At 68.5% G+C, this 57,671-nt stretch carries 47 protein-coding genes and 1 pseudogene (1 of these 48 running past the window's edge); 29 read left to right on the forward strand and 19 right to left on the reverse strand.

Translation table 11 applies throughout. The annotated features are described in order from the left end of the window. The coding region (locus AS181_RS22320; protein ID WP_139114260.1) for a helix-turn-helix domain-containing protein at positions 1-275 on the reverse strand (275 nt) is incomplete at its 3' end. A 60-nt stretch (positions 276-335) separates the two neighbouring features. Between AS181_RS22320 and AS181_RS22325 the strand changes: the two genes are divergently transcribed. From AS181_RS22325 to AS181_RS22340, 4 genes are all read left to right on the forward strand, one after another. Beyond that, positions 336-2,537 (forward strand): DUF2254 family protein, encoded by a 2,202-nt coding sequence (locus AS181_RS22325; RefSeq protein ID WP_058253690.1) that lies wholly within the window; start codon positions 336-338, stop codon positions 2,535-2,537. A gap of 49 nt (positions 2,538-2,586) precedes the next feature. Further along, positions 2,587-5,322 (forward strand): helix-turn-helix transcriptional regulator, encoded by a 2,736-nt coding sequence (locus AS181_RS25670; protein ID WP_269434046.1) that lies wholly within the window; start codon positions 2,587-2,589, stop codon positions 5,320-5,322. Positions 5,323-5,445: 123 nt separating this feature from the next. Then, positions 5,446-6,069, forward strand: a complete 624-nt coding sequence (locus tag AS181_RS22335) for a hypothetical protein (RefSeq protein WP_058253691.1) — start codon at positions 5,446-5,448, stop codon at positions 6,067-6,069. Between the two features lie 45 nt (positions 6,070-6,114). Then, positions 6,115-7,518: a carotenoid oxygenase family protein gene (locus AS181_RS22340; RefSeq protein WP_058253692.1), complete on the forward strand. Its 1,404-nt coding sequence runs from the start codon at positions 6,115-6,117 to the stop codon at positions 7,516-7,518. 18 nt (positions 7,519-7,536) lie between these two features. Here AS181_RS22340 and AS181_RS22345 read toward each other — a convergent pair whose 3' ends face one another. Further along, entirely contained in the window at positions 7,537-8,649 is a 1,113-nt protein-coding gene (locus AS181_RS22345) for an alpha/beta hydrolase (protein WP_058253693.1), read from the reverse strand. Positions 8,650-9,154: 505 nt separating this feature from the next. Between AS181_RS22345 and gltB the strand changes: the two genes are divergently transcribed. The 4 genes from gltB to AS181_RS22365 all read left to right on the forward strand — a co-directional run bounded on the left by gltB (position 9,155) and on the right by AS181_RS22365 (position 17,051). Beyond that, positions 9,155-13,738 carry a glutamate synthase large subunit gene (gene gltB, locus AS181_RS22350; protein WP_058253728.1) on the forward strand — a complete coding sequence of 1,528 codons (4,584 nt, stop codon included), beginning with the start codon at positions 9,155-9,157 and terminating at the stop codon, positions 13,736-13,738. After that, positions 13,731-15,185, forward strand: a complete 1,455-nt coding sequence (locus AS181_RS22355; RefSeq protein WP_058253694.1) for a glutamate synthase subunit beta — start codon at positions 13,731-13,733, stop codon at positions 15,183-15,185. The genes gltB and AS181_RS22355 overlap by 8 nt, the downstream gene beginning before the upstream one ends. Before the next feature lie 184 nt (positions 15,186-15,369). Beyond that, entirely contained in the window at positions 15,370-16,257 is an 888-nt protein-coding gene (locus AS181_RS22360) for a cutinase family protein (protein WP_058253695.1), read from the forward strand. A 122-nt stretch (positions 16,258-16,379) separates the two neighbouring features. Next, entirely contained in the window at positions 16,380-17,051 is a 672-nt protein-coding gene (locus tag AS181_RS22365; protein WP_058253696.1) for a DedA family protein, read from the forward strand. Between the two features lie 726 nt (positions 17,052-17,777). Here AS181_RS22365 and AS181_RS22370 read toward each other — a convergent pair. Continuing rightward, a complete protein-coding gene (locus AS181_RS22370; RefSeq protein WP_058253697.1) occupies positions 17,778-18,014 on the reverse strand; it encodes an RNA-binding S4 domain-containing protein in 237 nt (78 codons plus the stop codon). A 119-nt stretch (positions 18,015-18,133) separates the two neighbouring features. On the opposite strand from AS181_RS22370, the gene lysX reads away from it, so the two are divergent. Then, positions 18,134-21,547, forward strand: a complete 3,414-nt coding sequence (gene lysX / locus AS181_RS22375; protein WP_058253698.1) for a bifunctional lysylphosphatidylglycerol synthetase/lysine--tRNA ligase LysX — start codon at positions 18,134-18,136, stop codon at positions 21,545-21,547. Between the two features lie 26 nt (positions 21,548-21,573). On the opposite strand, the gene AS181_RS22380 is transcribed toward lysX, so the two are convergent. Continuing rightward, positions 21,574-22,506: an MBL fold metallo-hydrolase gene (locus AS181_RS22380; protein ID WP_231742664.1), complete on the reverse strand. Its 933-nt coding sequence runs from the start codon at positions 22,504-22,506 to the stop codon at positions 21,574-21,576. Between the two features lie 376 nt (positions 22,507-22,882). Between AS181_RS22380 and sigK the strand changes: the two genes are divergently transcribed. The 6 genes and pseudogenes from sigK (at position 22,883) to AS181_RS22410 (ending at position 29,159) form a co-directional block, all read left to right on the forward strand. Further along, entirely contained in the window at positions 22,883-23,497 is a 615-nt protein-coding gene (gene sigK, locus AS181_RS22385) for an ECF RNA polymerase sigma factor SigK (protein ID WP_058253699.1), read from the forward strand. Between the two features lie 67 nt (positions 23,498-23,564). Further along, positions 23,565-24,473 (forward strand): alpha/beta fold hydrolase, encoded by a 909-nt coding sequence (locus AS181_RS22390; protein WP_058253730.1) that lies wholly within the window; start codon positions 23,565-23,567, stop codon positions 24,471-24,473. 34 nt (positions 24,474-24,507) lie between these two features. Continuing rightward, the gene (rraA, locus tag AS181_RS22395; RefSeq protein ID WP_058253700.1) at positions 24,508-25,002 is read left to right on the forward strand and encodes a ribonuclease E activity regulator RraA; all 495 of its coding nucleotides are present in this window, start codon (positions 24,508-24,510) and stop codon (positions 25,000-25,002) included. A 67-nt stretch (positions 25,003-25,069) separates the two neighbouring features. Next, positions 25,070-26,623 (forward strand): succinic semialdehyde dehydrogenase, encoded by a 1,554-nt coding sequence (locus AS181_RS22400; RefSeq protein ID WP_058253701.1) that lies wholly within the window; start codon positions 25,070-25,072, stop codon positions 26,621-26,623. Between the two features lie 282 nt (positions 26,624-26,905). Next, a pseudogene (locus AS181_RS22405) lies at positions 26,906-28,125 on the forward strand (PQQ-dependent sugar dehydrogenase). Between the two features lie 131 nt (positions 28,126-28,256). Beyond that, positions 28,257-29,159 (forward strand): alpha/beta fold hydrolase, encoded by a 903-nt coding sequence (locus AS181_RS22410; protein ID WP_058253702.1) that lies wholly within the window; start codon positions 28,257-28,259, stop codon positions 29,157-29,159. Here AS181_RS22410 and AS181_RS22415 read toward each other — a convergent pair. Together AS181_RS22415 and AS181_RS22420 are read right to left on the reverse strand one after the other, a co-directional pair. Beyond that, complete coding sequence (locus AS181_RS22415; protein ID WP_058253703.1) at positions 29,139-29,816, reverse strand: hypothetical protein; 678 nt, start codon at positions 29,814-29,816, stop codon at positions 29,139-29,141. The two genes, AS181_RS22410 and AS181_RS22415, sit on opposite strands and share 21 nt — an antisense overlap. 207 nt (positions 29,817-30,023) lie before the next feature. Continuing rightward, on the reverse strand, positions 30,024-30,716 hold the full coding sequence (locus AS181_RS22420) for a DUF6474 family protein (RefSeq protein ID WP_058253704.1): 693 nt from the start codon (positions 30,714-30,716) through the stop codon (positions 30,024-30,026). A gap of 227 nt (positions 30,717-30,943) precedes the next feature. On the opposite strand from AS181_RS22420, the gene AS181_RS22425 reads away from it, so the two are divergent. Beyond that, a complete protein-coding gene (locus AS181_RS22425) occupies positions 30,944-32,596 on the forward strand; it encodes a TM0106 family RecB-like putative nuclease (RefSeq protein WP_058253705.1) in 1,653 nt (550 codons plus the stop codon). 43 nt (positions 32,597-32,639) lie between these two features. Here the strand turns inward: AS181_RS22425 and AS181_RS22430 are convergent, their stop codons facing one another. Then, a complete protein-coding gene (locus tag AS181_RS22430) occupies positions 32,640-33,605 on the reverse strand; it encodes a hypothetical protein (protein WP_058253706.1) in 966 nt (321 codons plus the stop codon). A 294-nt stretch (positions 33,606-33,899) separates the two neighbouring features. On the opposite strand from AS181_RS22430, the gene AS181_RS22435 reads away from it, so the two are divergent. The 3 genes from AS181_RS22435 (at position 33,900) to AS181_RS22445 (ending at position 36,330) form a co-directional block, all read left to right on the forward strand. Then, on the forward strand, positions 33,900-34,475 hold the full coding sequence (locus tag AS181_RS22435) for a helix-turn-helix transcriptional regulator (RefSeq protein WP_058253707.1): 576 nt from the start codon (positions 33,900-33,902) through the stop codon (positions 34,473-34,475). 124 nt (positions 34,476-34,599) lie between these two features. Further along, positions 34,600-35,112: a hypothetical protein gene (locus AS181_RS22440; protein WP_058253708.1), complete on the forward strand. Its 513-nt coding sequence runs from the start codon at positions 34,600-34,602 to the stop codon at positions 35,110-35,112. Positions 35,113-35,154: 42 nt separating this feature from the next. Next, the gene (locus AS181_RS22445) at positions 35,155-36,330 is read left to right on the forward strand and encodes an MAB_1171c family putative transporter (protein WP_058253709.1); all 1,176 of its coding nucleotides are present in this window, start codon (positions 35,155-35,157) and stop codon (positions 36,328-36,330) included. 61 nt (positions 36,331-36,391) lie between these two features. Here AS181_RS22445 and AS181_RS22450 read toward each other — a convergent pair whose 3' ends face one another. From AS181_RS22450 to AS181_RS22460, 3 genes are all read right to left on the reverse strand, one after another. Beyond that, a complete protein-coding gene (locus AS181_RS22450; protein ID WP_058253710.1) occupies positions 36,392-37,153 on the reverse strand; it encodes an SDR family NAD(P)-dependent oxidoreductase in 762 nt (253 codons plus the stop codon). 137 nt (positions 37,154-37,290) lie between these two features. Next, a complete protein-coding gene (locus AS181_RS22455; RefSeq protein WP_058253711.1) occupies positions 37,291-37,986 on the reverse strand; it encodes a TMEM165/GDT1 family protein in 696 nt (231 codons plus the stop codon). A gap of 148 nt (positions 37,987-38,134) precedes the next feature. Continuing rightward, positions 38,135-38,656, reverse strand: coding sequence for a hypothetical protein (locus AS181_RS22460; protein ID WP_058253731.1), 522 nt, complete (start codon positions 38,654-38,656; stop codon positions 38,135-38,137). Positions 38,657-38,870: 214 nt separating this feature from the next. Between AS181_RS22460 and AS181_RS22465 the strand changes: the two genes are divergently transcribed. After that, positions 38,871-41,012: an ABC transporter ATP-binding protein gene (locus AS181_RS22465; protein ID WP_197414703.1), complete on the forward strand. Its 2,142-nt coding sequence runs from the start codon at positions 38,871-38,873 to the stop codon at positions 41,010-41,012. Further along, on the forward strand, positions 41,009-41,761 hold the full coding sequence (locus AS181_RS22470; RefSeq protein ID WP_058253713.1) for an energy-coupling factor transporter transmembrane component T family protein: 753 nt from the start codon (positions 41,009-41,011) through the stop codon (positions 41,759-41,761). The genes AS181_RS22465 and AS181_RS22470 overlap by 4 nt, the downstream gene beginning before the upstream one ends. Before the next feature lie 398 nt (positions 41,762-42,159). Here AS181_RS22470 and AS181_RS22475 read toward each other — a convergent pair whose 3' ends face one another. Both AS181_RS22475 and AS181_RS25235 read right to left on the reverse strand, forming a co-directional pair. Next, positions 42,160-42,789, reverse strand: coding sequence for a superoxide dismutase (locus AS181_RS22475; protein ID WP_004021423.1), 630 nt, complete (start codon positions 42,787-42,789; stop codon positions 42,160-42,162). 208 nt (positions 42,790-42,997) lie between these two features. Next, positions 42,998-43,150, reverse strand: a complete 153-nt coding sequence (locus AS181_RS25235; protein ID WP_165629232.1) for a hypothetical protein — start codon at positions 43,148-43,150, stop codon at positions 42,998-43,000. A 174-nt stretch (positions 43,151-43,324) separates the two neighbouring features. Between AS181_RS25235 and msrA the strand changes: the two genes are divergently transcribed. Both msrA and AS181_RS22490 read left to right on the forward strand, forming a co-directional pair. Then, positions 43,325-44,035 (forward strand): peptide-methionine (S)-S-oxide reductase MsrA, encoded by a 711-nt coding sequence (gene msrA, locus AS181_RS22485; protein ID WP_058253715.1) that lies wholly within the window; start codon positions 43,325-43,327, stop codon positions 44,033-44,035. Between the two features lie 51 nt (positions 44,036-44,086). Beyond that, positions 44,087-45,160 carry a winged helix DNA-binding domain-containing protein gene (locus tag AS181_RS22490; RefSeq protein ID WP_058253716.1) on the forward strand — a complete coding sequence of 358 codons (1,074 nt, stop codon included), beginning with the start codon at positions 44,087-44,089 and terminating at the stop codon, positions 45,158-45,160. A 95-nt stretch (positions 45,161-45,255) separates the two neighbouring features. On the opposite strand, the gene AS181_RS22495 is transcribed toward AS181_RS22490, so the two are convergent. After that, on the reverse strand, positions 45,256-46,002 hold the full coding sequence (locus tag AS181_RS22495) for a VOC family protein (RefSeq protein ID WP_058253717.1): 747 nt from the start codon (positions 46,000-46,002) through the stop codon (positions 45,256-45,258). An 89-nt stretch (positions 46,003-46,091) separates the two neighbouring features. On the opposite strand from AS181_RS22495, the gene AS181_RS22500 reads away from it, so the two are divergent. The 5 genes from AS181_RS22500 to AS181_RS22520 all read left to right on the forward strand — a co-directional run bounded on the left by AS181_RS22500 (position 46,092) and on the right by AS181_RS22520 (position 50,513). Further along, a complete protein-coding gene (locus AS181_RS22500; protein ID WP_058253718.1) occupies positions 46,092-46,955 on the forward strand; it encodes a S49 family peptidase in 864 nt (287 codons plus the stop codon). Between the two features lie 388 nt (positions 46,956-47,343). Continuing rightward, the gene (locus AS181_RS22505) at positions 47,344-47,694 is read left to right on the forward strand and encodes a rhodanese-like domain-containing protein (RefSeq protein ID WP_058253732.1); all 351 of its coding nucleotides are present in this window, start codon (positions 47,344-47,346) and stop codon (positions 47,692-47,694) included. Further along, the gene (locus AS181_RS22510; RefSeq protein ID WP_058253719.1) at positions 47,691-48,728 is read left to right on the forward strand and encodes a DUF4328 domain-containing protein; all 1,038 of its coding nucleotides are present in this window, start codon (positions 47,691-47,693) and stop codon (positions 48,726-48,728) included. The genes AS181_RS22505 and AS181_RS22510 overlap by 4 nt, the downstream gene beginning before the upstream one ends. Then, complete coding sequence (locus AS181_RS22515; protein WP_058253733.1) at positions 48,725-49,534, forward strand: glycerophosphodiester phosphodiesterase family protein; 810 nt, start codon at positions 48,725-48,727, stop codon at positions 49,532-49,534. The genes AS181_RS22510 and AS181_RS22515 overlap by 4 nt, the downstream gene beginning before the upstream one ends. A 55-nt stretch (positions 49,535-49,589) precedes the next feature. After that, complete coding sequence (locus tag AS181_RS22520; protein ID WP_058253720.1) at positions 49,590-50,513, forward strand: DUF5926 family protein; 924 nt, start codon at positions 49,590-49,592, stop codon at positions 50,511-50,513. Between the two features lie 262 nt (positions 50,514-50,775). Here the strand turns inward: AS181_RS22520 and AS181_RS22525 are convergent, their stop codons facing one another. Continuing rightward, positions 50,776-51,312, reverse strand: a complete 537-nt coding sequence (locus tag AS181_RS22525; protein WP_058253734.1) for a ferritin — start codon at positions 51,310-51,312, stop codon at positions 50,776-50,778. An 85-nt stretch (positions 51,313-51,397) separates the two neighbouring features. Further along, entirely contained in the window at positions 51,398-52,630 is a 1,233-nt protein-coding gene (locus AS181_RS22530) for an LCP family protein (protein ID WP_231742665.1), read from the reverse strand. A 275-nt stretch (positions 52,631-52,905) separates the two neighbouring features. On the opposite strand from AS181_RS22530, the gene AS181_RS22535 reads away from it, so the two are divergent. Next, positions 52,906-54,330 (forward strand): APC family permease, encoded by a 1,425-nt coding sequence (locus AS181_RS22535; protein ID WP_058253736.1) that lies wholly within the window; start codon positions 52,906-52,908, stop codon positions 54,328-54,330. Here AS181_RS22535 and AS181_RS22540 read toward each other — a convergent pair. The 4 genes from AS181_RS22540 to AS181_RS22555 all read right to left on the reverse strand — a co-directional run. Next, the gene (locus AS181_RS22540; RefSeq protein ID WP_058253721.1) at positions 54,323-54,931 is read right to left on the reverse strand and encodes a cold-shock protein; all 609 of its coding nucleotides are present in this window, start codon (positions 54,929-54,931) and stop codon (positions 54,323-54,325) included. The genes AS181_RS22535 and AS181_RS22540 overlap by 8 nt on opposite strands. A gap of 161 nt (positions 54,932-55,092) precedes the next feature. Beyond that, a complete protein-coding gene (locus tag AS181_RS22545) occupies positions 55,093-56,340 on the reverse strand; it encodes an oxygenase MpaB family protein (protein WP_058253722.1) in 1,248 nt (415 codons plus the stop codon). Positions 56,341-56,450: 110 nt separating this feature from the next. Then, entirely contained in the window at positions 56,451-57,248 is a 798-nt protein-coding gene (locus AS181_RS22550) for a CPBP family intramembrane glutamic endopeptidase (protein ID WP_058253723.1), read from the reverse strand. 74 nt (positions 57,249-57,322) lie between these two features. Beyond that, positions 57,323-57,671, reverse strand: partial view of a DUF2470 domain-containing protein gene (locus tag AS181_RS22555; protein ID WP_058253724.1) — the 3' end only. Its footprint extends 404 nt past the window's final position; only the last 349 of its 753 coding nucleotides appear in the window; its start codon lies off the right edge, out of view; its stop codon occupies positions 57,323-57,325.

A 57,671-nucleotide genomic window follows, 5' to 3' on the forward strand; every position in this document is an offset into this window, starting at 1 on the left:
TCCTCACTGATCGAAGACTTACGGCCCCGACCAGCTCGTACCTGCCCGAACTTCGTCAACCCGTCCTCGGCGAAACGTGTGCGCCACGCCCGCACTGTCACCGCGGTCACCCCAAGTTCCTCGGCGATCACCCGATTCGCTTCGCCGTCGGCGGCCATCAGCAAAACCCTGGCCCGCAACACCTCACGGTGCGGCGCGGTCTGCGCCCGCGCCAACGTTTCCAACGTCTCCCGCTCGGCTTTCGTCAACCGCAAACACGCTGCCGGTGCACTCATCAACCCAGCCTACCGAACAACGAGCTAGACAATTGCGAGACACACCACTAGGGTCGGGGGATGACCGGGTGGTTCGATGAGCGGATCGTCGAGACCGGTCGTCTGCCGTTGTTTTTCCTGTTGCTCGCCTTCGTCCTGACCTTCCTGTTCATCCGCTTCAGTGTGCGGATGATCCGCGCTGAGGTCAGTTGGTGGCCGGGCAACGTGACGCCGGGCGGGGTGCATGTGCACCACGCCTTCTTCGGCATGATGGCGATGTTGGTGGCGGGCTTCGGATTCGTCGCGGTCGACCCGCTCCGGACACCGGTGATCGACTGTGTCCTGGCGGCCCTGTTCGGCATCGGAGCGGCGCTCGTGCTCGACGAGTTCGCGCTCATCCTCCACCTGCGCGACGTCTACTGGGCGGAGGAGGGGCGGACGTCGATCGACGCGGTGTTCGTCGCGATCGCCATAGGTCTGCTCTTCCTCCTCGGGTTGCAGCCGTTCGGGGCGTTCGAGGTCGTCGGGGACATCCGGAACGAGAACGGCCTGGTGGCACGGCTGGTCGCGGCGGGTGTCGTCGTGCTCAACGTGCTCCTGGCGATCGTCACCCTGATCAAGGGCAAGGTCTGGACCGGACTGGTGGGCATGTTCGTCCCGGTCCTGCTGTGGTTCGGTGCCGCGAGACTCGCGCGGCCGCGATCACCATGGGCCCGGTGGCGATACAAGAACCGCCCCCGCAAACTGGCTCGCGCGATCGGGCGTGAGCAGCGATATCGAGAACCGTTGATGCGATGGAAGATCGTCGTGCAGGAGGCGGTGGCGGGGCGTTTCGGGGTGCCCGACGCGCCGGCTCCCGTTCCGGTTCCCCCGCCGGCGTCCGTCCCGACGGCGGTCGGCGTGGTGACCGAGAAGGTACCGAGCGCGCTGGCGACCGCTATCCGATGGCGGCGCACGCGCCGGGCCCTGCGCACGGTCCCGATCTGGCGGCTGCCGGTCGTGCTGGTGACGTTCGCGATCGTCGCCGCGTGGACCACCGTCGGATTCGACGAGCTGCTCGAACTGGAGGTCGACCCGGGAACCCTGGCGACGCTGCTCAGCGTCATCGCCGGTTCGATGGCGACCCTGACCGGTCTCGTGTTCACCGCCGTCACGCTCGCGATGCAGTTCGGGGCGTCGTCGATCTCGGTGCGGGTGATCCCGATGCTGCAGCAGGAACCCGTCATGCGGTGGTCCACCGGCTTCTTCCTCGCGACCTTCGTCTACAGCGTGATCATCGCGATCGACCTGTCGGTCGGGGGTCCGGACGAGCCGACCCCCGGCCTGTCCACGGCGATCGCGTTCATGCTCACCACCGTCAGCGCGTACCTGTTCATCGCGCTCGTCGGGAAGGTCGGGACGATCCTGAACACCTCGCGCCTGCTGCAGTGGATCGCCGACGACGGCCGGTCGGCGATCGTGCGGCAGCTGCCGCCGGCGGACAGGCACGACGAGAGCACCGCCGCAACCGAGTTCGGTACCCGCTCCGATTCCGACGCGAGCGACGCCGAGCTATTGGGGACCGGCCCGGGCGCGGCGACGGACCCGAATGCGACGGATGAGATGCGAACGCAGATCAGGCTGGGCGAGGTGACCGCGCGGGGGCGGGTCCTGCTGGCGGTCAACGGTGATCGTCTGCGGCGGTACGCGGCGTCGTGGAACGTCCGGATCGACGTGCTCGTCGCCGTCGGCGACCATGTGCCGCACGATCTCCCGGTGGTCGAGATCATCGGTGATCCGATCCAGGTGGAGAAGCGCCGCGTGCTGGCCTGTCTGCTGTTCGGGGACACCCATCAACCCTCGGTGAGTCCCGCCGCGGCGCTGCAGGCGATCTCGGACATCGCGCTCAAGGCGATGTCGGCTGGGAGCAACGATCCGAGCGTCGTGGTCCAGGCGCTCGACCACACCGAGGACCTGTTGCTGCTGCTGGCTCCGCGGCTTCGCAGCGAACACTTCTCGAGCGACCCCTCGGTCCGCGGCATCCGGCGCAGCTGGGCGGACTACGTCGCGATCGGGACCGACGAGATCCGACGGCACAGCACCGGCCAGGTACAGGTGCAACGCCGCCTGCGCGCGCTGTTCGAGTCCCTTCTCACCGGGTGCGGGCCCGCGCAGCGCGCGCCCGTGGCCGAGCGACTGGCCGTGCTCGACGCGCAGGTCGCCCGCGACTGGTCCGACGACCTCGACCGGCGACTGGCCGCGGCTGCGGACCGGCAGGGATACGGGTCGGAGTTCGGCCGGTGAGGTGAGCAGATGGATCACACGAATCGGACACAGCCGATACCCTGAGTCCGTGCTCGCGTCCCAGTCCGCCGACCGTCGTGCGGTGGTCGACGAAATGCACGACTTCGTCGCCGCTGCCCAACGCGATTCGGGTTCCGCCCGCCGTGGGGTCGGCGTGATCACCGCCGGCCCGGGCGCCGGAAAGACCCATACGCTCCGGGAACTGGCCTCTGCCACTGATGGTTCCGTTCGCACGGTGCGGGCAGACGAACTGTCGTGGCGCCAACCGTTCGGACTCGCCGGGCAGCTGCTCGGAGTGGATCTGCCGACCCCGGTTCCCGATGGCTTCGACGACGATCTCTACGCGCGCGTGGACACGCTGTGTGCCGACGGGCCGCTCGTGCTCGTCGTCGACGATGCCCACCACGCCGATGCGGCGACCCTGGAACTGTTGTCCCGCCTCGTCCCTGCCACGCGGGTCCTACCGCTGGTGATGCTCCTCGGCCGGCGGCCGCTCCCAGAACGGGATCTGCTGAACCGGTTGGTGGCGCGAGTGGAGGTCGTCGACTGGTCCCTGCCCCCGCTGGGCGCCGACGAGGTCCACCGGATCTCGATCGAGACCGTCGGTGCCGCACCGGACGTCGAACTCTTCGGGCTGCTCGGTGCATCGGGTGGGAACCCGATGCACGTGATCTCGGTGCTGCGCGCGCTGCAGCAGTCGGACGGTCTGCGGATCGTCGACGGTCACGCGGCGGTCGACGCACGCACCGCGTCGGGGGTACCGAGTGGACTCGAGGACGCGATCGCCGAACACGTCGCCCTCCTCGATGGTCGTGCCCGCGAGCTGACGCAGAAGCTCGCGGTGTGGGGCCGCCCGGCGACACTCGCGCAACTGGCCGCGGTCGACGCGGTTCCGCCCGCCTCTCTGGTCGGGCCGGCCCAGTCGGCGATCGACGCCGGGATCGTCGGCGTCGACGACGGAGGAGCGTTGCACTTCACGCACGACCTCTACGCCGACGTCATTTATGGACAACTCGATCCGATGCTGCGCTCGGTATTGCACGATGCGATCGCCAGCCATCCCAGTACCCGGCACGATCCGCAGTCCGTTGCACATCACCGAATCGCCTCGGGCAGTGACGAAACCGCGATGTTCGCGGCGGTACGCCGCGCCGAGAGCGAACTCGCCAGCACGCCGGCGGTCGCGGCGGAACTCCTGGAGACGTTGGCCGGCACCGCCCGTCCGTCGGCGGGGGTCCACACCGCACTCGCCCTCGCCCTCGCCCGAACCGGGCAGCTCGACCGGGCCACACGCGTCGCTGAGGACGGCATGGGACTGGCGACCGAGATCAACGAGTTCGCCGAACTGCATCGAATCCTGTTGTTCGCCCTGATCGCCAAGGGTGAAACCGACCGGGTGCGGGACCTGATCGACGAGACCCTGCAACTCCCGGTCGACGACGACGTCGCCGGCACGCTCACCGACCTGCGGCACTACGTGGGCATCCTCGACGGACGAGCGCCCGCGCCGGACACCCCGTTCTTCGACGTCGAGCGGGACGCGTTCACCCGATCGGTGTCCGGCCTGATCGCCGAGGCACTACGCCGGTTCCTTCGTGGCGAGGTCGAGGAGGCGCTCGGGATCGCGCTGCTCGCCTCGCGTCGGGATGCGGCGGAATCCGCCGGCGGCACGTTGTCGACGTCGTCGGCCGACATCTGGCCGTCGCTGATCGAACAGTATGCGCATGGCCCGGCGGCCGCGGCCGACCTGCTCGCCGGTGCCGCCCGGTTGCGATCGAGCCGGGGCGCCGACTGGATGACCGCGTATCACGAGTTCACCCGCGGCGGAATAGCTCTCGGGCTCGGCGACCTCGACGACTCGGCGGCGTCCTTCGATGCCGGACTGGATCGCGCGGACTCCGCGGACATGGGCTGGAAGTCGATGGCGGTCGGCGGGCGGGCCATGGTCGACGTGCTACGCGGCGACCACGCGGCCGCGTCGACCCGACTCGACGCGTGGGACGACACGGGGTTACCGGACCAGTTCGGTTTCCCGGTGCCCACCCACGCCCGCGCCCTGCTGCTCGAGGCGAACCGGAAACTACGTGCGGCCGCGACGACAGCCGGCAGCGCATGGGACCACGGCCGCCGGTTCGGTCTGTACTCCTGGCTGCCCACCGTCGTTCTCGAGACCGCGCGGATCGGCGCGCGTGCGGGCGACACCGCGCTGCTCGGCAGCATTCTGGACGGGCTCGACGAGTTCCCGGTACCGCCCGCGCAGCCCATGTCCGGGCCCGTCGCGGTGGCCCGCGCGATGTGTTCGGTGGTGCTCCACGACGCGGACCCGTTGACGATCGTGCACGCCGCCGACGAGTACGCCGAGATCGTGCAGGCGGTCGGGGACCGGCATTCCGAGGCGTGCATGTGGGAGGAAGCCGCGTGCGCGGTCGCCCTTTCGGGAGACCGGGACCGCGCCCGCGAGCTCGCCCGGCGAGCGATGCGACTGACGCGTGCCATGGGAGCAAGCACCAGCTCCGCACGCGTGGCCTCGCGGTTGCGTCCGTTGGGGATTCGGCTCGACCCCGCGGCACGCGACCGGCCGACCCATGGTTGGGACAGTCTCACCAAGACCGAGACGACCGTCGCCGAACTGGTCGCGGCCGGCATGAGCGGCGGCGAGATCGCCGACCGACTGTTCATCTCGACCCGCACGGTGCAGACCCACGTCTCCCACGCCCTCGCCAAACTCGGCCTGCGCACCCGCGTCGAACTCGCCGCGTTCGTCGTGGGTCGGCAGCAGAACTGAGCATCGTCGCACGGTTGGCGCAGTTTTCTCCGTCATGACGCAGATGTACGCGTCATCGGTACGGCGGACAGTGGATGTACCACCAACGAGGACCCACCTCGGCCGTACCGAAGGAGACCACCCGTGAACGCCAAATCGATGATCCTGGGACTCGCCCCCTGGTTCGTGTTCGCCTGGGCGGCCGAACGCCTGGGTGCCGACCACGTCACGCTCGCCGCGATCGCCGCCTGCGCGCTGGCCCTGGCCGTCACCATCTACGAGGCCGTCCGCACCGGTGGCGGTTGGAAGATGATCGACGTCGCCGGGGTCGTCCTGTTCGGCGTCATCGCGCTCATCGGCATCGTCGGTGATACTCAGGTCGACGAAGCGCTCGTGTTCTTCGGTCGCGGTGGTTCGGCGTTCGTCCTCGCCGCGGTCATGGCCGTGTCCGCGTTCACGGTCCCGTTCACCGAGCAGTACGCCCGCGAGACCGTCGATCCCGCCCTGTGGCACTCACCCGTGTTCCGCGCGAAGAACCGCCAGATCAGCCTCTTGTGGGCCGGGGCGATCGCACTCATGGGCTGCTCGCACATCGTTGCCGGATTGCTGGCGTCGTCGGCGTCGGTGTCCGGCAGCCACCCGGGCAACATCCTGCTCAACTGGGTCGTGCCGATCGCGCTGATCGTGTTCGCGGTCAAGCGGACCCGGGCAATCGCCGACGCGGCCCCAAGCGCGCCCGCCGCCTCCACCGCCCCGACCGTCGGCTGACCCCCGCGGCACAGCCCTCCTACCGACCCGCCCGAAGGACATCCGATGACCATCGCCACGCCCCCCACGCCCGCCCCCGTCGACCTCGCGCATCACGCCCACCTCACCGGTGTGTACGCCCCGCAGCGGGAGGAGGTCGATGTCACCGACCTGCCCGTCCGCGGCGAGATCCCCGCGGATCTGCGCGGCAGCTACCTGCGCAACGGCCCCAATCCGCGTTTCGATCCCATCGGATCGTTCGTCTATCCCCTCGACGGTGACGGCATGGTGCACCGGATCAGCATCGACGGCGGTCGCGTCGGGTACACCAACCGCTTCGTCCGGACCCCGATGGTCATCGCGGAAGAGGCTGCCGGACATGCACTCTGGTCCGGTCTCACCGACGGGTACACACCACCCGCGAGTGTAGTCGGGGACGAACTCGCCGGCACCTACCGCGAACTGCCCGACATCAACATCGTCCGTCACGGCGGACGGTTGATGGCGATGGCCGAATCCGACCAGCCCTACCTGCTCGAACCGTCGACGCTGGCGACGCTGGTGAAGACCGATTGCGACGGCGCCATGCGGGTCGGTAGTACCGCCCACCCGAAGATCGACCCGGCCACCGGCGAGATGGTGTTGTTCAACTACAGCCTCGAAGCGCCGTATCTCACCTGGTCGATCGTGAATCCGGACGGGACGGCGGCAACCGGGCCCAACCCGGTCGACGGTCTGGACAAGTCGGTCATGATCCACGACATGGCCCTCACGTCGCGGTATCTCGTACTCTTCGTGTGCCCGTTGATCTTCGACCTCGAAGCCGCGATGACCGGTGGCTCGCTGCTGTCCTGGCAACCCGACGACGGCACGCGCATCGCCCTCATCCCGCGCGACGGCGGCCCGGTGCGCTGGGTCCAGACCGACCCGTTCTGGGTGTGGCACTTCGCCAACGCCTTCGACGGTCCGGGCCCCGACGACGGTGTCACCGTCGACTACGTGGAATGGAGCTACCCGGGTGGCTTCGCCGCCGAACCCCGGCCGGCGACGTCGGCGCTCACCCGCGCGATCATCCGCCCGGATGGCACCATCACCCGGAACACGATCAGCGACAACGCCTTCAACATGGAGTTCCCGCGAGTCGACGACCGGTTGCTCACCCGGGACCACCATCGCGTGGCAACGGTGGCGAAGGGACCCCGCGACACCGATGCCACCGACAGTCTCTGGTTCCACGATCTCTCCGCCGGCACCGAGACCTTCTGGAGTCCCGGAACCGCGATCGGCGAGCCGATCTACATCTCGGGCGCCGAACGCGATCACTGGGGCGCGATCGGCACCGACCCCGCCGACATGCGTTCGTATTTCTACCTTCTCGCCGCCGACGAGCCGACGGCCGGGCCGGTTGCTACCGTCGAACTCCCGATCCGCGTCCCCGCCGGGCTGCACGGCGCGTGGCTCGCGGACTGACCCCCTGACAAACCCACCCTATTTCCGTAAACCCAGCCCGTCGAAGCGTGCTGGGTTTGTGGAAAAGGGGTGGGTTTGCGAGTCGGAAGGAACCGGCGCGGTCACCTCGACGAACCGCGCCGCGATGTCGATGGCCGACCGCGCCTCGGCCGACAGGCGGGGGATCAGTTGGAAGACGTGACCCTGGTCGGGCCAGGCCTGGATCACCGAAACCCCTCCGGCGCCGGTGATCTCGTCGTGGGTGGCCCGGGCGTCGGCCCCCATCACCTCGCGCGCCCCGTATTGGATGAGCGTCTTGGGCAGGGTCATGTCCGGGGTGAGACGGACGCGCATCCGTGGATGATCGGGGTCGGCGGTCCGGGTGTAGAGCCGCAGGATCTTGCGGGCGGACATCGCGTCGATGATCGGGTCCCGCACCCCGGTTCGCTGATTGCGCACGGCCAGTTGGAAAGTCGGGTCGTAGAGCGGCGAGAACAGCACCATCGAACCCGGCTGCGGGGTCCCGGTGGCGTGGTTGACGGCGAGCAGGTCGAGCGCCAGGTGGCCGCCGGCGGAGTCACCCGCGACCACGATGTCCTCGGCGCAGTACCCCTGGGACAGCAGCCAGCGATAGCCGCGGACGGCGTCGTTGCCCGCGCACGGCCAGGCGTGCTCGGGGGCGAGCCGGTAGTCCAGGCTGAAGGCGGGCAGCCCGGTCTTGTTGCCGAGCCGGCCGACCAGGCCCCGGTGCGTTCGCGGCGAGCACACCACGTACCCGCTCCCGTGCATGTAATACAGAATCCGCGAACCGGGGACCGGAGCGCTCGCCTGCCGGCCGATCACCCACTCGCCACGGACCTGCCCACCCCGGAAGTTCTCACGCACGATCTTCACCCGGGTGTTGGCCGGAGGCGGGTTGATCCGCTCGATGGTCCGGTTCAGTGCCGGGCGCGTCCGCTGGATCATCTGCGCGGTGACGCGGGGGTGGCTGACCCCGGCCGCCGTCATCATCGGCCAGGTGACCCGGGCCAGATAGGCGTTGACCGCACGGGAACGCCGCGAACCGTACGGATCGACGCCCAGGCGGCCGAACGGATGCGCGAGGAGATCCGCTTCCGGGGTGGGCTCATCGGCCGATACGGTGACGCTCATCACCTGACGGTAGTGGCTCGATGCCGTGCGGGTGCGGGATCGGTGAGGGTGAGACCCGGCCGCAATCGGACCGCGACCGTCGACGCTCCCGAAAGGCCCGCGCGGGCCGTCTCCGGGGCGGACCCCGAATCGCCGGATTTTCGTCTGACGTGCACCGGCGGTGTCTCTGTGGTAACCGGATTTCGAGAGTGGGCCCTTCGCGTGGAAAAATGACTCACAATGCTCATACGGCTGCCCGGGGGCGCTCTGGCGTGCTGCGCGCGGTAGCTGCGATGAGCAGGGTGGTTCGGGTCCCGACGATGCGGCCCGAAGGGACCGTCAGCAACGGCGCTGACCGGGACTCACCGCCGCTGTGATCGTCGGCTCTGCCCAGGTCAGCCCCGATGCGGGTGGAGCACGACGACGCCGGGGACATCGTGGTCCGCGGCCCGACACGGCCGGGTGTGGCCCCAGACATCGACGACGGGTAGTGCGTGCACTCCTCGCGCGCAAAGTGAGGCGAACTATGAAGCAGGCTCCGGGACCGGTGGGTCTCTACGACCCACGCAATGAGCACGACTCGTGTGGCGTGGCGTTTGTCGTGGACATGCACGGGCGGCGCAGTCGCGACATCGTCGACAAGGCGATCATGGCCCTGGTCAATCTCGAGCACCGCGGCGCCGCGGGTGCCGAGCCCAACACCGGCGACGGTGCGGGCATCATGATCCAGGTCCCGGACCGTTTCCTGCGGGAGACCGTGGACTTCGAGCTGCCCGCGGAGGGCAGCTACGCGACCGGTATCGCCTTCCTGCCCCAGGGCTCGGAAGACGCCCGCCTCGCCTGCGAGGGCGTGGAGAAGGTCATCGAGGCAGAGGGTCTGACCCTGCTCGGCTGGCGCGAGGTGCCGACCAACGAGAACTCGCTCGGAGCACTTGCCCGCGATGCCATGCCGACCTTCCGGCAGGTGTTCGTCGGCGGCGCGGAGGGCATGGAACTCGAGCGTCGCGCCTACGTCGTGCGCAAACGGGTCCAGTACGAACTCGGCAACAAGGGCGCCGGCGCCGACGGGCCCGGACGTGAGACCGTCTACTTCCCGAGCCTGTCCGGACGCACCTTCGTCTACAAGGGCATGCTGACGACGCCGCAGCTGCGGGAGTTCTACGTCGACCTGCAGGACTCGCGTGTCGAGAGCGCGCTCGGTCTGGTGCATTCGCGCTTCTCCACCAACACCTTCCCGTCGTGGCCGCTGGCGCATCCGTTCCGCCGCGTCGCCCACAACGGCGAGATCAACACCGTCACCGGTAACGAGAACTGGATGCGGGCCCGCGAGGCGCTCATCGACACCGCGGCCTTCGGGGCCGACGCGGCGTCGAAGATCTTCCCGATCTGCACCCCGGGTGCGTCGGACACCGCCCGGTTCGACGAGGTGCTCGAGCTGCTCCACCTCGGTGGACGCTCCCTCCCGCACGCCGTGCTCATGATGATCCCGGAGGCCTGGGAGCGTCACGAGTCGATGAAACCTGAGCACCGGGACTTCTACCGCTACCACTCCGCACTGATGGAGCCCTGGGACGGACCGGCGTCGGTGTGCTTCACCGACGGCACCGTCGTGGGTGCCGTGCTCGACCGGAACGGCCTGCGGCCCAGTCGGATCTGGGTCACCAAGGACGGGCTCGTCGTGATGGCCTCCGAGGTCGGCGTGCTCGACATCGATCACGCCGACGTCGTGCAGAAGATGCGTCTTCAGCCCGGCCGCATGTTCCTGGTGGACACCGCTGCCGGCCGCATCGTCGACGACGAGGAGATCAAGGACGAGCTCGCTGCCGAGCACCCCTACGGTGAGTGGCTCGAGCAGGGACTGGTCGCGGTCGACGACATCGAGGCGCCGCCGCATCAGCACATGCCGCACGACCGGGTCGCGTTGCGCCAGCAGGTGTTCGGCTACACCCGTGAGGAACTCGACCTGCTGGTCGCGCCGATGGCGAAGACCGGTGCCGAGGCACTCGGCTCGATGGGTACCGACACCCCGATCGCGGTGCTGTCCAAGCGTCCGCGCATGCTGTTCGACTACTTCCAGCAGCTGTTCGCCCAGGTGACCAACCCGCCGCTCGATGCGATCCGCGAAGAGATCGTGACCAGCGTCGGCGGCACCATCGGCACCGAGGCCGACCTGTTGCACCCCGGCCCCGAGTCGTGCCGTCAGATCGAGCTGCCGTCGCCGGTCCTCGACAACGACACGCTCGCGAAACTGGTGGAGATCAACTCCAACGACGCGCTGCCCGGTTTCCGCAGCGTCCACATCCACGGCCTCTACCCGGTGGCCGAGGGTGGCGCCGGTCTGCGCAAGGCCCTCGACGAGGTGCGTGCGAAGGTCAGCGCCGCGATCGACGACGGCGTGAACCTGGTGATCCTGTCCGACCGCGAGTCGGACGAGACCTACGCACCCATCCCGTCGCTGCTGCTGACGGCTGCGGTGCACCACCACCTGGTGCGGGAACGCAAGCGCACCCAGGCCGGTCTCATCGTCGAGTCGGGTGACTGCCGCGAGGTCCACCACGTGGCCGCGCTCGTCGGTTTCGGTGCGGCAGCGGTGAATCCGTACATGGCCTTCGAGTCGATCGAGGACATGACCGAGCGCGGTGTGCTCGGCAACCTCGACTTCGCCACCGCGCAGAAGAACTACATCAAGGCCGCCGGCAAGGGCGTGCTGAAGGTGATGAGCAAGATGGGCATCTCGACCCTCGCCTCGTACACCGGTGCACAGCTCTTCCAGGTCATCGGTATCTCGCAGGAGACCGTCGACGAGTTCTTCACCGGGCTCAACAGCCAGCTCGACGGCATCGGTCTCGACGAGATCGCCGCCGACGTCGCGACCCGCCACGCGCTGGCATTCTCCGATCGCCCGTCCGAGCGCGCCCACCGCGAGCTCGAGGTCGGCGGCGAGTACCAGTGGCGCCGCGAAGGCGAGTACCACCTGTTCAACCCGGACACCGTCTTCAAGCTCCAGCACTCCACGCGCACCGGCCAGTACAAGGTGTTCAAGGAATACACGAAGCTGGTGGACGACCAGTCCCGCCAGATGGCGTCGCTGCGCGGCCTGTTCGACTTCAATTTCGGTGACCGCGACCCGATTCCGATCGAGAAGGTCGAACCGGCCCGCGAGATCGTGAAGCGGTTCTCGACCGGCGCGATGAGCTTCGGTTCGATCTCCGCGGAGGCGCACGAAACCCTCGCGATCGCCATGAACCGGCTCGGTGGTCGCTCGAATTCCGGTGAAGGTGGCGAGGATCCGCGGCGCTTCCATCACGACGAGAACGGTGACTGGCGTCGCAGCGCGATCAAGCAGGTCGCGTCGGGCCGTTTCGGCGTCACCTCGCACTACCTGTCGAACTGCACCGACATCCAGATCAAGATGGCGCAGGGTGCGAAGCCGGGTGAGGGCGGGCAGCTGCCGCCGCACAAGGTGTACCCGTGGGTCGCCGAGGTCCGTGGATCGACGCCGGGCGTCGGCCTCATCTCGCCGCCCCCGCACCACGACATCTACTCGATCGAGGATCTCGCGCAGCTGATCCACGACCTGAAGAACGCCAACCCGCAGGCCCGGATCCACGTGAAGCTGGTGTCCGAGGTGGGCGTCGGCACCGTCGCGGCCGGTGTCTCGAAGGCGCACGCCGACGTCGTCCTCATCTCAGGGCACGACGGCGGTACCGGCGCAACGCCGTTGACCTCGGTCAAGCACGCCGGTGCGCCGTGGGAGATCGGCCTGGCCGAGACCCAGCAGACCCTGCTGCTCAACGGACTCCGCGACCGGATCGTCGTGCAGGTCGACGGCCAGCTCAAGACCGGTCGCGACGTCGTGGTCGCCGCCCTGCTGGGTGGCGAGGAGTTCGGTTTCGCCACCGCGCCGCTGGTGGTCGCGGGTTGCATCATGATGCGGGTGTGTCACCTCGACACGTGCCCGGTGGGTGTCGCCACCCAGAACCCGCTGCTGCGCGAGCGTTTCGCGGGCAAGCCGGAGTTCGTCGAGAACTTCTTCCTGTACATCGCCGAAGAGGTCCGGGAACTGCTGGCGCGCCTGGGCTTCCGCACCCTGCAGGAGGCCGTCGGTCACGTCGAGGCGCTCGACACGACCAAGGCGCTCGCGCACTGGAAGTCGGAGAAGGCGGGCAAGCTCGACCTGTCGTCGATCCTGGCGATGCCCGAGTCGCCGTTCATGAACCAGGACCTGTACTGCTCCGGCGTGCAGGACCACGGCCTGGACAAGGCGCTCGACCAGCAGCTCATCGCGCAGAGCCGCGAGGCCATCGACCACGGCACGCGGGTGTCCTTCACCTCGAAGATCACCAACGTGAACCGCACAGTCGGCACCATGCTGGGCCACGAGGTCACCAAAGCCTATGGCGCACAGGGTCTTCCCGACGGGACGATCATCGTCGACTTCACCGGATCGGCCGGCAACAGCTTCGGTGCCTTCGTTCCCAAGGGCATCACGCTGCGCCTCGAGGGCGACGCCAACGACTTCGTCGGCAAGGGTCTCTCGGGCGGTCGCCTCGTGGTCCGTCCGGCACGCAACGCGCCGGACGACTTCGTCGCCGAGCACAACATCATCGCCGGCAACGTGATCGGCTTCGGTGCCACCGCGGGCAAGATCTTCCTGCGCGGCATCGTGGGTGAGCGCTTCTGCGTTCGCAACTCGGGCGTCACCGCGGTGGTCGAGGGTGTGGGCGACCACGGCTGTGAGTACATGACGGGTGGACGCGTCGTCGTCCTCGGCGAGACCGGCCGCAACTTCGCGGCGGGCATGTCCGGCGGTATGGCGTTCGTCTTCGACCCCGAGGGCAAGCTGGCCGACAACCTCAACACCGAGCTCGTCGACCTCGAGCCGCTCGAGGACGAGGACATCGAGTTCCTCGCCACGATCATCGAAGAGCACCGCGCCGAGACCGAATCCCCGGTCGCGGCAGCGCTGCTCGGCGATTGGGACACCGCCCAGACCAAGTTCGCCAAGGTCATGCCGCGCGACTACAAGCGTGTGTTGCTGGCCATCTCCGAGGCGGAGAAGACCGGGCGAGACGTGAACGAAGCGATCATGGAGGCCGCACGTGGCTGACCCCAGAGGATTCCTCAAGCACCCCGAGCGGGAGCTGCCCGACCGCCGCCCGGTGGAACTGCGTCTGCTGGACTGGAAAGAGGTCTACACCGACTTCGACAAGGGCCATCTGAAGACGCAGGCGAGCCGCTGCATGGACTGCGGTATCCCGTTCTGCCACAACGGCTGCCCGCTGGGCAACCTGATTCCCGAGTGGAACGACCTGGTCTACAAGGACCAGTGGCGCGACGGCATCGAACGTCTGCACGCGACGAACAACTTCCCGGAGTTCACCGGCCGCCTGTGCCCGGCTCCGTGCGAGGCGTCGTGCGTGCTGGGGATCAACCAGCCGCCGGTCACCATCAAGCAGGTCGAGGTCGAGATCATCGACAACGCCTTCGACAACGGCTGGGTGACCCCGGTCATGCCGTCGGAGAAGACCGGCAAGTCGGTGGCCGTCGTCGGCTCCGGGCCCGCGGGACTCGCTGCGGCGCAGCAGCTCACGCGTGCCGGACACGACGTGACGCTGTTCGAACGGGCCGACCGCATCGGTGGCCTGCTCCGTTACGGCATCCCCGAGTTCAAGATGGAGAAGCGCCACATCGACCGTCGTCTCGCGCAGATGGAGGCCGAGGGCACCGTCTTCCGCACCGGCGTCAACGTGGGTGTCGACGTCACCGTCGAGCAGCTGCGCGCCGACTTCGACGCGGTGATCCTCGCGAACGGTTCGACCATCGGTCGCGATCTGCCGATCCCCGGGCGTGAGCTCGACGGCATCCACCAGGCCATGGAGTTCCTGCCGCAGGCCAACCGGGTGCAGCTCGGCGACGAAGTCGAGGGCCAGATCTCGGCCAAGGGCAAGAAGGTCATCATCATCGGCGGTGGCGACACCGGCGCCGACTGCCTGGGCACCTCGCTGCGCCAGGGCGCGGAGATCGTCCACCAGTTCGAGATCATGCCGAAGCCGCCGATCGAGCGTGCCGAGTCGACCCCGTGGCCGACCTACCCGCTCATGTACCGCGTGTCGTCCGCCCACGAAGAGGGCGGCGAGCGCGTCTTCTCGGTCAACACCGAGCAGTTCGTCGGCGAGGACGGCAAGCTCACCGGGCTCAAGGCGCACGAGGTCGTGATGCGCGACGGCCGCTTCGAGAAGGTCGAGGGCTCGGACTTCGAACTCGAGGCGGACCTGGTGCTGCTCGCCATGGGCTTCGTCGGACCCGAGCGCGAGGACCTCCTCGACAAGATGGGCGTCGAGTACGACCCCCGCGGAAACGTCAAGCGCGACGGCAACTTCGCTGCCGTCGGTCAGCCGGGTGTCTTCGTCGCCGGCGACGCCGGGCGCGGACAGTCGCTCATCGTGTGGGCCATCGCCGAGGGGCGCTCGGCCGCCGCGGCCGCCGACGCGTTCCTCACCGGGGCGTCGGACCTGCCCGCACCGATCGTGCCCACACAGGTCGCGCAGCGCTGATCGCGCGCTTCGTGTAGTACGTACGACACCGAACTCCCGCTCACCCGCTCAGGGTGGGCGGGAGTTCTGCGTAGGCAGATCCGTCGTTCCACGGGAGTTCCGCAGGCGGCAACACGCCCGCCGGACGCCCGACCTAGACTCGGCGGTGAAGCTGCCTCCTCGGCCGGTACGAAGGGAACGGACCATGCGTCGGATCGTCGCGACTGTATGTGCCCTGCTGTGTGCGCTCCTGGCCGGCGGTGTGCTCGCCGTCCCGACGGCGACCGCCGCGCCCCGGGGGTGCCCGGAGATCTATGTGCTCGCGGTCCCCGGGACCTGGTCCAACGGCGCCAGCCCGGGTGTGCTGGGGGAGATCACCGCCGGGCTCGGACCGGAAACCCGCGTGCAGTACGTCGGCTACGACGCCACGGCGTTCCCGTGGGAGAAGGCGATCTACGGCAAGTCCAAGGCGCAGGCGGTTGCCAACACCACGGGGCTCGCCCTTCAGATGCTCCGACGATGCCCCGGTACCCGGATCGCGCTCGTCGGCTACAGCCAGGGCGCCGACGCCGCCGGTGACCTCGCATCCGAAATCGGCACCGGTCGCGCCGCGATCCGTCCGAGCCAGGTCGCGGGGGTCGTGCTGATCGCGGATCCGCGGCGGTCCAAGCGGGACAATCTCATCGGCCCCGCCCTGAGGGGTGAGGGCAGTGGCGGACCACGCCTCGACGGCATGGGGTGGGTCCTGCCCAGGGCGTTCACCCTCTGCGAACCCACCGACGTCTACTGCAACGTGCCCCGCGACTACTACGTGACTCGGATCGTCGGCTACCTCGCCGAGACCAGCGACCCGACGCCGAGCCAGATCGTGCAGTACCAGGCCGAGGCGGGCGCGATCTTCTCCGAACTGCTCACCCTCGGCGGCCCCGGCGAGATCGCGCAGGAGCTCGGTGACGCGCGCGCTCGCGAGCAGATCAGGTCGTTCAACCAATTCCTCCAGTCCGGGTCGCACGGCACCTACCGGGACTTCGAGGTCCGTCCCGGCGTGACCGCGGTGCAGTGGGCCAACCGGTTCCTCGCCGGCCTCGCCTGACGGCGCCGGTCGGCTGACCTGCACGAGAACCGGATGAATCGGACGTCCGACTAGAGTGGCGGCCGAAGTGGTCACCGAAGCCGGGGACCAGCCGCCCGCCCTCGGACAGACGGAACATCTCCTTGCCAACGCAGCTCGCCGCCGTACTCGCCCAGACCGACCCGTCGCAAGGTCACAGCGGTTTCATCGGCTGGATTCTCGACCTCATGGACACGCTCGGCGAGCTGGGTGTCGGGGTGGCGATCCTCCTCGAGACCTTCCTGCCGCCCATTCCGTCCGAAGCCGTTCTTCCCGGCGCCGGCTTCCTCGCCTACGAGGGCCGCATGAACGTCTGGCTCGCCTGGGCCGCGGCGACCATCGGGTCGCTCGTCGGGGCCTGGCTCTGGTACTGGATCGGTGCGGCTCTGGGCCGCGATCGCACCCGGCGACTCGTCGGCCGGATGCCGCTGCTCGACTACGACGACTTCGACAAGGCGGAGGAGTACTTCGTCCGCTGGGGCGGAATGGCGGTTCTCCTCGGTCGGTGCGTGCCCCTCGTCCGGTCGTTCGTCTCCATCCCGGCGGGCATCGAGAAGATGCCGTTCTGGCGCTTCACCGCGTACACGACGCTGGGGTCGGGGGTGTGGAACGCGCTGTGGATCGGGATCGGCTTCGGCTTCGGTCCGGCGATCGCCCCCGCACTCGAACGGTGGAGTGGCGTGCTGAGCAACATCGTGATCGCCGTGCTGGTTCTCATGGTCGCCTGGTTCGTCGTGAAGCGGGTCCGCCGACGCCGCGCCAGTGCCGCGGGATAGCGGGCCGGGAGAGTGGGACGACCCATGGAATACCTCGTGCGGAAGCGCGGTTGTACCCCGCGACGGTGACCGACTCAATGCCCCGGGTCCCACCCTTTGCCGCTTCGAGCGGCCTGTTTGCCGAGAGGCGCACCGACCGCCATCGTCGTCCATCACACCGAAGCCGCCGGCCCGAATCCCGGGTCGGCGGCTTCGGTCGTTCGACGGCGACCCGCGGGGGCGAGTGAACGCCTGGCCGCGCCCGGGTCATTCATGCAGGTGAGGGGCGCGTCGCTACGCGCGAGGTAACAGTTCTCGTGCGACGATCGATCTAGCCGTCGTGTGCGGCACTCGCCGTTTCGGGAACCGGAGCTGCGGGATTCACACGTGTCGGCAGTCGCGGGGGCGTGGCGAAAGCCACTGGAAAGTCCGGCGACACGACCGGGAACAGCCGCTACAGTAAAACAAAGTTCCAGTCCGTTGTAACGAATGTGAAGTATCAGGAAGTGATTGGTCATGAAGTTGGCTGACACATTTCACTCGCCCCGCCGGGGCTCTCTGCTGAACTCGCTGACCGGCGGGCGACTCGGGGGCCGCCGCGGTTCCACGACGATGTTCCCCGCCGAAGCGGAGCGACTCATCACACCCGCCGAGCTCAGACGGTTCGGCGTACGGTCCTAGCGCCCTTCGAGGCTCGTCGCTGTCGCTCCTCGCACCTCAGGGAGCAATGGGGGACGCTTCTTCGGATCAGGGCACGTCGCCTTCGGCGACGACTCGCACGCTCATCCCGCCGACCGACACCACATCGCCAATCGTCAGCTGACGGCCGCGCCTGGTCTCCACCTCGTCGTTCACGGTGACCAGACCGTCGGCGATCACCTCCTTGGCCTCGGCCCCTGACTCGATCAGGTTGGCGAGTTTGAGGAATTGGCCGAGTCGGATGGAGTCGTCCCGGATCGTCACGTCGTACACGGCTTCGATCATGCCGTTCCACCGCCCGCCGGGCCACCTCGGCCGTCGGGGACGCAAGACGATCTGTGCCGGACGGGGCCAATCCGCGTGGAGTGCCGGGACATACCTCTCATCCCGACTACCTTTTACGCATGGCCACCGACACCCCCCTCGCGCCGGTCGACCCCGAGAATCCCGGCGAGCACCGCGACGTGGGACCGCGGACGCCCACCGCGGCCGACCGCAGGTCCCTCGCGCTGCTCGACAAGATCCGACGGCCCTCCGGGTTCGGGTCCCGCGCCCCGCACATCGCCGGCACGATCGTCGGTGTCCTGGCGGCAATCGCGTTGCTGTCCAGCCTCTTCCCGGCGATACGGCATCTGATCCACGACCCCCGCCGCTACGTCGACGACTACCTCATCACCCTCCCCGACACCAGCTTCGCCTGGGCGTTCGTGCTCGCCCTCATCGCCGTCGCGCTCTCGGCCCGCAAGCGGATCGCCTGGTGGATCAGCGTCATCTACCTGATCCTGTTCATGGCGACCAACGCGCTCTATCTCGTGCCGTCGCTGGCCGACGACCTGGGCGTGACGCGGTGGGACCGCACGAACATCTACCTCGGACTGTTCATCGACGCGCTTGCCCTGATGTTCCTGCTGTCGACATACCGCCAGTTCTACACACGGGTCCGCAAAGGCGCCGTCCTGGCGGCGTTCGGCACCCTGATCGCCGGACTGGCGATCGCGACGCTGCTGGGCTGGGCCCTGGTGTGGGCGTTCCCGCACACGCTGACCCGAGGCGACCGGTTGCCGTACGCGTTCAACCGGGTCGTGGCGTTCGGCGCCATCGACCAGGATGCCTCGTTCGACGGTCGGCACACCCACCTGTTCGTGAACGGTCTGCTGGGACTGTTCGGCGCGCTGGCGCTGATCGCCGCGGCCGTCGTGCTGTTCCGGTCGCAACGGCTGCGCTGGCTCATCACCGCCGAGGACGAGGCGCTCATCCGGGCGCTGATCACGCGATTCAACGACGACGATTCGCTCGCGTACTTCTCGACCCGTCGCGACAAGGCCGTCGTGTTCTCGCCCGATGGTCGGGCAGCGATCACCTACCGGGTGGAGGTAGGCGTCGGACTGGCGGGCGGTGACCCGATCGGCGATCCGGAGTCGTGGCCGGATGCCATCGCCGAATTCCTCACCCTGTGCGAGAAATACGGGTGGCATCCGGCATCCATGGGGTCGAGCCCGCGTGGCGCGGCCGCCTTCGACGCCGCCGGTTTCGTCTCACTCAACATCGGCGACGAGGCCATCCTGCACACGCGCGAGTTCAGCCTCAGCGGGCCGGCCATGAAGGCGGTGCGCCAGGCCGTGACCCGCACCCGTCGTGCCGGGGTCGGCGTTCGCATCCGACGACACAACGAGATCGGCGACACCGAGATGGCGCAGATCGTCGCGCGCGCCGACGACTGGCGCGACACCGACGAGGAACGCGGCTTCGCGATGGCGCTCTCGCGCATCGGCGATCCCGCCGACGGCGACTGCCTGCTGGTCGAGGCCGTGATGGACGAGGGCACCCCCGGCGAGCGGGTCGTCGGCATGCTGTCCTTCGTGCCCTGGGGGCGCCGGGGTGTCTCGCTCGACCTGATGCGTCGTGACCGGCACGGACCCAACGGCGTCGTGGAGACGATGGTCGCCGAGTTGTGCCGTAACTCAGAGCAATTGGGCATCACCGAGGTGTCGCTGAACTTCGCGGCGTTCCGGGCGTTCTTCGAGCAGGGCCCCCAGATCGGGGCCGGGCCCGTGATGCGGATGGGCTACTCGATCCTCATGTTCGGCTCGCGGTTCTTCCAGATGGAGTCGCTGTACAAGTCGAATGCGAAGTATCTGCCGGACTGGCAGTCGCGCTACCTGTGCTTCGAGGACAGCCGGATCCTGCCCCGGGTGGGCCTAGCCGCGATCGTGACCGAGGGTTTCATCACGTTGCCGCGCTTCGGACGGGCCAAGCACTACACGCAGGGGCCGCCGTCGATCCCGCCCGGTGTCAACGCGCCCGCGCTCATCGCCGAGCTCGACGCCGAGGCAGCCACACCCGAGGGTGCGATCGTCCACCGGCCGGAACAGGTGCGCGTCCGACTCGAGAAGATGGACCGGCTCGTCGAGCGCGGGTTCGATCCGTACCCGCCGGCCGATCAACCCACTCATACGATCGCGGCGGCCAAGGCCGAACCAGAGGGAACCGTCGTCACCGTCGCCGGACGCGTGACGCGACTTCGGGACTTCGGCAAAGTGGTGTTCGCCGACGTCCACGACTGGTCCGGCGAGGTGCAGGTGCTGGTCGAGGATTCCCGGATCATCCCGGGCACACCCGATTTCGGTACCGACGTCGACCTCGGGGATCTGATCCAGGCCCGCGGCGTCGTCGGCACGAGTCGGAAGGGTGAGCTGTCGATCCTGATCGACGCCTGGCGGATCAACGGCAAATGCCTGCGTCCGCTACCCGACAAATGGGCCGGCCTCACCGATCCGGAAGCGCGTGTCCGCCAGCGCTATGTCGACCTCGCCATCAACGAGCAGACGCGCAAGTCGCTGGCGACCCGCAGTCTCGTCGTGAAGTCGTTGCGTGACTTCCTCGGCGCTCGTGGCTTTCTCGAGGTCGAGACGCCGATCCTGCAGCAGATCCACGGCGGCGCGAACGCCACCCCGTTCCAGACGCACATCAACGCCTACAACCTCGACCTGTATCTGCGGATCGCCCCGGAGCTCTACCTCAAACGACTGTGTGTCGGCGGGGTCGAGAAGGTCTTCGAGATCGGCCGCAATTTCCGCAACGAGGGTGTGGACTTCAGTCACAACCCGGAGTTCACGAGTCTGGAAGCCTATGAGGCGCACAGTGATTACCTCAAGATGCTCGATCTGACGCGCGAGATGATCCAGTACGCGGCGACGGCGGCCTACGGGGAACCGGTCATCGTTCGCACCGATGCCGACGGAAACGAAGAGCGCGTCGACATCTCCGGGGAGTGGCCGGTCAAGACCGTTCATCAGGTGGTCTCGGAGGGCGCGGAGCAGGACATCACGCCGGAGACCTCCGTCGAGGAATTGCGCGCGGTGTGTGACCGCCTGGAGATCAATCACCGGCCCGACTGGGACGCCGGGCAGATCGTCCTGGAGTTGTACGAGCACCTCGGCGAGGATCGCACCACCTTCCCGACCTTCTACACCGACTTTCCGACGTCGACGTCGCCCCTCACGCGTGCGCACCGGAGCAAGCCCGGCGTCGCCGAGCGGTGGGACCTCGTCGCCTGGGGCGTCGAACTCGGCACGGCCTACACCGAACTCACCGATCCGGTGGAGCAGCGGGCGCGTCTCACCGAGCAGTCGATCCTGGCCGCCGACGGCGATCCCGAGGCCATGGAACTCGACGAGGACTTCCTGCAGGCACTGGAGTACGCGATGCCGCCCACGGGCGGTCTCGGCGTCGGCGTCGACCGGGTGGTCATGCTCATCACCGGACAGTCGATCCGCGAGTCGCTCGCGTTCCCGCTGGCGAAACCGCAGGACGCCTGACCGGGTCGACCGAGTTCGAATTCGCCTCAGCCGCAGAGTGCTCCGACGGCGTCGTGGTCGTGGGTGGGGATCACGCGCACGGTGTGGCGGGCCAGGTGGAGCCGGTGCAGCGTCGCGAACGCCGCGTCGCGGTCGTCGTCGACGAATTCGCCGGGGATGCTCGGCTTCTGGCGCAGGCGCGCCACCTGCTCGAAGTGCCAGGCCGCATCGCCGGCGAGCAGGACCGGGCCGGAGGACGTGCGGGCCAGGACGCCGACGCTCCCGGGGGTGTGCCCGCCGAGGTCGACGACGACCACGGAGCCGTCGCCGAACAGGTCGTGGCTCGCGACGAATGTGGACACGGGCGGGCCGTCGAGTTCGTAGTCGAGGATCCGGCGGCCGTCGATCAGTGCCGCCCGCACCCCGCCGACCGGTGGTCGCGTGCCCGCCAGTATCCATTCGCGTTCGGGCCGAGGTAGCCGCACCGGCAGGCCGGGCAGGTCCAGCAGGCCGCACACGTGATCCCAGTGAGCGTGCGTCGGCAGGGCGAAGTCGGGGGAGCGGTGCAGCGGCCGCAGCTCGAGACCGTCGGCGGTGCTGACCGTCGACCGCGGCGGGGTGATCAGCGGGCGCAAGATCGTCGGCAATTCGGGCAGGACGCGGTGGTGGGCGTCGCGGCAGAAGCCGGGATCGACCAAGAACGTGGCCTCGGGGTGCTCGACCACGAAGGTCGTCATCGCCGACGACGCGCGACGCAGGGTACGAGCTCCCTCGACGAGGCCGGCGAGCGGCACCTGTCGCGCAACCTGGGGCAGGGCGCGCACCCGGACGGTCACCTCGCCGTCGGGGAGCCCGGCGTCCTCGATGGCGTCGATGAGTCGCCGGTCCGGTGGGCGCGGCCGGAACGCGCCGCGCACGGCGAGCGCACCCGTGCGCAGCATCTCGGCCGGCGCCGGGCCCGGCTGGCGAAAGGTGGCCACCGCGTATTCCTACCCCGACCGCTAGGTGCCCGCGCCGATTCCGGGCAAGCGGATGTCATGTGTAGTTCACCGCGGAGAGGTTTTGGGTACCACTCCGCCGTCGTTGAATGGTCCTGGCCCTTCGAAGGGCCTGCTGTCCTCCCAACGGGCTACAACCGAACACAATGTGTAACGACGCGCTAGGGTCCAACGACCTATTCATCGACCCCCGACGTCTGACGAGAGGTACCGGAATGGTTGTCGAAGAGCTCGCACACCAGGACCGTCGGGCGGACCGTCGCTGACATGCAACCGACCCACATCCGGTTCACGGCGACTCCCGGGCAGCCACCGAGTCTTCCCGTGCCTCGTCCCCGACCCGGCAGCACCTGAAACCGTGGCGCCGAAGGAGATCGACGCCACCGCGAATGCGGATCATGGGGGCGGGGGAGAATCGCAGGTCCTACGGGACCTGCTGGCCCTGGTGGCCGAAGGCGACCGTGCGGCGTTCACGCGTTTCTATGACCTGACCAGTTCGCGGATCTATGGCCTCGCCGTCCGGGTGGTGCGTGATCGGCACTACGCCGAGGAGATCGTCCAGGAGGCCTACCTGCAGTACTGGCAGCGTGCCGCCGATTACGACCCGACCCGCGGATCGGTGATCACCTGGATGATGACGATCGCGCACCGGCGCGCCGTCGACCGGGTCCGCACCGAGGACATGCAGACCGAGCGGCTGTCGGAGTACGGCGTCCGGGCTGCTGAACCCGAGATGACGCAGGATCTTCCGCTCGAAGCGGTGCTGCGGTCGGTGGAGGTGAGCGCAGTGCACACCTGCCTCGGACATCTCACGGAGCTGCAGCGAGGAAGCCTCGAGATGTCGTACTTCGGCGGACTCACCTATCCCGAGGTGGCGGCGCGCACCGACACGCCCCTGCCCACCACGAAATCCCGTATTCGGGACGGCCTGAGACGGCTGCGGAGCTGCCTGGACGCGCAGGACGATCGCTGACGGGTCGGCTGTGAGCGCGTCGGGCCGTCCGGTGACGCTGCGCCATCCGCGCGGGCACACTGGACGCGTGCACGAGACGACACCCGACGCGGATCAGGATTCACCCGGTGAGTTCGTGACGGTCGGGGAGCATCGGCTCCACGTGCTGGACGAGGGTTCGGGACCGCCGCTGCTGCTCATGGCGGCGCTCGGGAGCAACTGGTTCGACCTCGATCCGTTGGTCGCGCGGCTGGCCTCCTCGTGGCGGGTCGTGCGGTACGACCGCCCGGGCTACGGGCTGTCCGATCCCATCGGTCGGCGTCACCATCCCTCGCTGCTGGGCGAGGTGGAGCGGATGGCCGCGGTGCTGGACGCTCGGGGTATCACCGAACCGGTTGTCGTCGTGGGGCATTCGCTGGCGTCGCTGTATGTGGAGGCGTTCGCACGCCGATATCCCGAGCGGACCGCGGGCGTCGTCATCCTCGACGGGTCGTTCGTCCTGGTGCCGTGGCGGATCGTCCCCCTGTCGTTCCGGGTGGGCAACGCCCATCGGGTGGTCGGTGCGGCGCGCGCGGTGACGAGCCGCGTCGGAATTCGTCGCTGGCCCAGTTTCCAGGTGTGGAGCCGCGTCGTGCCCGCGCCACCGGAGGGTCGAGGCGAGCAGCAGCGCCGATGGAGTACGCGCGTCTTCGGGCAGCCGCCCTACCTCCTGGCCCTTCTCGTCGAGAACGCCGCGTTCGGGTCGATGAACCAGACGTTGCGGAGTCTGCGACGGTCCGAGCCGATGCCGGACGTCCCGGTGATCGTCGTCGTGGCGTCGTCCAGGCTCCCGGGGTGGCGCCACTTCTGGGAATGGAAGCAGCGACGGTACGCCGACGTGCTCGGTGCCCGCGACATCGCGGTACTCCCGCGGGCGCGGCACTTCCTCGTCTCGGAGCGGCCGGACGACGTCGCAGAGATCATCGACGGGGTCCGCTCGCTCCCTACCCGCGAGTAACCAGCTACTTGCGGTCACACCTAAACTGATCGGCATGAGCGAGATGACCTTCACCCCGACGGCCGACCTCGTCGACGAGATCGGTGCCGACGTCCGCAGCTGCGACACCCAGTTCACGCAGTTCGGCGGCAACCGAGAGTTCGTCGGACGCGTGTCGACCGTCCGGTGCTTCCAGGACAACGCCCTGCTGAAGTCGGTCCTCGGCGAGTCCAATCCCGGTGGTGTGCTGATCGTCGACGGCGACGCCTCCGTGCACACCGCGCTGGTGGGAGACCTGATCGCCGAACTCGGTCGATCTAACGGCTGGGTGGGGATCATCGTCAACGGCGCCATCCGCGACGCCAAGACCATCGGCGGGATGGAAATCGGGGTCAAGGCCCTGGGTACCAACCCGCGCAAGTCGACCAAGACCGGCGCCGGTGAGCGCGACGTCCCGCTGACCATCGGCGGCGAGACGTTCACCCCCGGCGACGTCGTCTACTCCGACGACGACGGCATCGTGCTCGTCGCCGCAGGAGACAACCAGTAGAGCCCCGACCGCAGACCACGATCCACATCGAAGACCGGACACCCGCACAGCGCTGAGGAGCACCGACATGCCGAAGCCCACCGCCGACTATTTCGCTCGCCTCGGTGCGCTCGTCGCCATCGACGACGCCGCGAGTCGTCCCACGCGCCCCGTCCTCGAGGCGTTCAGCGGGACGGAGATGGCGACCATCCCGGTCGCCACCGCCGACGATCTCGAGGTGGCGGTCGCCCGGGCCCGCCAGGCGCAGGAGGGATGGGCGGCCCGCACGCCGGCCGACCGCGCCGCGATCATCGACCGCTTCTCCGACCTGGTCCACCGCAACGCGGCGTCGCTGATGGACATCGCGCAGGCCGAGACCGGCAAGGCGCGCATCTACGCGCAAGAAGAGGTCATCGACGTCTCGATCACCGCGCGGCACTACGCGACGAACGGCCCCAAGCTGCTCGCCGACCGCAAGGTCAAGGGCATGCTGCCGGGCGCGACCAGCGTGCGCGTGCGGTACCTGCCCAAGGGTGTGGTCGGCATCATCAGCCCGTGGAACTACCCGCTGACGCTGGCCGTGTCCGATGCGGTGGCCGCCCTGATCGCCGGCAACGGCGTCGTGATCAAACCCGACAGCCAGACGCCGTACTGCGCGCTGGCCCTGGCCGAGTTGCTGTACGAGGCGGGTCTGCCGCGTGAGCTGTACGCCGTGGTGCCCGGTCCGGGAAGCGTTGTCGGACAGGCGATCATGGCCAGCACCGACTACGTAATGTTCACCGGCTCCTCGGAGACCGGGGCCACCCTCGCCGAACAGGCCGGGCGTCGGCTCATCGGCTTCTCGGCCGAACTCGGCGGCAAGAACCCGATGGTCGTCACCGCGAGTGCCGACATCGCCAACGCCGTGCGCGGCGCGGCGCGTGCGTCGTACTCCAACTCCGGGCAGCTGTGCATCTCGATCGAACGGATCTACGTCGACAAGAAGATCGCCGACGACTTCGCCGAGCGGTTCGCCGCGTATGTCTCCACGATGAAGCTATCGGCCTCCTACGACTTCAGCGCCGACATGGGTTCGCTGGCCTCGGCCGCCCAGATCGACACCGCCGAAGCACACGTCGAGGACGCGGTTGCCAAGGGCGCGAAGGTGCTCGCCGGCGGCAAGCGTCGCGCCGACCTGGGGCCCTTCTTCTTCGAGCCGACGGTCCTCACCGACGTCACCGACGACATGGTGTGTTTCGCGAACGAGACCTTCGGACCGGTCGTTTCGATCTACCCGGTGGACTCCACCGACGAGGCGATCAAGCTCGCCAACGACACCGACTACGGCCTCAACGCCAGCGTCTTCGCCGGTAGCAGCGCTGAGGCCCAGGAAGTCGCCGAGCGGCTGCGCGCCGGGACGGTGAACATCAACGAGGGTTACGCCGCCGCATGGGCGTCGACGGCGGCCCCGATGGGCGGCATGGGTATCTCCGGGATGGGACGCCGGCACGGTGACGAGGGTCTGCTGAAGTACACCGAGCCGCAGACCATCGCCGAGCAGCGTTTCATCGGCATCGACCGCATGCCGGTGGTCCCGACGAGCATCTACCGCGCCATCACGCCGACCGCCGTCCGCGCGTTGAAGTACCTGCCGGGGCGGTAGGGGAGTTCACTCTGCATCATTCGTGAGTGTGACGACTCGTTGCCACAAAGGGTGTCGAGTATGACGAATTTCCGTCCACCTCAGGGTGTGGGAAGGGCAGATTGCCCTTCGACCTCGCTCACAGGGACGCAAATTCCTCACCGCGAACGGCGTCGCCACCACCCGGTCGCTCCGTTTGGCCGTGGCGTCACTGCTTCCGGCGTGCCTCGGGAAGCATGACTTCGCCGATCGAGACGTCCGATGTCCTGCCCCGTCGGTGTGAGCGTGGTTACGGTAGGCCTTGTGACCCGAACACGTCGAGGACGCAGGAGATCCGTCCGATCACCGGCCCGTGGGCTTGTGGCGATGACCGCGTCCGCGGCTGTCACGGTTGGGTGGTTCTTCGCCGGCCCGGCAGCTCATGCTCGAGCGCCGTTGCAGGTCACTGCTGTGACTGGCGGTATGACCATCCCCTGGGGTGTGGTTGTTGCACCCGACGGCACGGTGCTTACCGGTGAGCGCGCGGGGCGGTTCGTTGCAGTGCGCCCCGGCGGAAAACGAGTGAACGTCAGAGCAGACCTGTCGAAGATCTTCGCGGTCCACGAGGCGGGCCTCATGGGGCTAGCCATCGACCAACGTTTCTCGGACAACCGACGCGTGTATTCGTGTCAAGCGGAGTACACGGCGCCCGGCGCCTTTGTCGTGCCGGAACCTCTTGCCGGCGCACCGATTCCGGCCCCACAGACTGGTCAGACCATCAAGGTGGTGTCGTGGCGGGTGAGCGCGGACTGGACGCAGATGACCCGTGAACGGACGGTCCTCGGTGGAATCCCCGTGACCTCCTCCGGCAGTCGTGCCGGGTGCGGCCTTTTCGCCACCGCCGACAGCCTATGGGTCGGTACTGGCGACACAGGCACACCATCCGCTACCCAGGATCGGAAGTCGCTGGGCGGCAAAGTTTTACACATCAAACTCGACGGTACGCCCGCTCCGGGTAACCCCAACCCGCGCAGTCCGATCTACAGCCTCGGGCATCGCAACGTACAGGGCGTGGCGGTCCAGCCCGGAACAGGTCGCGTGTACGCCACCGAACAGGGCACGAGCCGCGACGACGAGTTGAACCGCATCGTCGCCGGGGGCAACTACGGGTACAAGCCCGATCGGACACCGATCATCTACGACGAATCAGTTCCGATGACCGATCCGGTCCGGGTCCCGGGGGCGATCGGTCCGGTCTGGAGTTCGGGCAACACGACGATCGCTTTGCCGGGGATCCGTTCCTGCCCGAAACCGGTTGGGGCGCATACAACGGCGGCGTCGTGCTGACGGCCCTTAAAGGTAAGCGACTGGTGTTCCTCAAGCTCTCCGATGACGGACGCCACGTGGTGTCGCGAACCGAGGCCCTGAAGGACGAGCACGGTCGCCTGCGCGGGGTGGCCGTTGCGCCCGACGGCTCGCTGATCCTGACAACCAGCGACGGCAAAGGTGCAGACCGCATCCTGCGGGTGCGCTGGGACGGCTGAGCAATGCGCGACAACGTAGCCGTTGGACACGCACTCGACCGTGGTCGTCGGCGCACCGAAGTTCGCCGGTGGTACCGGCGGTCCGGCGCGCGTGATCGCCATGGTGTGAATCGGACACAGAAAGGTCATCGATGACGACGCGCATCACCCGGTTCGACCGCGGACCCCACACCTTCGACGTCACCGACGAAGGTCCGATCGACGGTGAACCGATCGTGCTGTTGCACGGGTTCCCCCAGCGGGCCTCGTGCTGGGAACTGGTCGCGGAAATCCTGCACGACAACGGGTTCAGGACCCTCGCACCGGACCAGCGTGGGTACTCGCCCGGTGCTCGCCCCGCACGCCGACGGGACTACGTGCAGAGCGAACTGACCGCCGACGTGCTCGCCCTGCTCGACGCCGCCGGCCTCGAACGAGCCCACGTCGTCGGCCACGACTGGGGCGCACTCGTCGGGTGGGCGGTCGCCGCGCACCATCCCGCGCGGGTGAAGACGCTGACCGCCCTGTCTGTTCCGCACCCAGGGGCCTTCCTGCGCTCGATGCGCCACGGACAGGTCTTCCGGTCCTGGTACATGGCCGCCTTCCAGATTCCGGTCCTGCCCGAGAAGTTCCTCGGCTGGGCGATGCGAACACAACCGGACTTCGGGGAGCGGATGGGACTTCCGCAACCGTTCGCGTCGCGGATCGCCCGTGAGATCGGTGACTACGGCGCCCTCCCCGGCGCGCTGGGTTGGTATCGCGCGATGCCGCTCCCCGACAAGCGATCCGCGCCCCGGCCGGTCCGCGTCCCGACCACGTTCGTGTGGGGCGACGCCGACCCGGCCATCGGCGAGGAAGCGGCCCGCCTGTGTTCGGGCTGGGTCGACGCGAAGTACGAGTTCATCGCGTTGCGCGGCGCCGACCATTGGCTGCCGGAAGCGCACGCCGACGACGTTGTCGCCGCGGTCCTCGACCGGGTCGGCGATCTCGCCCCGGCGAACGGTTCGACCACCGCCCCGTCGGCGGTGGGACCGTCAGCGCAGGACTCGGCGTAACACGACGAAGACGATCAGCGCGACCACTGCTGCGAGCCCGGCATACGCGGGCGTGAGATTGGTGGTCGGGGGTTCGGTGGGCGAACCAGAGCGCAACTGTGCGAAAGTCGCACGGGCGGCGTCTGATTCGGCGACCACATCGACCGGCGGATGCGTGGGCGCGGGGGTGGGATCGGCGGGCGCGGGGGCCGAGGACGCGGTCGGGGCCGGCTTCGGGGAGTGCGTCACCGGCGGCTCGGGGGGCGACGCCGGGGTCGTGGCCGACGATACTTGAGGCGCTTCGGGTTCCGGGGTCGGAGTCGGCGGATCCACTGGCTCCGGGGCGGGCGGCGCCGACTTCGGCGGCGCCTTCTTGGCCGGTGCCTTCTTGGCTGCCGACTTCTTCGCCGGTGCGGCCCCGGCGGCCTTTTTCGCGGGGCTCTTCTTGGCCGGTGCCTTTTTCGCGGGGCTCTTCTTCGCCGCCTTCTTCGGCGGAAGCTTGTCGCCGCCGGATTCCGCGGCAGCCGTCTCCGGCGAGGCCTTCTTCGCTACCGGCGCGGCGGGTACGGCGTCGGGTACGGAGGCGGACTCTTCCGGTGCGGCGATCGGGAACAGCGCCTGCTCGTCTTGGTTCGACTCACCGGCGGACGGCGTGGCGTTCGGATCCGGCTCGGTCATACGGCGCTCCCTCGCAAGTATCCGGCAGGCGCCCGGCAACTGCTGCGCCGCGCGACACGTTCGCACCCATCCTAATGGTGTGCCCCGGAACCGGGCACCGGCGACCGGATCCCGCAGCCTGTTCCACACGTGCCGCTGATCGCTCGCCGATCTCACCCGACGGGCCGCCGTCCACCGGCGCGGCGAGGACCCGGCTCGGACCGTGGGTCAGGAACGGACCCCGAGCCGCGCGAGGATGTCGGCGTCGACGGCTTCGAGTTCGTCGGCGATGGACTTGTGGGCGGTGCGGCGCTGACCGGCCGACATCGGCTCGGCGGTCTGCACCGCGACGTCCAGATTGTCGAGGCGCATGGTCATCGCCGCGACGAAATCCGTGGAGTCGGAGCTGGTGTCCTGCGCGACGACCTTCTCCAGTGCCGTCCGGGTGGTCGCGATGCGCGCGGACAGGGTCGCTCCGTGACCGCTGAACTGGCGCAACACCTCCGGTGAGACCCCCGCGCGGCTCGCCTGCAGTGTGGAAAGCTGTTCGCGTCCGGCGACCGCGGCCCGGTAGACGACGGGTGCGGCGATCGGTGCCACGAGCCGGGCGACGGTGAGGTAGCGCTTCACACTGGCCGGGCTGAGAGCCTTTGCGTCGGCGGCGGCCTGCGCCTCGACGGCGAACTTCTTCGCCTCGGCCTTGCTCACCTTCGTCTGGGACTTGGCGAGCTGCTTGGCGGTCTTGCGCTCGGCCTTCATCTCCTTCTGGAAGTACTTGTGCTCGTTCTTACGCCGGGCCTTGTGTTCCTTGCGCCGCGACTTGGCGTCGAACTTGGCCTCCAGCTTGGCTTTCGCCTTGAGAGCCTTGGCCTCTGCCTTGCGCTGAGCACGAGTCGTACCGTCGGAGGAGAACAATCCCATCGAATGCCCTTTCGCTGCTGCCGAGAAGACCGCAGTCGACCCCCGGCCTGCTCTCGTTCCGCTCCCGGCGCCGGTGTCGACCGGCTCGCTCGATCGCGTCCGGCGCCGCACTTCATGGCCCCGCTCGCTTCGCTCCCGACGTCAGGCGCGCGTGATAACAAGTACAAGCATGACATGTGGTTGTATCCGACCACGTGTCCGTCCGTTCGAGCCCGGAAAGGGATGGCGTGGTCCCTGTCGTGTTGTCGCCGCGCGACCTCGCCGGTTGCGAGCACCGGGTCGCCCTCGACTTCGCGCACGACAGACGTCCCGCCGACGAACCCGATCCACCCGGAGTGCAGCGCCGCAAGGAGGCCGCGGCCGATCACCGAGCGGCGATCCGCGAGCTGCTCCGCGGGGTACACAGCGATCAGCCGGGCGCGTTCGTGGTCGTCGACGCCGATGCGAGCACCGCTGAGCGCGTCGCGGCCACGCTGCGTGCCTGCGACGCCGGGGCGTCGTGGATCTGGAACGCGACCCTGCCGACCGACCGGGAGCACGGGCGCCGTGGCCATTCCGAACTGCTGGTGCGGGTGGGGGACGGCTACACCCCGGTCATCGTCGTCAACCACCGGGTCAGCCAGCCGGCGAAATCGACGCCGGAACCGGACGGGCGCGCGCCCAGCCTGGTGACCAGTCCGTTCTGGATGTGGGCACCGAGCCCCGACCCGTATCGGACCGGCCGGCCGAACCGACGGGACAACCTCCGGCTGGCTCATCTCACCGCCATGCTCGTGGAGATCGGCAGGGCGTCGTCGACCGACACGACGGAGTTGCGCGGCGGCGTGATCGGCGTGGACGCGGACTGCATCGTCGTCCTGGACACCGGGGCGATGCTCGAGGACTACTCGGCGATCCTCGAGCATCGGCTCGCGGTCGCGGGTGGGCAGGTCCCCACCGAGCCCCGCCGGATCAGCGAATGCCGTTCGTGCCCGTGGTGGGTGCGCTGCGGACCGGAGCTCGAGGAGAAGCGCGACGTCAGTCTCGTGGCGAGCGGCAACCAGGGTTCGGTCCTGATCGATGCCGGGATCACGACGATCGACGAACTGGCCGCACAGCGCGGGGCCCCACCGGAGGGCTGGCCGGGCGGCGTCCGGTTCGGCGACGCGATCATCAACGCGATCGCCTGGCTCACCGGCACCGAGCTCGTCCGGCGCGTCGACTCGCCGCGGGTCCACCGCGCCGACATCGAGATCGACGTCGACATGGAGAGCTACGGCGAGCACGGGGCGTATCTGTGGGGGACACTGCGCACCGACACCACCGACTCGTCCGCGCCCGTCGAGTACCGCCCGTTCGTCACCTGGGACCCGCTGCCCACGCGCGACGAAGCGCGGTCGTTCGCCGAGTTCTGGGGATGGCTCATGGCCGAACGCGCCGCCGCCCGCGAGGCCGGGAAGACGTTCGCGGCCTACTGCTACTCCCAGCAGGCGGAGAACCGATGGCTGCTGGGGTCGGCCGACAGATTTGCCGGCGAGCCGGGCATCCCGGCGCGCGCCGAGGTCCAGGCCTTCATCGCATCCTCGGAATGGGTGGACATCTACGAGGCGGTCGGCGAGAACTTCATCTGCCCCCGGGGCAAGGGACTGAAACGAGTGGCGCCGGTCGCGGGGTTCTCGTGGCGCGACGACGACGCGAGCGGCGAGGCGTCGATGGAGTGGTACCGGGCGGCTGTCGCGCTCGGGGGCGGGCGCCCCGACGACGGGCAGCGCCGGCGACTTCTCGAATACAACGAAGACGATGTCCGTGCCACAAAAGTGTTGCGCGAGTGGATGACCGACGGCGCGGCCGCGCAGGTGCCGCACGAGCGGGATCTGCTCGACCGGTTCCGGGCGAGCTGACGACTCAGCCGAACCGCTGGGTCGAACGTCTCGTCGCCGCGTGTCAGGGACGCATCGAGCGCAACGAGTCGAGGAACGACCCGCTGCCGAGCAGGGCGACGGCGCCGAGCAGCAACAGTGCTCCCGGCGCCACGCCGAGGACGAACTTCCGCACCGACGTCAACGTCGAGTCCTCCGGTACACCGGGGGATGTCTGCGGCGGATCGACCGGCGGTCCCGCTGCACCCGCAACCGTCTGCGAGGTGTCGGTGCCGTCGGATTCGACGTCGGTGTCGGGCTGGGGAGAACGACGGTCGGTGTCCGGCTCGCTCGCGGGGCCGGAGTCCGGAGTTGGCCCGGTCGAACCACCTCCACCAGGCGGGGCGACCGTCGGTACGTCGGCGACGGCCGGACCGGTGTTCGGGGGGACCCCGGCCGGGTCGGACCCGCTCACATCGCCATCGGACGCCGAGGGAGCGTCCTCCTCCCGGCGGGTGCCGCGGGACGGGTCGTCATCGTCGCCATCGCTCCCGGATGTGGTCTCGCGCATGGTGGTCGTCGGGTCCGGATCATCGGTGCTCGTCGTGGTGGTGGTGGTGGTCGTCGTCGTGGTGCTGGTCGTGCTCGTGGTCTCGCTCGTCGTGTCCGACGTCCCCGGCATGGGCGACGATCCACAACCGCAGCCCGTGGGATGAGACGGTGCGGAGGACTCGTCCGTGGTCTCGGGATCGGTGCTCTCGGGGTCCGTGGATTCGGGTTCGGTCGTCTCGGGGTCGCTGGTGTCCGAGTCGTCGGTCGGCGAGCCCGCGGGTGTGTCGGTGTCGGTGTCGTCGACCTCGTCCGTGTCATCGGGATCGCTGTCGGCGTCACCCGCCCAGTCGGCGCCTGGCGCATCGGGGCCGGGTGGGGCTGTCGACGCAACCCCGGGCGCGACGACGATGAAGAGAATCGCGGCGAGAGCGATCAGAACGACGGCGAGACCACGCGGCTTGGCACGGGCGCCGCGGTGGGTCGGGAGACGGTGGCTCATCGTTCGTCAGGCGTACAGTCGAAGGGGTGAAACATCGTCGCTGACACCATGCGGCAAATCGACGCGCACCGCGGGCCGAACCCGAATGTTCATCTGGTGGATCCGCGTCGGCAACCCATGACCCCCATGAATGTGAAGAACGCCACACTAACGATCGTTACACCATCTTCACAGGTGATACGCGCAGAGCGCGGCGGTCCGGTACTTTCTGATCGTACCGATCGTTGCAACGGCCGTGTACAGCGGGCTTTAATGCTTGCAAATTCAAATTTTTGCGTTTCGGAGAAGATTGTCATGACTTCAGGAGGGGCGGAGAAGCCTATGGGCGACACCGGACGCACCGACTCCGATCGTTCGAGGACGACGGACGCGGATGCTCTCGACCCCGGGCTGTTCGCCCGGCGGCTCGAGGAACTGTTCCGGACGGTTCCTGGTCCGAACGGTAGGGCGTACAGCGCGAAGGCGATCGCGGCGCGATCGACCGAGCGGGGGTTCCGGCTCGGCGAGTCGTATCTGAGCCAACTGCGATCGGGGAAGGCCAAGTCTCCCTCGTTCCGCACGGTGGAGGGCATCGCGGCCGCTTTCGGGGTCGACGTGCACTATTTTCTCGAGGATCGGGCCGCGCAGCGTACCCGCGACGAGATCGATCTGATGCGGTTGCAGGCCGACACGAACGTCCAGCTGGCGGCCTTCCGCTTGGCCGGGTTGTCGAGTGATTCGGTCACGGTGGTGAACGAGCTGATCAAGGTGCTGCGCGAGCAGCAGGGTCTGCCCAAGGATCCGCCGGACGTGATCGCGGCCGGTCTGAGCGACACCAAGCCGTCGGCCGATTCGCGGCTTCGCGTCGTCGGAGACCACAGCGACGACTGACCGCCGGTGAGGCGTTCGCGGAGCCATTCGTTCCGGACCGAGGGGTGTCGGCCCGGACAGGCCAGCGAAGTCGATCGCTGCGGGTGGATTCCGGCGTGGTGCGCGCTCGTGATTCGATGAGCTCATGCGTCGATCCGAGCGCGCATTGCGCGCGTTGTGCCGCGCCGAGCTGAAGGGGCTCGATCTCGATCTGCCCCTCGACGTGGCTCAACTCTGCGAACGGTACGGTGACCGTCGCGGTCGGCCCATCCGCTTGATCGAGCATGCCTTGCCCGCGGGGGTTCCCAACGGCATCTGGTTGGCCGCGACCGACGCGGACTACTTCTTCCACCAGGCCCACACCTCACGCTTGCACCGCAATCAGATCGTCGTCCACGAGTTCGGCCATCTGATCGCCGGCCACCAGATCCTCGGTGAGGCCTCGGCGGCGGGGATCGCCGCCCTGACGCAGGACGAATCGGCAGCCGCGCTCCGGCGCACGTGCTACTCCGACGACGCCGAGTGGGAAGCCGAGATGCTCGCCTCGTTGATTCTCGGCTGGGCCGAGGACGCCGGCACCGGCGTCGGGAGCACCGCATCGCACGGCGAACTGCGTGGACTCCAGAAACTGTTGGGGGGTCATCGCGGATGGCTGTGACACGCCGGTCGGTTGCGGCACCGGGAAGAATGTGAGTCCCTGTTGGGCGTGATCACTGTCGCGGGCGGGGGCCCGACGGTCAATCTGCTGGCCTCCGGGGTGGACGTCGGGATCGGCGCGGTCAACGCCGTCGCCGCGGTCGTCTTCGCCTTCGCGTTCTGCTGGCGCCTCGATCAGATCCGCCGTGCGGGATGGGGGTTGCAGCCGCTGGCGATGATGATCGCCGTGGCGGCGCTGACCCTCGCATTCGTCGTCGTCGACGACTCGGTCGCCGACGTGCTCAACGAGGTCGGTTTCACCGGCCTGTCGAGGGTGGCGTTCTACGCGCTCCTCGCGATCGGGGTCGCGGCGCTCGTGGTGGTGTTCTTCTTCCCCGGGAAGGTCACGCGCGAACGCCGGGCCGGATGGGAGGCGTTGCCCCTCGTCGTGGCACTCGTCGGGCTGCAGGTGACCATGCTGGTCATCCCGGTCGAGATCCGGACCGCGACCATCGACGAATGGACCGTCCAGAACTGGGGTTTCGCGCTGTTCATGCTGATCGCCAGCGGTTACCTCGCCTACGGCTTCGTCGCCTGCGTCAACAGCGTCCGCAAGTTCTATGCGACGGCGGACGGCTATCTCCGTGTGTCCCTTGGCCTTCTGATGACGGGTCTGACGTGTCTCGCGGTCGGCGCGGTCTGTCAGATCGTGTTCGTGATCGTGTCCGCGACGAACGTCGTCCGGTCGCCGTGGCTTCTGACGACGAATCGGGCCGTCGCCATCGTCGGCGTCGTCACGTTCCTGGTGGGGATCAGCTATCCGATGGTCTACGCGCGGGCTCAGTCGGTCGCGGCCAACCGGCGTCGTCGACGCCTCGACGCCGAACTCGTGCCCCTGTGGCGACTGGTGACCGACGCGGTCCCCGAAGTGGTGCTACCGGATGCCGGCCGGCTGACACCGACCACCCGATTGCATCGGCGCGTCGTCGAGACCCGAGACGCGTTGACGCAGTTGAGTCCTCGGGTCCCGGCGGTGTTCGGGTATGCCGAACCCGAGGTGCAGGCGAGGCTGTTGCGGGCCGCCGTGGCCGGACACGATCCGCGAGAGGGTGACGGCGGTGCCGTCCGAGACCTGGCGCCGGCGGATGGCGAGGGTCTCGAAGCGGATGCCGCGCCGTTGATCAGACTGGCCCGGGCGCTCGACGCCGTGCAGATGGTCGAGGAGCCGGCCGACCGGTGACGCGCCGGCCGGCCCTCGAACGGGCGAAGTCGCCTCAGGTGAATCCAACGAGTCAGTCGGACTAGCGCGGCGCCATCCGGATCGCGCCGTCCATGCGGATGGTCTCTCCGTTGAGGTAGTTGTGCGCGACGATGAACTCCGCCAATTGCGCGTACTCGTCGGGCTCGCCGAGACGTTGCGGAAACGGGATGCCCTCGGCGAGGGTCTTCTGGAACTCGGGGGTGACACCAGCCAGCATCGGCGTGCTGATGGTGCCGGGGGCGATGGTGCACACGCGCACGCCGATGCGTGCGAGGTCGCGGGCTGCCGAGATGGTCATCGCGTGCACACCACCCTTCGACGCCGCGTAGGCGATCTGACCGATCTGGCCTTCGAACGCGGCCACCGATGCGGTGTTGATGATGACACCGCGCTGACCGTCACCGTCGATGGTGGACTCTTCCTGCATGCGGTTGGCGGCCAGTCGCATGACGTTGAAGGTGCCGACCAGGTTGATGTCGATGACCTTGCGGAAGAGATCGAGCTCGTGCGGGCCCTTCTTGCCGAGTATCCGTGCGGCCCAGCCGACGCCGGCGCAGTTGACTGCGACACGCAGCGGTGCCCCGGACTCGGCGATGGTGTCGATGACGGCCTGGACCTGGGTCTCGTCGGTGACGTCGGCCGCGACCAGCGTGACTCCTTCGGTGGGCGCGGCCTTGTCGATCGAGGCCTGCAGGTCGAGGCCGAAGACCTGGGCGCCGGCTGCGGCGAAACGCCGTGTGGTGGCCGCACCGAGGCCGGAGGCCCCGCCGGTGACCAGTACGGAAGCGCCTGAAACGTCCATGTGTGAGGTGATCCTTTCGCGGTACCCGACCCGTTCTCCTGCCGGCCGCGCCGCCGTCGTCGGCGACGCCGCTCCGGCTCGTGCTGCAGTTTCACGATAGTCAGACGACTCGCACCAACCGCGAAAGACCCCCTGAATTACCGAACGAGCGCTCGGACGCTCTCGTCGGAACGGAGGCGGTTCTCCCGGCGGATCAGCACGATGCCGATCCCGGTGATGATCACGACCGCACTCAGCGTGCCGGCGATCACAGGTACCGACGCACCGATCAGACAGTCGGTGATGAGCCAGGCCGCGAAGGCGAAGAAGAGAACTGCCGCGCCGATCGCGATGACGCGCTCGGGGAGGTGGCGGCCGAGGAGCACACCCACGCCGATGGCGAGCGCGTCGGCGGCGACCATGCCGAGCGTGGACCCGATCCAGACCCCGAGCCAGTCGTTGTCGGTGGCCAACGTGATGGTCGCGAGCATGGTCTTGTCGCCCAGTTCGGCGAGGAAGAACGCCGACATGACGGCGAAGAACACCGAGGCGCCTACGCGGGTCGCCCGACTGGACTCCTCGTCGTCGAGCCGGTCTCCGCGCAGCGTCCAGAGGCCGAAGACGAGCATCGCCAGGCCGGCGAGGATCGTCAGGAGCGTGGTGGGTATCGACAGACCGAGGAAGTGGCCGAAGAACACCGAGACCGCGTGCACCGCGGTGGTGGCCACGGTGATTGCGAGGAGGACGACCCACCAGCGATAGCGCAGGGCGTAGGTCATCGCCATCAGCTGTGACTTGTCACCGAGTTCGGCGACGAAGATCACGCCGAAGCTGAGGAGCAGGGCGGCAATCACGGACGCCAGGTTAGTCAGCGCTAACTCGCGGACGCAACTCGTCGAAGACCCGTATTTCCGCAGGTAGGGCCATCAAAATCAGATGTTCGGGGACCCGTATCCACGGGGTCGGTGACCCGTCGTATGGCCTTCGGGCGTCCGCCCCGCTCTACGCTGCGAGAAGCATGGCCAGCACGGCGGTGTCGGGGTCGGCGTTGGGGTCGATACCCACCTGATTGCGGAGGTTGACCACCGTGCCGTCGGCCTCCGCCTCAGCCCATCCCGCCCGGTGTTCGAGCCCGAGTTCGGGCAGTCCGGGTAGCAGCACGCAGCCGGAGGCGACCTGCGAACACTCGGGCAGAGACGGGCGCGTCTGCGACGGGGGATGCAGCATGACCAGGGCCGGCGGATTGTTCAGGAAGCGGCCCGCCTCGACGAAGCTGTCGTCGACGACATTGCCGATCGCGACCATCATCCCGACGGTGTCCGCCTCACCCTGCTCCGGACGCTGCTCGACCACGCCGAAGATCGTCGTCGTGGGCAGGAAACCCGGCCGGCAGGCGATCCGAACCGAGGCCACCAGCGTCTGCGTCCACTCGAGCGTCGACTCCGGCCAGCGGCCCGAGATGAGAATGCCGTTCAGTGTGCCCTCGTGCTGGAACGGTGTGAGGCCGATCGGAATCGATTGCATCATGTCCTCCTCCGACCCGGGCACGACCTCGGGGTGATCCACGGACTGGGGACCGACGGCCGACCCTGGTGAGAAGACCATCCACCGGTGGCGAGGCGTCGACAACTCGAATCACCGTGTTGTGATGGATCTTTAACATGCGAACGAACGACAGCGGCGGTCGCGGAGCACTGTCCCCGCCGGTGGGGGCGACGACACCAGGCACACTGGACCGGTGAAGAACTCGCCCCCGCTGCGACCCATGGAGTTCGCGTCCGTCGCGATCTTCGGCGGACTGACCGTCGCGGCGGTGGTCATCGCGTCGGTCATCCCACTGGCCCAGGCCGCCGGACTGCTCGCCCCGGTGCCGCTCGCACTCATCGCGGCGCGTACGCGGCCGCGGGCCCTGGTCACCGCCACGGTCGCCACCACCGCGGTGGCGTTCGCGATGGCGGGCACCGGCGCGATGGCAACCGTCCTCGGGTCCGCGCTGGTCGGCGGCCTGGTCGGCGACATCAAGCGCCGGGGCCGGGGGATCGGTGTGCTCGGGGTCGCCACGCTGGTCGCCTCGCCGGTGCTCGGTGGGATCTCCGTGCTGATCCTCCTGATCCTGGTGCCGCTGCGTGAGCTGACGATCGAGGCGATGACCAACTCCATCCACGGCGTCGCGAAGTGGCTGCACGGATGGGGCCCGACCGGCGGCGTCGCCGATGGGCTCGACGCCATGAGCCGGAGCATCGCCGACGACTGGTGGGTGTGGGTCTGGGTGTCGGGAACCCTCGGCACCGCGATCTCGCTGCTCGTCGCGTGGTGGATCCTCGGTTCCGTGATCAGCAGGCTGCGGGACGTGCCGAGCGAGGACACGCTCGACGCCGTCCCGTCGGGGTTCGCCCCGGCCGCGGTGGTCGCCGCGGCCCACGATCCGGGCATCGCGCCGCTTCCGCTGGTCTTCGAACGCGTCGGGTTCGCGTACGCGCCCGAAGCCCGCCCGGTGCTGCACGACATCGACCTGCGGATCGATCCCGGTGAGTTCGTCGCCGTCGTCGGCGCCAACGGTTCCGGGAAGTCGACGCTGGCGAAGATCCTGGCCGGGCGTGACCCGTCCACCGGCGTGGTCCACCGGCCGGGCCTGCCCGGTCTGGGCGCGCACGGCGGGACCGCGCTCGTCCTGCAACGTCCCGAGATACAGATGCTGGGTTCCCGCGTCGCCGACGACGTCGTCTGGGGTCTGCCGCCGGGCGTCGACGTCGACGTCGAGGCACTGCTCGACGAGGTCGGTCTCGCCGGACTCGGTGACCGGGAGACCACGGACCTGTCCGGCGGTCAGCAGCAGCGGCTGGCGATCGCGGCGGCGCTCGCCCGGGATCCGCAGCTTCTCATCGCCGACGAGGTGACGTCGATGGTCGACCCGGAAGGCCGGGGACAATTGCTGGCGCTGCTCGCGGGCCTCCCGGCACGCCGCGGGATCGCCGTCGTCCTGGTGACGCACCGCGGCAGCGAGGCGGCGGCGGCCGATCGGGTGATCCACCTGGCCGGGGGACGCCTCGTGCCGCACGCGCCCGACTGGATGCCGGGTCCCGACGCTGACCTGGGCGCGCCGAACCCGCGCCCGTCGCCCCCGCCCGCACCGACCTCGCGGATCGGCGGGCCACTCCTCGTGCTCGACCAGGTGGGTTATGCGCACCTGCCGGGCTCACCGTGGGAGGTAGTTGCCCTGCAGGACATCTCGCTGACGGTCTACCGCGGCGAGGGACTCCTCGTCGTCGGCGGCAACGGATCGGGCAAGACGACTCTCGCGTGGATCATGGCCGGCCTGCTCCCGCCCGGGACCGGTACCTGCCGTCTGCTGGACATCCACGAGAAGATCACTCCCGGAGCGGGTTTCGACGCCGGAACGCCGATGACGGAGCGGGTCGGCGCGGTCGGACTCGGATTCCAGCACGCGCGTCTGCAACTGCAGAAGGTCACCGTCGCCGACGAGATCATGGCGGCCGGTGGTGAGAAGGTGGGCACCGCCGAGGTCGCCCGGGTCCTCGAACTCGTCGGGTTGCCGCGCCGGATGGCGGTCACCAAGGTCGACGCGCTGTCGGGCGGACAGATGCGACGCGTCGTGCTGGCCGGTCTCATCGCGCGCCATCCCGACCTGCTGGTCTTGGACGAGCCGCTGGCCGGTCTCGATCCGCCGGCACGCGAGGAGATCGTCGCACTGCTGGCCCGGCTCCGCGCCGACGGGATGACCATCGTGATCATCTCGCACGACTTCGAGTCGTTGGAGTCGGTGTGCACCCGGCGGGTCCGACTGGTCGACGGGCGTCTCCTGCCCGATTCGCAGCAGATGATCGACCAGGCTCCCGGCTGGGACGGAGGAACCCGATGACGATGCGCACCGTCCCGCTGCGGCAGGTGCCCGGCGACTCGTTCGTGCACCGGCTGTGGGCGGGGACCAAACTCGTGATCGTGCTGATCCTCGGGATCATGACCTGGGTGCTGCCGTCGTGGCCGGCGCTGGGCATGGTCGCCGCGGTGGTGGTGATCACCGCCCTCGTCGCGGGAATCCCGTTGGGCGCCATACCTCGTCCGCCGTGGTGGTTCTGGGGTCTGATCGGCATCGGCGTCGCGTTCAACGTGTCGTTCGCCGGCATCCCCGGCGCCCTGGTCTTCCTGCGCGCGATCACCCTGGCACTCGTCCTCGTCGCCAGTTCGATCCTCGTCATCTGGACCACTCCCATGGCCGACGTGGCGCCGGCGCTGGCGCGGCTGATGCGTCCGCTGCGGTGGCTCCGGCTGCCCGTCGACGAGTGGGCGGTCGCGATCGCGTTGTGCCTCAGGGGTCTTCCGCTGCTCATCGAGGAGTTGCGCATGCTGCGTGCGGCGCATCGCCTCCGGCCGACGGCCAGGGGCCGCAGCGACCATCCGTCGGCGGAGATGGGGATCATGGATCTGATCACCGCGGCGATGTCGTCGGCGCTCCGACGCAGCGCCGAGATGTCCGAGGCGATCACCGCCCGCGGCGGCACCGGCCGCCTGACCGCCCATCAGGCCGGCCCCGGGCGCGCAGATGTGGTGGCGCTCATCGTGATCGGCCTGGCCTGCGCGGTCGCAATCACGGTCACGCTGGCTCTCTGAGGGTGACACTTGTAAGCTCGCTCCTCAGTATCTGCGGCCCGACGGCCGTCGTGGACCGCTACGGAACTCGTTGTCTCGGAGCGGGCCCACCCACTGCTCCCTGAGGAGGCCGGAGCTTGCGGAGGCCGTCACGAAGGGTCCTGGTGAGATGCGTCGCCAAACCCTTCGTGGCTCGTCGCTAACGCTCCTCGCACCTCAGGGAGCAGGGGGAAAGCTCGCAAGTCGCTACTCAGGGAGCGGAGGGAAAGCTCGCAAGTCGCTACTCAGGGAGCGGAGGAAAGCTCAAGTCGCTACTCAGGGAGCAGGGGTTTGCTTGCAGCAGAGAACGTGGCCCCGAACAACAAACAGCGCCGGCCACCCGAAGGTGACCGGCGCTGTTGAGGTTCGGCGAACCGGGATCAGGCCGGGACGACCAGGCCGCTGCCCTGGCTCTTCGCGCGGGCGAGACGCTCGTTGGCGTCGGCCCAGTTCACGACGTTCCACCACGCCTTGACGTAGTCGGGCTTGACGTTCTGGTAGTCGAGGTAGAAGGCGTGCTCCCACATGTCCAGCATGACGACCGGGATGATCGCGGCGGGGATGTTGCCGCTCTGGTCGGTCAGCTGCAGGATGACGAGCTTGCCGCCGATGGTGTCGTAACCCAGGATCGCCCAGCCCGAACCCTGCAGGGTGGTGGCGGCGGCGGTGAAGTGGGCCTTGAACTTGTCGAAGCCACCGAACTGTTCGGTGAGGGCGGCCGCGAGGTCGCCGTCGGGCTCGCCACCGCCGTTGGGCGACAGGTTCTTCCAGAAGATGGAGTGGTTGGTGTGACCGCCCAGGTGGAACGACAGGGTGGCGGAGAGTCCGTAGACCTTGCCGGCGATGCTGTCGTCGTCGCGGGCCGCGGCCAGCTTCTCCAGGGTGTCGTTGGCGCCCTTGACGTAGGTGGCGTGGTGCTTGCTGTGATGGAGCTCCATGATCCTGCCGGAGATGTGCGGTTCCAGTGCCGCGTAGTCGTAATCGAGATCCGGCAAGGTGTATTCAGCCACGATGTTCCTCTCTGAGGTGCTACTCGTTTCCCTGTCCACGCATGGCTCCGACGACTCGGCCGGGCGCCACGCGAATGCTTCCAGCCTTCCCCAGAGCATGGGTGATTGCAACAATCCCGCGCCAAGAAACATCAAGTGCGGTTGAGATGTCAACGATGCGAGAGTGCGTCGGCTGAGAGTTGACCAGGCCGCATCGAGGCGGCTGGGTTCAGATGAGGACGAGCAGGATGAAGACCGCGATGAGCGCGAGAATGGTCAGGGCGCTTGTGCGGCAACTCCTCGCGACGTCGTAGTTGGCGCGTGGGGCGGTCCGACCGAGCCCGGGGGCGCGTCGGAGATCTCCGGTCGCGTGCGTCGCCATCGTCGCCTCTCGTCCCTGGAACGGCTGCACATCCCTGCCGGCGGACGGGCCGCGATGGCGTTCGAGTGATCGGTATCACAGTGCCACGGATGTGACCGCCATCATAAACAGACTCGAACGGTCAGCTCAACTCGTCGTCGCCGGGCCGTATCCCACCGCGCGTAGACTCGACGCATGTCATGGCTCGACCAGCTCTTCGCCGCCGGTTCACGCAAACGGGATCTCGTCGCCGCCGACGCAGCACTGCCCGGCCGCTCGTCCGAGATCACGGTCCCGGGCGAGCACCTCGTTCTCGGAACGCCCATGCGCGGTCGGGCCGAGTCCGACGGCTCCCACGTACACGGCATCGGACGCTTCGACGACGGACTCGACGCGATCGTCCTGGCCGGTGGCTGCTTCTGGGGCATCGAGGAGATCTTCTGGCAGGTCCCCGGTGTGTACACGACTGCCGTCGGATACGCGGGCGGGTACACGCCCAACCCGACCTATGAGGAGACCTGCACCGCGCGGACCGGTCACACCGAGTCGGCGCTGGTGGTCTTCGATCCGGCCGTCGTCGATCTAGAAGGCCTGCTGAAGGTCTTCTGGGAGTCGCATGACCCGACGCAGGAGATGCGTCAGGGCAACGACATCGGAACCCAGTACCGGTCAGCCGTGTACGCCCTGACCGACGCGGACCTTGACGTCGTCCGCAGCACTGCCGCAACCTTCCAGACCGCACTCGACGCTGCGGGCCAGGGTGCGATCGCCACCGAGATCAAACCGCTGGCGCAGGCGGGCAACGGACGGTTCTACTACGCCGAGGACCACCACCAGCAGTATCTGGCGAAGAACCCGCATGGATACCGCTGCCATGCCGCGACCGGTGTCGCCTACCCCGCCTGACGTCGCGGTGCGCGGTCGTACCCATCGGTCGCAGACCCGACGAGACACGCGGTGACCGAACGGATCTCGCTGCGGCAGTGGAATCGCACCCTGCTGCAGCGTCAGCACCTGCTCACCCGCGTCGCCGAGGACGCCATCGAGGTCCTGGACCGCTGCGTCGGACTGCAGTCCCAGGACCCGCGGGCGGCATTCTTCGGATTGTGGTCGCGGATCGCGGATTTCGATCCCCTCGAGCTGGACGATCTGCTCACCGACCGCGAGGTCGTGCGCATGACGCTCCTGCGCGCGACGATCTTCCTGATCGACGCCGAGGACGCACGCTGGATTCGTCCACTCGCCGAGCCCACGCTGCGGCGTGGACTCACCGACATCCACGCCCAGCGACTGGTGGACGCCGACCCGACGCAGGTCGTGCGGTCCGCCGCCGAGATTCTGGCGGGTCGCGAACTCGCCGTCGCCGACCTCGGGAGCGAACTGGTTGCCCGCCATCCGGCGGAAGATGCGTCGACCCTGACCGCCATCGCACGGTGCGGGCTGCCACTGGTCCAGGTCCCCCCGCGTGGTTTGTGGCGCGGGCGGGGCGCTCCGACGTACCGCCTGTTCGACGAGTGGGCCGGCCCGGGCGTGCCGGCCGTCGTCGACGACGAAGCCCGTGCCGATCTCGTCCGGATGTATCTGCGCGGGTTCGGCCCGGCCACCGTGAAAGCCATCCAGACGTGGTCCGGGCTCACCCGGTTGCGACCCCTCGTCGAGAAGCTGGAGGCCGACTGGGAGCTCGTCCGGCTCGACGGTCCGAACGGCGAGGTCCTCTACGACCTCGACGGTCTCGCCCTCGCCGACCCGGATGCGCCGGCGCCGGCCCGGCTGATCGCCCCCTTCGACCACGTGATCGGCGCCCAGGCCGACCGAATCCGGGTCGCCGACCCGGAGATGTACCGGCGCACCGTGACTCCCAATGGCCGGTCGCCCGGATTCGTGTTCCTCGACGGATTCCTCGCGGGGACATGGTCTCTCGATGCCGAGGACGTTCCGGCGGTCGAGTACCTGCGTCCGGTGACCGCCGCCGAACGGCGCGAGGTCGACGCCGAGGTCGATCGGCTCCGTGAATTTCTGGTCGATACCTGAAGCTCGTCGCGACGGGGCCCGGCAGATGTCGCACATCGTGGCGCCGAGCGCAACGACACACTACGTCTGCGCACCGGATCGAAGGAGCCCGCGACTCAATCGCCGGTGCGCGGGTTCCGCGAGGTGATGCAGTAGCGGCGACCGACCGGATCCGCCATCGTCGTCCAGTGCGGGAAGTGCTCGATCGCGCGGGCGCCCCAGTCCTCGTGCCGTGCGACCTCGTCGGGGACGGAATTCGTGGCGATGTCGAGGTGCGCTGTCGCCACATCGTTGTCTGACTCATCCTGCTTGCGCTGCAACAGGATTCCTAGGGTCACCGCGGGGTCGCGGCGGAGCGCGACCAGCTCGGGCCGACCCCGGGGCTTCGTCGGCCAGCCGGTGAACCCGGTCCAGAAGTCGACCTCGACGTCGAACATGCCGGCGGGGATGTCGATGCACAGCTGGTCGATGATGCTGATGGTGTCGCCGGGCCAACGGATGGGCCGCGACCGCTTCGATTCGCCCTCCCACGGCACGAGGCAGAACACGAAACCGGCGGGTGACCGGAGGGTGAGGTGAGTCCCGGCGTCGACGACGAGGGTCGCACCGAGTGCCTGTGCCTCGGCGGTGGCGGCGTGCGGGTCGTCGGTGTGGATGTCGAGGTGGACTCCACCCGGTCCGTCGTCGATCCGCTGGACTCGCAGATGCGGGTCGCCGTAGAAGGGCTCCAGCGAGGCGAACTCGCGGTGCTCACCCCGCGGCGGGGAGACCGTGCTGCCCGAGATCGCGCGCCAGAACGTCACCTCGCTGCCGAACACCTCCGCGGGGAAGTCGAGGAATGCGCTGAGCCACCGCACCTGCACCCGGCAGATTCTACGGTGCGTCCCACGTCGCGGACTGTCGCGGCGCGTGGGAAAACAGCAGGCGGGTCGCCGTCGTTACACTCGGACAGATGACTGCAGGACCGCTGGGGGCGGTGGGGAAGAAATTCTCGAAGGCGCGGACCGAGCAGGTCGCCGTCGTCCGTCTCGACGGCCCGATCGGGATCGCGGGGATGGGCAAGCACGGCGTCAACACCGAGTCCGTCGAGCCGGTTCTGAAGAAGGCATTCGCCACGGAGCGATTGCGGGCCGTCGTGGTCGTCATCAACTCGCCCGGTGGCTCGCCGGCACAGTCGGAGTACATCGCCGAACGCATCCGTCAGCTGTCGGCGGAGAAGGGCGTGCCGGTCCTCGCGTTCTGTGAGGACGTCGCGGCCTCCGGCGGCTACTGGATCGCCTGCGCGGCCGACGAGATCTTCGCCGCCCACACCTCCATCGTCGGGTCGATCGGGGTCGTGTCGTCGGGCTTCGGTTTCTCGGCGGTGCTCGACCGCTTCGGTGTGCAGCGCAGGCTGTACACGACCGGTGAGAACAAGGCGCGACTCGACACCTTCTCGCCCGAGCAGCCCGAGGACGTCGAATGGCTGAAGGAGTTGCAGGCACAGCTGCACGAGGCGTTCATCGCGTGGGTCCGGCAGCGCCGCGGGAAGAAGCTGACCGCGTCCGACGCGGAACTCTTCAACGGCGACGTGTGGATCGGTCACCGCGCCGCGGAACTCGGGGTCGTCGACGGGATCGGCGTGATGCGTTCGGTCGTCGCCGAGCGGTACCCCGACGCGGAGATCACCGTCGTGGAGACGCCAAAGCCGCTGCTCATGAGACTCGTGGGAAGCCAGACATCGGTTGCCGGATTTGCGGAGAGCGTGACGACCGGCGTTCTGGCGGCATTCGACCACGCCCCGTCGTTGCGGCTGTCGCTGCTCCACCGGGACTGAAAGGCCCGATCACAGCCCGTTCACATGGTTTTGCTTGTCAATTGTCCCCACGTTATCCACAGGTGCTATTCATCGAAGGAAGAGTTCACGACGTTCCGGCGTGTGCACTTTCGTGAATTTCCTACGCGCACATTCGGCTAAACGAGTGATCGCGGTCACAAGTCGCGGGCCGGTGGCCAGCGTTTTTCCACAATTCCACAGTCTCATCCCCAAGTAGACGGTCAGTGCGCGAACGAGGGACAAATGTACATGTGGATAAATTTATGTAGGTCTACATAGCGCCTTGCTCCACACCCGTCTCGGTGACGACAGCGGGGCGCGCGGGCAGTGGTCCGGTCGAGCTGCCGCCGCGCCCGGCCGTCTCTGTGCCACCATGGAAAACGTGAGCATGGGCGACATCACTCAGGTGCCGGTGACCGACCTTCCGGACGACTTCACCGGGCAGACCGACGCGGTGATGCTCGACGTCCGTGAGGACGACGAATGGGCGTCCGGTCACATCCGGGGCGCCGTGCACATCCCGCTGGCCGAGGTGCCCGGCCGCCTTGCCGAACTCGACCCCGATCACGATCTGTACGTGGTCTGCCATTCCAGCGGCCGATCGATGCGCGTGCTGCAGTACCTCGCGCAGGTCGGTTACGACGGGATCTGCGTCCGCGGCGGCATGCTCGCCTGGCAGGAACACGGCAAGCCCGTCGAGATCGGTGATCCACGACCCGAGGGCGACGCCGGCCGATGATCGACCTGTGCCCGCGGTGTCGAATCCAGGCACCGCACCGTCCCGGCCGTGAACACTGCCCCCGATGCGGCGGACCGCTGAGCGTCGTCGAGGATGCCGCGCGGGCGCTGGCCGCCCGGCAGACGCCGGCACGATCGCCGGCGCCCGGCGCGGTGCGCCCGCCGCACGTACCGTCTCGCTCCGGCCCGGCCCCGGTGTCCGCCGGACGTCTCTACCGCAGTCGCAACGTACGGTGGGTGGCCCGCCGCCCACCCGAGGCGATTCCTGTCCGCCGGGGCCCCTCGGGCCGTCGTGGCCCCCGGCTGATTCCCCGGTACGTCTACATACCCACCTGGGGTCTGCACGACGAACCGGCGGAGGTCGACACCGCGCACCGGAAAGTCGAGAGTTCGCGTGTCCGACTGCAGTTCGCCCTGAACGTGGCGGGCTCTGCGCTGGCCGCGTCCGCACTGGTCCATCTCGTGCGCTACCTCCTGCTGGTCGTCAACCGCGACCGTCCGCTGCCCGAGTTCCTCATCGTCGCGTCCGACTGGCTGACCGTCTTCGTCGGCGTCGTCGCATTCCTCGCATTCGTCCTGGCGACCCTGGCTTTCATGCGCTGGGTCCTGGAGTTGCGCGCGGACACCTACGCCGCGGCCGGTCTCGTCGACCCGCGCCGGCCCGGTTGGGTCGCCGCGCTCGCCGGCCTGCCGCTGGTCAACCTCATCGGTGCGCCGCTGGTGGTGCAGGAGGTCGCCGTGCATCGGGTCGGCCAGGACCCCGCGCTCGATGCCGACCTCGTCGGCCGACGACTCCGCAAGTTGTGGGTCGCCTGGGTGGTGGTGAATGCGGCGGCCGGTGCGGCGATCATCGCCCGGCTCGTCGCGTGGCGCTCGGACTCGCTGCAGACCGGGGCGAACGCGATGGTGATGGTCATCGTCAGCGCAGCGGTCTCGGCTGCCTTCGCCTTCTGGATGGCACGCCGGGTGCGGACACTGTTCGACGCCGCCGCGGCGGCCCCGGTCCCGACGAGACGGTGGGTGGCGGTCGGATGAACTCAGGGGTGAACGTGGGCGCGGCCGAGAAGGTCTCCCGATCGGGCAAGCCGGCGGTGGTGGCGCACCGCGGGGCGTCGGGCGACTGTCCGGAACACACCCTGGCCGCCTACGAGCTGGCTCTCGCACAGGGTGCGGACGGCCTCGAGTGCGATGTCCGGTTGACCGCCGACCACGAACTCGTGTGCGTGCACGACCGGACCGTCGACCGGACGTCCGACGGCTCGGGGATCGTCAGCGAGATGACGCTCGCCGAACTGCGCGAGCTCGACTTCGGGAGCTGGCATGCGGCTGGTGGACCCGCGTCGATCCTGACGCTGCGGGAGCTGCTCACGCTGACCCTGGACTGGCGCCGACCCGTCCGCCTGTTCATCGAGACCAAGCATCCGGTGCGGTTCGGCAGTCTCGTCGAGCAGAAGCTCCTCGAGATGCTGCACGAGTTCGGGGTGGCGACGCCGCCGTCGGCCGATCACAGCCGCGCCGTGGTCATCTCGTTCTCGTCGGCCGGGGTCTGGCGGATCCGACGCCACGCCCCGATGCTGCCGACGATCCTCCTCGGTGACACCGCCCGGGTCCTGGGTGGGGGCGCCGCGACCGCCGTCGGGGCGACCGGCATCGGGCCGTCGGTGATGACCCTGCGGCAGTACCCGGACCTGGTCGATCGCGCCGCCGCAGCCGGTCGGGTCACCTACTGCTGGACCGTCGACGAGCAGGTCGACGTCCAGCTGTGTGCCGATCTCGGTGTGCGATGGCTGGCCACCAACCACCCGGCGAAGGTGCGCGACTGGCTGGTCACCGTCGACTGAGCTGCCGCCCGCACGACCTGTCGGGCGCCGCGGGCCGACGTGAGAGAGTGGACCGATGGGCAAGAAGAGCAAACGGGGTAGTGGACCACGTCCGGGAAGCAATCGCGCCGAGCGCGTCGCAGCACGTAAGGCACGCCAGGCCGCAGCTCTGGCGCCGCCGCCCCGGCCCTTCGCCGGGTTCGCGTCCGAATGCGATTTCGTCGCGCTGCGGACCTTCGTCGCCTCGGCGACTGCGCGGTTGGAGCTCACCGAGCCGGCCGGTTCCCGCAACGACGTCTCGATCGTGACGATCCTGCCGGGCGCGGTGCCTGCTCTCGCGCGCGACCTCGACGGTGCGACAGAGGGTTTCGTGGGTCTACAGACCGACCCCGATCGCTCGGCGCTGACCGTCGAACTCGCCGCGGCCATCGCGTGGGCCGCTCACGCCGACGCCGGCAGTGAGTTCGACCTCGAAGCTGCCGACGAGGCCCCCAGCCTCGACGAGGTCGTGAGAACCGACGCCACCCTGGACATCACGGTGCACCAGGACTTCGGCTGGTGGTTCGTGGAGGGCACCGAGGTCCCGGCGGAGATCACGGCAATGTTCGAGCGCGCCAACGACTCGGTGCTGCCGACCGCGCGGCTCGTGGTCGACAGCGGCGCCGGTGCGCCCTGGTGGGTCGATGCGGGCGAACGTGCGCACCTGCGCTGGATTCGACCCGAGCCGGAGGACGACCTGATGTCGGCGATGGCCCGGCTCCACGCGGCCGGTCATCTGACGATGGGTGAGGGTTCGCGGTTCGCCGGATCGTTCCGCACCCACGGGTTGCTCGTCCCGGTCTTCGACCTCGACAACGAGATGCACCACGAAGAGTGGTACGCCGGTCTCAACGAGCTCGATCGCCGCCTCGCCGAAGCACTCGCCGACACCTCGCCGCTGACGATCGAACAACGCAGCTCCCGCAACGGTATTCGCGGTCGCCAGGTCACGCTGCGCTGACCGGCGTGGTCCGTAATCGCGCGTTGCTCTCTGCTCCCTGAGAGCCTTCTTCTGCTCCCTGAGGTGCGAGCGAAGCGAACCTTCTTCAGCTCCCTGAGGTGCGAGCGAAGCGAGCCACGAAGGGCGTGGTGACGTCCGTCGCCAGCCCTTCGTGGCTCGTCGCTTGCGCTCCTCGCACCTCAGGGAGCGAGGGTTATGTCGTTCTCTCGGATCTGGAGCGGGGGTTTCGCGGCTCTTTCGGATTGGGGCGGATGGAACTCCGTCAGATGTTCCCGCCGGCCGCGACCGGTGCGGTGGCGTCGGATGTCTTCTCGCCGTTGAACTCTCGTTCGACGAAGTTCTCGAGGTCGAAGAGGTTCCCGTTGCAGCGTTCGGCGATGGTCTGCAGGGTCGTCATGGTCGCGACCTCCTCGACCTGTTCCTTGAGGAACCACTGCACGAACTGCTCGCCGAGGTAGTCGCCGGTGTCGCGGGCCGACTTCGCCAGGTCGACGACCTGCTGGGTCACCGTCTTCTCCTGTGCGAGAGCGAGATCGATGGGCGCACGGTAGTCCTCGAACCGGTTGTTCGGTGCCGGGATGCCGGGGATCTCGACCTCCATGTCGCGGTCGAGGAAGTACTGCACGATCATCATCGCGTGATTGCGCTCTTCGACGGCCTGGCGGTAGAAGAGCTTTGCCAGCTGGGGCATGTCGTGGTTGTCGAAATAGGTGGCGACCGCGATGTACTGCTGCGAGGCGTAGAACTCGTTGCTGATCTGGTCGTGCAGCAGCTGATGGAACTTCGTGTGTTCGGACATGCGGCCCATCGTAGAGCCGAAAAATGGCTCTCACCAGCAAGTTCAGGCTAAGTAAGGCAAGTCTGGCCTGCGTTTGGCGACCCTTTCACGACGGCCCGCCGGTGTCGACGAGAAGCTCGTCGGGGACGGGCTGACCTGCGCGGAGGTAGCCGAAGAACTCCTCGGTCTGCTCGGTGACGGGCAACGCCAGTCCTTCGTCGGTGAAGGTGCCCTCGCCGGCCGGCGTCGTCGTCGTGATGGGGTCGCGCAGCGCGAACATGAGGGACGCGAGGTTCCAGATGTGATCTCGCTCATCGACGGTGAGCGCGTCGATGGCGCCGCCGACGAACCCGAAGAGTCGGAACGGGTTGAGCAGGACCGACGGACTGGTCGCGCGAGACACGAGTGCGGCGAGGAACTTCCGCTGATTGACCACGCGCTCGAGGTCGGCGCGCGGGAATGCGCGGGTCCGGACCAGCCCGAGAGCCTGCCGACCGTCGAGACGATGACAGCCTTTCGCCAGGCGCAGACCGGCTTTGGGGTCGTTGAGCGGTTGGTCGAGACACATGTCGACGCCGCCGACCGAGTCGACGAGGGTGTCGAATCCGCCGAAGCCGATCTCGGCGTAGTGGTCGATGCGGATGCCGGTCAGGTTCTCGACGGTCTGCACGAGCAGCGCCGGACCACCGATGCTGAACGAGGCGTTGATCTTCAGGCTGCCGTGGCCCGGCACCTCCACGTACAGGTCGCGCGGGATGCTCACCACGATCGCCTTGCCGCCGCCAGGCGGGTTGTGGACGAGCATGATCGTGTCGGTGCGGGAGCCGTCGGCGTCACCCGTGGCCAGCGCCCGGCGTTGTTCCTCGGTGAGATCGGATCGCGAGTCGGTACCGACGATGAGCCAGTTGGTGCCGGGGGTGTCCGACGGGCGTCCGGCGTAGGCCGGCAGGGCGTCGATCCGGTCCAGTCTCGTGTCGTAGTAGAACAGCAGTCCCACACTGCCGAGGACGACGACGAGCAGCAGGATCATCAGGATCTTGCCCACCCGGACCGCGCGGCGCCCCGTGCGCCGGGGCCGGCGAGGACCGGCCGGCCCCGGGGTCGCGGGCGGACGTCCGACGGACCGGTCCCGGTCGCGACGGTCGCCACGCGGCGGACGAGGTCCACGAGACCGATTGTCGGGGATCGGCTCCGGCTTCTGGGTGGGCGCATACCCGCCGGGAGCGGGCCGCGCCGATGGTGGCGGCCGATCGGCCGGGGACGGGTGCGGGGGCCGGCCGGTGGGACCGGGGCCCGGCGCCCGGCGCGGGTCGGGACCGCGTGCAGGGATCCGCGGCATGGCCTGCGGATGAGCGGACGGACCGACGGCACCGGGAGGAGGGCGGTGGCCTTGTCCGGGTGGTGGCCCCGGGCGCGGAGACGGGCCCGCTGGCCGCCCGGGCGGCATCGGCGGTCCGGGGCGACCTCGCCGGAGGATCGGCGGGTCCTGCTCGTTCATCCCAACCAATGTACGCATGGGCGGTGGCCACGGATGTCGGTCGGTTGGTTGCCGACGTGGCGTCGAACCGCCCACCTGAGGTCTCGTTCCGGACCGAACGGGGTACAGGACACGCCATGACCGACAAACACGTCGCCGACGCCACGTCGCAGGACTCCGGGAACGATGACGCCCGGACCGACGGCGGGCACACCCCGCTGCGTCGCGCCATCACCGGCAAACTCCTGTTCCTGTTCATCCTGGGCGATGTCCTCGGTGCGGGCATCTATGCGCTCGTCGGGGAGGTCGCCGGTGAGGTCGGGGGAGCGATCTGGGTGCCGTTGGCGCTCGCCCTCGCGCTGGCGATGCTGACCGCGGCGTCGTATGCGGAGCTCGTCACCAAGTACCCGCGGGCCGGCGGCGCGGCGGTGTTCGCGCGGCACGCGTACCGCCATCCGCTCATCTCTTTCCTGGTGGGGTTCTGCATGCTGGCGGCCGGTGTGACGAGCGCCGCCGGGTTGGCGCTCGCCTTCGCGGGGGACTACCTGCAGGTCTTTCTGGACGTGCCCACCACCGCGGCGGCGCTGGTGTTCCTGCTCGCCGTCGCGGCGCTGAACGCCCGCGGGATCACCGAGTCCCTGCGGGCCAACGTGGTGATGACCGTGGTGGAGGTCTCCGGACTCGTGCTCGTCGTCGTGTTGGCCGGGATCGTGCTGGGTCGCGGTGACGGTGAGCCGCAGCGGGTGCTGGAGTTCACCGACGAGACCACCCCGGCTCTCGCCGTGCTGGGCGCGGCGTTGCTCGCCTACTACTCGTTCGTCGGGTTCGAGACCTCCGCGAACATGGCCGAAGAAGTCCGTGACGTGCGGCGGGTCTATCCGAAGGCGCTGTTCGGTGCGCTGATCGCCGCCGGCGTCGTCTACGTCCTCGTCGGTCTCGCCGTGTCGGTCGTCGCGCCACCGGAGCGCCTGGTGGAGTCGTCGGGCCCGTTGCTCGAGGTCGTCTCGATCGCCGATGTCGGGATCCCCGACCAGCTGTTCTCCCTGATCGCGCTCATCGCCGTCGCGAACGGCGCGCTGCTCACGATGATCATGGCGTCGCGCCTGACCTTCGGCATGGCCCGCGACGGGTTGCTGCCCGGTGCGCTGGCGAAGGTGCTGCCCGGTCGTCGGACACCGTGGACGGCGATTGTCGCCACCACCGCCGTCGCGATGATCCTCTCGGCAACCGGGACCGTCGCGGCACTCGCCGAGACGGTGGTGCTCCTGCTGCTGTTCGTGTTCGTCAGCACCAATGTCGCCGTCCTCGTCCTGCGCCGCGACCGCACGGACACCGACCACTTCCGGGCGCCGACGATCCTGCCCGTGCTCGCGGTGATCTCCTGCATCGTCCTGATGACGCAGCAGAGCGCGTCGACCTGGTTGCGCGCGGGCATCCTGATCGTCGTCGGACTCGTGCTCTATCTCCTCGCGCGTGTGACCGGGTCGGGTGGGCGCCGGGTCAACGACGACGACATCGACGACGACATCGACGACGACGATCGCTCCGGGCGCCTCACCTGACGCGGATGTTGTTCGCGCGGTAGTCGTATCCGTCCTGACTCGCTCGCTCGTACTGGAATTCGACGGTCTGCCCCGGCACCAGGTCCCGGAAACCGGTACCGACGATCTCGCTGTAGAACGCCCACGCCCCGCCCGGGGTGGCGTCGGAAGCGAGTACGCCCCATCCCTCTTCGCCGTTCCACGACCGAACGGTCCCGGTGGTGTTCGGACCGAGGGTAGTTGGTGGCGGTGACGTCGGTGTGTCGGTGAGGGCGGTCTCCTCGATTATCGTGAGTCCGTCCGGTCCGGCGTCACCGACGCTGTGCCACAGGGCAGTTCGGAACACGCCATTGTGCTTCGGATCCGGCCGGGCCACCTCGGTCGGCCAGACCGAGAGCGCCACATATCGGCATCCGCTTTCCGCTGGCACAGCTATCGCATGGTCGAAGTCGACGACGGTCCCCGGACGCAAGCCCGGCAGGGACAGCTCGTCGAGATTCTGAACGGCCCGAACACGGACGACGAAGGTGGACACGTGGACGGTGCCGGACAACGCTGGTGACTCGATGACACCCCAGCCCTCGTCGTGGTGCCATTCGCGGATCATCCCGGTCGTCGACATCGGTCCACCGTAGGCGCCGGACCCGTGGCGCGACAGTGAATTTCCGTTGGGGCACTTCGCGTCCGGGTGGGGCGAACGCCGCTAGGACAGGGGTGCAGGCTGAGGCCTGGGAAAACGTGGGATCTCGAGCCCGGAATCCGGACGCGGCGTCATACGGCTTCTCAACGCTCCGCGAGCGATCCGATCTCGGGGGCGTCCGGGCCGAAGTGGCGGAAGAGTGCGCGGCGTCGGGAACGGGTGCCGGCCCATTCCAGATAGCGCGGACCGGCCGGTGTTCGTGCGATGACCTGGTAGACAACAGTGTTGCGGACCCACGCGAGACCGAACGCCCACGGCACCGCGGGGCGGAGACCGAGGTCGCGCATGCCGCGCACGCCGAGAAAGCCCTGCAGCATGCTCAGCAGGCGGGCGCGGGTGTAGCGCGCGGCGAGGCGGGGGAACAACCGGTAGTGCAAGCGGCTCTGGGCGTCGACGATCGCTGTCGTGAGGGCCGCGCCGGCGTCGGTCACGTCGTGCTGCGCCAGTAAGACCGCATAACTCAGCTGATGCTGGTCGCGTTCGGAGTCGAAGAGCCAGTCGTCGTCGACGCCGATCAGCCAACCGACGTACTTCCAGAGGTGCATGAGGGCGCGGGAGTCGTCACGGCTCACCGGGACGCCGAGGGCGCGGACCCCCATCATCAGTGCGCCGCTGAAGAGGTTCAGCGTCGCGGCGAGGTCGGACTGGTTGATCGGCAGACCCCACTGGTCGATGTTCCAGCGGCCGTTGTGTTCGTACCGCTCGTTGACCAGGGCGTGCATGAGGCGCACGTGGACGGTGAGTCGCCAGCCGTCGCCGTCGCGTGCCATCCCGCCCGGTTCGCCGACCGCGATGGCCCAGGTCTGCGTCTCGCCGAGTCGTCGGATGACCGTGTTCCCGGTGAGGCCGCCGGTCGCGACCAGCAGGTCGGCGGGACCGCCGAAGCGGTAGCCGCCGATCAGGGAGAGCTGGAGCAGGACGTCGTTGGCGTTCTGGCCGAACCGTCGGTAGACGGCGGCCCCGCGGTCGCAGAGAGCGGGATCGACCCAGTCCGGTGTCTTCTCGACGAGTGCGAAGAAGTCGCGCAGGGCGTCGGGCGCATCGGAGGGCATGTCGCCGGCGAGGGCCCGCTCGAACTGGCGCATCGTGACCCGGCCGTCGGTGTCCCGCGGGAGGCGCATGGCCCGAACCAGCGCCGCGGCGGGTTCGTCCCGTGTGCGCAGCCGACGCCCGAGCTCCGCGAGCTCGTCGTCGCCGGGTTCACGGAGGTGGTTGTAGACCTTGAGCAGTCTGCCGATGCGCCGGCCGCGGGACTCGGCGGCTCGATGGCGTCGCGGGAAAGGGAGGCTCGCCGGCTCGGCGGTCGGGTCGGACGGCGCATCGACGGTCATGAGACGAATCTAGCGAATCATCTCACTCCGTTCAATGGTGGCCGGTAGGGGTGCACGGTCGGAGTGCGCAGTCGACGGGAAAGGCCGCACGGTCGACGATGTCTCGGTTCTCAGCCGACCCAGGACAGATGGTCGCGGAGCAGTCCGTAGCCGACGAAGGCGACCACATCGATGACCGCGTGGGCGATCACGAGGGGCCAGACGCGGCCGGTGACCTGGAAGAAGCGCCCGTAGACCACGCCCATGACCAGATTCCCGAGTCCGCCGCCGAAGCCCTGGTACAGGTGATAGCCGCCGCGGAGGATCGCGCTGGCGGCGAGCGACGCGTTGTCGGACACGCCGAGTTGTCGCAACCGGGTGATGAAGTACGCGACCACCACGATCTCCTCGGCGGCGGCGTTGCCGATCGCGATGAGCACCAGAACCGGCCACTCCCACCAGGTGTCGGCCTGGCTGGGCACCAGGCTCGCGTTGAGGCCCAGGGCCCGGGCCACGGCGACGAGTCCCAGGCCGGGCAGGCCGATGACGGCGGCGAGGACCAGTCCCGAGGGGATGTCGCGGCGCGGGGTCCACCGACCCAGACCGACACGTGACAGTCCGATCCCGCTGCGCCACAACAGGTATATGCCCAAGGCGGCGATGGCGAACAGTCGGAGGCCGCCCATGATCTGCCGGACGGCGTCGATGAGACCGAGGTCGGAGCGGCTGGGATTGAGTGCGACCGTGGTCTCGCCGATACCGCCTGCGAGCTGCGCCTCGAGCAGTGCGAGTGCCGCGGACAGCGCCGAGAACGCGAATGTGAGGACACCGACGATGACCAGTTCGACGATGATGCCGCGTCGTTCGGTCCGGTCGGTGACGACCGGGATGCCGTGGGGCGACGGTGTGAGGTACTCGCGCAAGGCCATGCCGGTCAGCCTAGGACCCCGCGATCCGTGGTGCGGATGCGTGATCCGCGGGCGGCGTTGCTACGGAAGCCGGGTCAGTCGGGCATCGAGTTCAGGAACGGGCAGCCCGCGAGATTCCGCAGCGCGCGGGACAGTTCGAACACGTCGGAGACCGGCCGCGCGAACGGGAGGCGGACGTCGGAGTCGCTGTCGAGTCCCTCGATGCGGAACCGGATGCCGAAGCGATCGAGGCCGAGCGGCCGCACCCGTCCGGTGCGCAGCTCGACGGGAAGCTTGCGGACCAGTTGTCCGACGATGTCGGCGTGGTCGCTGTCGAGATGTTCGAGCCAGCTGCCTTCGTGCTCCCAGAAGGGGTCGGGGTCGGCGTCGGCGAGCTCGGTGGCCGACACCGACGCCGCGCCGTCCGAGGACGCGATGACCGCG

The sequence above is a fragment of the Gordonia sp. SGD-V-85 genome (assembly GCF_001456905.1).
GTDB lineage: Bacteria > Actinomycetota > Actinomycetes > Mycobacteriales > Mycobacteriaceae > Gordonia > Gordonia hongkongensis.

Bases quoted from the DNA above. Each gene is read 5' to 3' on its own strand.
- AS181_RS22520 (WP_058253720.1), top strand. From the start codon at position 49,590: ATGGGCAAGAAGAGCAAACGGGGTAGTGGACCACGTCCGGGAAGCAAT.
- AS181_RS22440 (WP_058253708.1), top strand. From the start codon at position 34,600: ATGCGTCGATCCGAGCGCGCATTGCGCGCGTTGTGCCGCGCCGAGCTG.
- AS181_RS22415 (WP_058253703.1), bottom strand. From the start codon at position 29,816: ATGACCGAGCCGGATCCGAACGCCACGCCGTCCGCCGGTGAGTCGAAC.
- AS181_RS22530 (WP_231742665.1), bottom strand. From the start codon at position 52,630: ATGCCGCGGATCCCTGCACGCGGTCCCGACCCGCGCCGGGCGCCGGGC.
- AS181_RS22510 (WP_058253719.1), top strand. From the start codon at position 47,691: ATGATCGACCTGTGCCCGCGGTGTCGAATCCAGGCACCGCACCGTCCC.
- AS181_RS22370 (WP_058253697.1), bottom strand. From the start codon at position 18,014: ATGATCGAAGCCGTGTACGACGTGACGATCCGGGACGACTCCATCCGA.
- AS181_RS22470 (WP_058253713.1), top strand. From the start codon at position 41,009: ATGACGATGCGCACCGTCCCGCTGCGGCAGGTGCCCGGCGACTCGTTC.
- AS181_RS22345 (WP_058253693.1), bottom strand. From the start codon at position 8,649: ATGAGCGTCACCGTATCGGCCGATGAGCCCACCCCGGAAGCGGATCTC.
- AS181_RS22505 (WP_058253732.1), top strand. From the start codon at position 47,344: ATGGGCGACATCACTCAGGTGCCGGTGACCGACCTTCCGGACGACTTC.
- AS181_RS22460 (WP_058253731.1), bottom strand. From the start codon at position 38,656: ATGCAATCGATTCCGATCGGCCTCACACCGTTCCAGCACGAGGGCACA.
- AS181_RS22435 (WP_058253707.1), top strand. From the start codon at position 33,900: ATGACTTCAGGAGGGGCGGAGAAGCCTATGGGCGACACCGGACGCACC.
- lysX (WP_058253698.1), top strand. From the start codon at position 18,134: ATGGCCACCGACACCCCCCTCGCGCCGGTCGACCCCGAGAATCCCGGC.
- AS181_RS22500 (WP_058253718.1), top strand. From the start codon at position 46,092: ATGACTGCAGGACCGCTGGGGGCGGTGGGGAAGAAATTCTCGAAGGCG.
- AS181_RS22550 (WP_058253723.1), bottom strand. From the start codon at position 57,248: ATGGCCTTGCGCGAGTACCTCACACCGTCGCCCCACGGCATCCCGGTC.
- AS181_RS22360 (WP_058253695.1), top strand. From the start codon at position 15,370: ATGCGTCGGATCGTCGCGACTGTATGTGCCCTGCTGTGTGCGCTCCTG.
- rraA (WP_058253700.1), top strand. From the start codon at position 24,508: ATGAGCGAGATGACCTTCACCCCGACGGCCGACCTCGTCGACGAGATC.
- AS181_RS22420 (WP_058253704.1), bottom strand. From the start codon at position 30,716: ATGGGATTGTTCTCCTCCGACGGTACGACTCGTGCTCAGCGCAAGGCA.
- AS181_RS22325 (WP_058253690.1), top strand. From the start codon at position 336: ATGACCGGGTGGTTCGATGAGCGGATCGTCGAGACCGGTCGTCTGCCG.
- AS181_RS22410 (WP_058253702.1), top strand. From the start codon at position 28,257: ATGACGACGCGCATCACCCGGTTCGACCGCGGACCCCACACCTTCGAC.
- AS181_RS22525 (WP_058253734.1), bottom strand. From the start codon at position 51,312: ATGTCCGAACACACGAAGTTCCATCAGCTGCTGCACGACCAGATCAGC.
- gltB (WP_058253728.1), top strand. From the start codon at position 9,155: ATGAAGCAGGCTCCGGGACCGGTGGGTCTCTACGACCCACGCAATGAG.
- AS181_RS22400 (WP_058253701.1), top strand. From the start codon at position 25,070: ATGCCGAAGCCCACCGCCGACTATTTCGCTCGCCTCGGTGCGCTCGTC.
- AS181_RS22450 (WP_058253710.1), bottom strand. From the start codon at position 37,153: ATGGACGTTTCAGGCGCTTCCGTACTGGTCACCGGCGGGGCCTCCGGC.
- msrA (WP_058253715.1), top strand. From the start codon at position 43,325: ATGTCATGGCTCGACCAGCTCTTCGCCGCCGGTTCACGCAAACGGGAT.
- AS181_RS22535 (WP_058253736.1), top strand. From the start codon at position 52,906: ATGACCGACAAACACGTCGCCGACGCCACGTCGCAGGACTCCGGGAAC.
- AS181_RS22540 (WP_058253721.1), bottom strand. From the start codon at position 54,931: ATGTCGACGACCGGGATGATCCGCGAATGGCACCACGACGAGGGCTGG.
- AS181_RS22515 (WP_058253733.1), top strand. From the start codon at position 48,725: ATGAACTCAGGGGTGAACGTGGGCGCGGCCGAGAAGGTCTCCCGATCG.
- AS181_RS22430 (WP_058253706.1), bottom strand. From the start codon at position 33,605: ATGAGCCACCGTCTCCCGACCCACCGCGGCGCCCGTGCCAAGCCGCGT.
- AS181_RS22340 (WP_058253692.1), top strand. From the start codon at position 6,115: ATGACCATCGCCACGCCCCCCACGCCCGCCCCCGTCGACCTCGCGCAT.
- AS181_RS25235 (WP_165629232.1), bottom strand. From the start codon at position 43,150: ATGGCGACGCACGCGACCGGAGATCTCCGACGCGCCCCCGGGCTCGGT.
- AS181_RS22545 (WP_058253722.1), bottom strand. From the start codon at position 56,340: ATGACCGTCGATGCGCCGTCCGACCCGACCGCCGAGCCGGCGAGCCTC.